The 57,329-nt window shown below is 64.8% G+C and carries 46 protein-coding genes and 1 pseudogene (2 of these 47 running past the window's edge); 27 read left to right on the top strand and 20 right to left on the bottom strand.

What is annotated here, in order from left to right:
- Positions 1-840: the 5' portion of an ergothioneine biosynthesis protein EgtB gene (egtB, locus tag KVO92_RS07445; RefSeq protein ID WP_217474961.1), read on the bottom strand. The gene continues 456 nt to the left of window position 1, outside the view; 840 of the gene's 1,296 nt are visible here — the first part of the coding sequence; the start codon lies at positions 838-840; the stop codon falls past the left edge of the window.
- Between the two features lie 391 nt (positions 841-1,231).
- Positions 1,232-1,543 carry a hypothetical protein gene (locus KVO92_RS07440; RefSeq protein WP_217474960.1) on the bottom strand — a complete coding sequence of 104 codons (312 nt, stop codon included), beginning with the start codon at positions 1,541-1,543 and terminating at the stop codon, positions 1,232-1,234.
- Positions 1,544-1,676: 133 nt separating this feature from the next.
- Here KVO92_RS07440 and KVO92_RS22630 point away from each other — a divergent pair, with 133 nt between their 5' ends.
- Positions 1,677-6,683 carry a DEAD/DEAH box helicase gene (locus tag KVO92_RS22630; RefSeq protein WP_254621307.1) on the top strand — a complete coding sequence of 1,669 codons (5,007 nt, stop codon included), beginning with the start codon at positions 1,677-1,679 and terminating at the stop codon, positions 6,681-6,683.
- 838 nt (positions 6,684-7,521) lie between these two features.
- On the opposite strand, the gene rapA is transcribed toward KVO92_RS22630, so the two are convergent.
- Positions 7,522-10,371 carry an RNA polymerase-associated protein RapA gene (gene rapA / locus KVO92_RS07425; RefSeq protein ID WP_217474959.1) on the bottom strand — a complete coding sequence of 950 codons (2,850 nt, stop codon included), beginning with the start codon at positions 10,369-10,371 and terminating at the stop codon, positions 7,522-7,524.
- A gap of 229 nt (positions 10,372-10,600) precedes the next feature.
- On the opposite strand from rapA, the gene KVO92_RS07420 reads away from it, so the two are divergent.
- The 4 genes from KVO92_RS07420 to ccoM all read left to right on the top strand — a co-directional run bounded on the left by KVO92_RS07420 (position 10,601) and on the right by ccoM (position 11,996).
- Positions 10,601-10,897 carry an aspartate-semialdehyde dehydrogenase gene (locus KVO92_RS07420; protein ID WP_217474958.1) on the top strand — a complete coding sequence of 99 codons (297 nt, stop codon included), beginning with the start codon at positions 10,601-10,603 and terminating at the stop codon, positions 10,895-10,897.
- Positions 10,897-11,508, top strand: a complete 612-nt coding sequence (locus KVO92_RS07415; RefSeq protein WP_217474957.1) for an alpha-ketoglutarate-dependent dioxygenase AlkB family protein — start codon at positions 10,897-10,899, stop codon at positions 11,506-11,508. The genes KVO92_RS07420 and KVO92_RS07415 overlap by 1 nt, the downstream gene beginning before the upstream one ends.
- Positions 11,505-11,666, top strand: a complete 162-nt coding sequence (locus tag KVO92_RS07410; RefSeq protein WP_217474956.1) for a hypothetical protein — start codon at positions 11,505-11,507, stop codon at positions 11,664-11,666. The genes KVO92_RS07415 and KVO92_RS07410 overlap by 4 nt, the downstream gene beginning before the upstream one ends.
- 222 nt (positions 11,667-11,888) lie before the next feature.
- On the top strand, positions 11,889-11,996 hold the full coding sequence (gene ccoM / locus KVO92_RS22830; protein WP_003300927.1) for a cytochrome c oxidase subunit CcoM: 108 nt from the start codon (positions 11,889-11,891) through the stop codon (positions 11,994-11,996).
- A gap of 69 nt (positions 11,997-12,065) precedes the next feature.
- Here the strand turns inward: ccoM and pulA are convergent, their stop codons facing one another.
- Together pulA and KVO92_RS07400 are read right to left on the bottom strand one after the other, a co-directional pair.
- Positions 12,066-15,185 (bottom strand): pullulanase-type alpha-1,6-glucosidase, encoded by a 3,120-nt coding sequence (gene pulA / locus KVO92_RS07405; protein WP_217474955.1) that lies wholly within the window; start codon positions 15,183-15,185, stop codon positions 12,066-12,068.
- 279 nt (positions 15,186-15,464) lie between these two features.
- The gene (locus tag KVO92_RS07400) at positions 15,465-15,935 is read right to left on the bottom strand and encodes a MaoC family dehydratase (RefSeq protein WP_217474954.1); all 471 of its coding nucleotides are present in this window, start codon (positions 15,933-15,935) and stop codon (positions 15,465-15,467) included.
- A gap of 264 nt (positions 15,936-16,199) precedes the next feature.
- Here KVO92_RS07400 and fadD2 point away from each other — a divergent pair, with 264 nt between their 5' ends.
- The 5 genes from fadD2 to hrpA all read left to right on the top strand — a co-directional run bounded on the left by fadD2 (position 16,200) and on the right by hrpA (position 27,702).
- Entirely contained in the window at positions 16,200-17,888 is a 1,689-nt protein-coding gene (fadD2, locus tag KVO92_RS07395) for a long-chain-fatty-acid--CoA ligase FadD2 (RefSeq protein WP_217474953.1), read from the top strand.
- A 219-nt stretch (positions 17,889-18,107) separates the two neighbouring features.
- Positions 18,108-19,796: a long-chain-fatty-acid--CoA ligase FadD1 gene (gene fadD1, locus KVO92_RS07390; protein ID WP_217474952.1), complete on the top strand. Its 1,689-nt coding sequence runs from the start codon at positions 18,108-18,110 to the stop codon at positions 19,794-19,796.
- 171 nt (positions 19,797-19,967) lie between these two features.
- Entirely contained in the window at positions 19,968-21,653 is a 1,686-nt protein-coding gene (locus KVO92_RS07385; protein ID WP_217474951.1) for a methyl-accepting chemotaxis protein, read from the top strand.
- Between the two features lie 227 nt (positions 21,654-21,880).
- The gene (locus KVO92_RS07380; protein WP_217474950.1) at positions 21,881-23,485 is read left to right on the top strand and encodes a M28 family metallopeptidase; all 1,605 of its coding nucleotides are present in this window, start codon (positions 21,881-21,883) and stop codon (positions 23,483-23,485) included.
- Between the two features lie 116 nt (positions 23,486-23,601).
- On the top strand, positions 23,602-27,702 hold the full coding sequence (gene hrpA / locus KVO92_RS07375; RefSeq protein WP_217474949.1) for an ATP-dependent RNA helicase HrpA: 4,101 nt from the start codon (positions 23,602-23,604) through the stop codon (positions 27,700-27,702).
- Positions 27,703-27,827: 125 nt separating this feature from the next.
- Here hrpA and KVO92_RS07370 read toward each other — a convergent pair whose 3' ends face one another.
- Both KVO92_RS07370 and KVO92_RS07365 read right to left on the bottom strand, forming a co-directional pair.
- Complete coding sequence (locus KVO92_RS07370; protein ID WP_217474948.1) at positions 27,828-28,424, bottom strand: 2-hydroxychromene-2-carboxylate isomerase; 597 nt, start codon at positions 28,422-28,424, stop codon at positions 27,828-27,830.
- Between the two features lie 22 nt (positions 28,425-28,446).
- The gene (locus tag KVO92_RS07365; RefSeq protein WP_217474947.1) at positions 28,447-29,178 is read right to left on the bottom strand and encodes an SDR family oxidoreductase; all 732 of its coding nucleotides are present in this window, start codon (positions 29,176-29,178) and stop codon (positions 28,447-28,449) included.
- An 88-nt stretch (positions 29,179-29,266) separates the two neighbouring features.
- On the opposite strand from KVO92_RS07365, the gene KVO92_RS07360 reads away from it, so the two are divergent.
- Positions 29,267-29,821 (top strand): TetR/AcrR family transcriptional regulator, encoded by a 555-nt coding sequence (locus KVO92_RS07360; protein ID WP_217474946.1) that lies wholly within the window; start codon positions 29,267-29,269, stop codon positions 29,819-29,821.
- Positions 29,822-29,926: 105 nt separating this feature from the next.
- Here KVO92_RS07360 and KVO92_RS07355 read toward each other — a convergent pair whose 3' ends face one another.
- Both KVO92_RS07355 and KVO92_RS07350 read right to left on the bottom strand, forming a co-directional pair.
- Positions 29,927-32,044 (bottom strand): TonB-dependent receptor, encoded by a 2,118-nt coding sequence (locus KVO92_RS07355; RefSeq protein WP_217474945.1) that lies wholly within the window; start codon positions 32,042-32,044, stop codon positions 29,927-29,929.
- Positions 32,045-32,134: 90 nt separating this feature from the next.
- Positions 32,135-33,160, bottom strand: a complete 1,026-nt coding sequence (locus tag KVO92_RS07350) for a ribonuclease Z (protein ID WP_217474944.1) — start codon at positions 33,158-33,160, stop codon at positions 32,135-32,137.
- Positions 33,161-33,356: 196 nt separating this feature from the next.
- Here KVO92_RS07350 and KVO92_RS07345 point away from each other — a divergent pair, with 196 nt between their 5' ends.
- Together KVO92_RS07345 and KVO92_RS07340 are read left to right on the top strand one after the other, a co-directional pair.
- On the top strand, positions 33,357-34,139 hold the full coding sequence (locus KVO92_RS07345) for a sulfite exporter TauE/SafE family protein (RefSeq protein ID WP_217474943.1): 783 nt from the start codon (positions 33,357-33,359) through the stop codon (positions 34,137-34,139).
- Positions 34,140-34,214: 75 nt separating this feature from the next.
- Positions 34,215-34,961 (top strand): annotated as a pseudogene (locus tag KVO92_RS07340) (Mut7-C RNAse domain-containing protein).
- Positions 34,962-35,004: 43 nt separating this feature from the next.
- Here KVO92_RS07340 and KVO92_RS07335 read toward each other — a convergent pair.
- Complete coding sequence (locus tag KVO92_RS07335) at positions 35,005-35,625, bottom strand: cysteine hydrolase family protein (RefSeq protein ID WP_217474941.1); 621 nt, start codon at positions 35,623-35,625, stop codon at positions 35,005-35,007.
- Positions 35,626-35,744: 119 nt separating this feature from the next.
- Between KVO92_RS07335 and KVO92_RS07330 the strand changes: the two genes are divergently transcribed.
- Together KVO92_RS07330 and KVO92_RS07325 are read left to right on the top strand one after the other, a co-directional pair.
- A complete protein-coding gene (locus tag KVO92_RS07330; protein ID WP_217474940.1) occupies positions 35,745-36,692 on the top strand; it encodes a helix-turn-helix domain-containing protein in 948 nt (315 codons plus the stop codon).
- A gap of 118 nt (positions 36,693-36,810) precedes the next feature.
- Positions 36,811-38,409, top strand: coding sequence for a putative bifunctional diguanylate cyclase/phosphodiesterase (locus tag KVO92_RS07325; protein ID WP_217474939.1), 1,599 nt, complete (start codon positions 36,811-36,813; stop codon positions 38,407-38,409).
- Positions 38,410-38,448: 39 nt separating this feature from the next.
- On the opposite strand, the gene KVO92_RS07320 is transcribed toward KVO92_RS07325, so the two are convergent.
- The 4 genes from KVO92_RS07320 to KVO92_RS07305 form a co-directional block, all read right to left on the bottom strand.
- A complete protein-coding gene (locus KVO92_RS07320; protein WP_217474938.1) occupies positions 38,449-38,880 on the bottom strand; it encodes a VOC family protein in 432 nt (143 codons plus the stop codon).
- A gap of 19 nt (positions 38,881-38,899) precedes the next feature.
- The gene (locus tag KVO92_RS07315) at positions 38,900-39,319 is read right to left on the bottom strand and encodes a YciI family protein (RefSeq protein ID WP_217474937.1); all 420 of its coding nucleotides are present in this window, start codon (positions 39,317-39,319) and stop codon (positions 38,900-38,902) included.
- Positions 39,320-39,637: 318 nt separating this feature from the next.
- Positions 39,638-40,342: a glutathione S-transferase N-terminal domain-containing protein gene (locus KVO92_RS07310; protein ID WP_217474936.1), complete on the bottom strand. Its 705-nt coding sequence runs from the start codon at positions 40,340-40,342 to the stop codon at positions 39,638-39,640.
- Between the two features lie 115 nt (positions 40,343-40,457).
- Positions 40,458-41,696 carry a M20/M25/M40 family metallo-hydrolase gene (locus tag KVO92_RS07305; protein WP_217474935.1) on the bottom strand — a complete coding sequence of 413 codons (1,239 nt, stop codon included), beginning with the start codon at positions 41,694-41,696 and terminating at the stop codon, positions 40,458-40,460.
- A gap of 163 nt (positions 41,697-41,859) precedes the next feature.
- Here KVO92_RS07305 and KVO92_RS07300 point away from each other — a divergent pair, with 163 nt between their 5' ends.
- The 4 genes from KVO92_RS07300 (at position 41,860) to KVO92_RS07285 (ending at position 44,823) form a co-directional block, all read left to right on the top strand.
- The gene (locus KVO92_RS07300; RefSeq protein ID WP_217474934.1) at positions 41,860-42,306 is read left to right on the top strand and encodes an HIT family protein; all 447 of its coding nucleotides are present in this window, start codon (positions 41,860-41,862) and stop codon (positions 42,304-42,306) included.
- A gap of 96 nt (positions 42,307-42,402) precedes the next feature.
- Complete coding sequence (locus KVO92_RS07295) at positions 42,403-43,413, top strand: ABC transporter substrate-binding protein (protein ID WP_217474933.1); 1,011 nt, start codon at positions 42,403-42,405, stop codon at positions 43,411-43,413.
- Complete coding sequence (locus KVO92_RS07290; RefSeq protein ID WP_217474932.1) at positions 43,410-44,171, top strand: ABC transporter permease; 762 nt, start codon at positions 43,410-43,412, stop codon at positions 44,169-44,171. The genes KVO92_RS07295 and KVO92_RS07290 overlap by 4 nt, the downstream gene beginning before the upstream one ends.
- Entirely contained in the window at positions 44,164-44,823 is a 660-nt protein-coding gene (locus KVO92_RS07285) for an ABC transporter ATP-binding protein (RefSeq protein WP_217474931.1), read from the top strand. The genes KVO92_RS07290 and KVO92_RS07285 overlap by 8 nt, the downstream gene beginning before the upstream one ends.
- Before the next feature lie 223 nt (positions 44,824-45,046).
- Here KVO92_RS07285 and KVO92_RS07280 read toward each other — a convergent pair whose 3' ends face one another.
- Both KVO92_RS07280 and KVO92_RS07275 read right to left on the bottom strand, forming a co-directional pair.
- Positions 45,047-46,312 carry a DUF445 domain-containing protein gene (locus KVO92_RS07280; protein WP_217474930.1) on the bottom strand — a complete coding sequence of 422 codons (1,266 nt, stop codon included), beginning with the start codon at positions 46,310-46,312 and terminating at the stop codon, positions 45,047-45,049.
- Between the two features lie 113 nt (positions 46,313-46,425).
- Positions 46,426-46,821, bottom strand: coding sequence for a hypothetical protein (locus KVO92_RS07275; RefSeq protein ID WP_217474929.1), 396 nt, complete (start codon positions 46,819-46,821; stop codon positions 46,426-46,428).
- Positions 46,822-47,002: 181 nt separating this feature from the next.
- Between KVO92_RS07275 and KVO92_RS07270 the strand changes: the two genes are divergently transcribed.
- The 3 genes from KVO92_RS07270 to KVO92_RS07260 all read left to right on the top strand — a co-directional run bounded on the left by KVO92_RS07270 (position 47,003) and on the right by KVO92_RS07260 (position 47,972).
- Entirely contained in the window at positions 47,003-47,152 is a 150-nt protein-coding gene (locus tag KVO92_RS07270) for a hypothetical protein (protein ID WP_217474928.1), read from the top strand.
- A gap of 93 nt (positions 47,153-47,245) precedes the next feature.
- Positions 47,246-47,467 (top strand): hypothetical protein, encoded by a 222-nt coding sequence (locus KVO92_RS07265; RefSeq protein ID WP_217474927.1) that lies wholly within the window; start codon positions 47,246-47,248, stop codon positions 47,465-47,467.
- A 76-nt stretch (positions 47,468-47,543) separates the two neighbouring features.
- The gene (locus KVO92_RS07260) at positions 47,544-47,972 is read left to right on the top strand and encodes a 3-isopropylmalate dehydratase (protein WP_217474926.1); all 429 of its coding nucleotides are present in this window, start codon (positions 47,544-47,546) and stop codon (positions 47,970-47,972) included.
- Positions 47,973-48,017: 45 nt separating this feature from the next.
- Here KVO92_RS07260 and KVO92_RS07255 read toward each other — a convergent pair whose 3' ends face one another.
- A complete protein-coding gene (locus KVO92_RS07255; protein WP_217474925.1) occupies positions 48,018-49,871 on the bottom strand; it encodes an SLC13 family permease in 1,854 nt (617 codons plus the stop codon).
- Between the two features lie 285 nt (positions 49,872-50,156).
- Here KVO92_RS07255 and KVO92_RS07250 point away from each other — a divergent pair, with 285 nt between their 5' ends.
- Both KVO92_RS07250 and KVO92_RS07245 read left to right on the top strand, forming a co-directional pair.
- Entirely contained in the window at positions 50,157-51,062 is a 906-nt protein-coding gene (locus KVO92_RS07250) for an alpha/beta fold hydrolase (protein WP_217474924.1), read from the top strand.
- Positions 51,063-51,244: 182 nt separating this feature from the next.
- On the top strand, positions 51,245-51,970 hold the full coding sequence (locus KVO92_RS07245; RefSeq protein ID WP_336512610.1) for an SIMPL domain-containing protein: 726 nt from the start codon (positions 51,245-51,247) through the stop codon (positions 51,968-51,970).
- Between the two features lie 24 nt (positions 51,971-51,994).
- Here KVO92_RS07245 and KVO92_RS07240 read toward each other — a convergent pair whose 3' ends face one another.
- Together KVO92_RS07240 and KVO92_RS07235 are read right to left on the bottom strand one after the other, a co-directional pair.
- Positions 51,995-53,212, bottom strand: a complete 1,218-nt coding sequence (locus KVO92_RS07240) for an MFS transporter (RefSeq protein WP_217474923.1) — start codon at positions 53,210-53,212, stop codon at positions 51,995-51,997.
- A gap of 116 nt (positions 53,213-53,328) precedes the next feature.
- Positions 53,329-53,862, bottom strand: coding sequence for an ankyrin repeat domain-containing protein (locus tag KVO92_RS07235; protein ID WP_217474922.1), 534 nt, complete (start codon positions 53,860-53,862; stop codon positions 53,329-53,331).
- A gap of 170 nt (positions 53,863-54,032) precedes the next feature.
- Between KVO92_RS07235 and KVO92_RS07230 the strand changes: the two genes are divergently transcribed.
- Positions 54,033-54,245 (top strand): DUF3820 family protein, encoded by a 213-nt coding sequence (locus KVO92_RS07230; RefSeq protein ID WP_181101775.1) that lies wholly within the window; start codon positions 54,033-54,035, stop codon positions 54,243-54,245.
- A gap of 2 nt (positions 54,246-54,247) precedes the next feature.
- Here KVO92_RS07230 and KVO92_RS07225 read toward each other — a convergent pair whose 3' ends face one another.
- Complete coding sequence (locus KVO92_RS07225) at positions 54,248-54,778, bottom strand: hypothetical protein (RefSeq protein ID WP_217474921.1); 531 nt, start codon at positions 54,776-54,778, stop codon at positions 54,248-54,250.
- Positions 54,779-55,065: 287 nt separating this feature from the next.
- On the opposite strand from KVO92_RS07225, the gene KVO92_RS07220 reads away from it, so the two are divergent.
- On the top strand, positions 55,066-56,187 hold the full coding sequence (locus KVO92_RS07220) for a beta-ketoacyl-ACP synthase III (protein ID WP_217474920.1): 1,122 nt from the start codon (positions 55,066-55,068) through the stop codon (positions 56,185-56,187).
- A gap of 242 nt (positions 56,188-56,429) precedes the next feature.
- Positions 56,430-57,329, top strand: the 5' portion of a protein-coding gene (locus KVO92_RS07215) for an OprO/OprP family phosphate-selective porin (RefSeq protein WP_217474919.1). Its footprint extends 399 nt past the window's final position; only the first 900 of its 1,299 coding nucleotides appear in the window; its start codon is at positions 56,430-56,432; its stop codon lies off the right edge, out of view.

Genomic DNA, 57,329 nt, shown 5'->3' with positions numbered 1-57,329 from the left:
GCACCAGCCACCGTCCTCGCGATGCCAATACAACGGCGCGTTCCAGCCGTGCTGGCGGATATGCGCCAAGCCATCGGACAGCCAGAGCTCGCTGCGCGCGTAGCCACCGTCGGCGATGAAGGAGAGGTACTCGCGATTGCTGACCAAGCGGTCGGCCAGCTGGAAATCCTCGACGAACTGCCGGTGCCGGGGCGTCTCGCAATCAAAGGCGAAGCCACTGCCGGCATGGCCGATATGCCGTACGCCGGCGGCATAGCTGTGCCAGCGGACGCGGTCGTTGTGCAGGCTGGGCGCGGGTTTCAAGTCGCTGCGGTAGATCGGATGGAGCGGGTTCTGCGCCAGGATGTGCTTGATGTCCATCAGCAACAATTCCTGGTGCTGTTGTTCGTGCTGCAGGCCCAGCTCGACCCGACGCATGATCTCGGCCGCATGCTGCTGGGGCGGGCTGACCAGCAACTCGCTCATTGCCCGGTCGACATGCTGACGGAAGCGGTAGACATCCTCCACGCCGGGCCGCGAGATCAGCCCACGCTGGTTGCGCGGAAAGGGCGTGCCGTGGGTCTCGTAGTAAGAGTTGAACAGGTAGTCGTAGGCCGCATCGAGCGGTGCGTAGCCTGGCAGGTACGGTTTGAGCAGGAAGGCCTCGAAGAACCAGCTGACATGCGCAAGATGCCACTTCGGCGGGCTGACGTCGGGCATGCTCTGGATGACGTATTCTTCGGTCTGCAGGGGCGCGCAGATCGCTTCGCTGGTCGCGCGAACTTGCCGGAAGCGCTGCAGCAGGTAGTCCAGTTCAGCCAGGGCCGGCTGTTCCGCCCGCTGTTGTACCAGGTGACCCATGGTGCGTTCCCCCTTGCTCGCCATTCGAAAAGCTCGACTGCGGACGGCCGAACCGCCTCTATAGCGACCCGAAGCGGGGCGTAAAAGTTTCTGTTCCAGTCGGTGGCGCGCCTGTCTGTGGCGTGACGCTGCAGCCAAGGTGAGCCGACTCGCGAGCTACCTGAAGCGGTGCGGTCCGTGCCTTTGCGAACGCCGTCGGTCCAGGAGCGGGCAGTCGGCTAAGGCGATAGCACCGGGCCCTTGCGCAGCGCTCTGGCGCTGCTGTGCGTCGTGGCGAGTCGTCGCGCCATGCACCGCGTTGGCGATGCGGCAATCCGTTCCGGTATTGGGCGCGCGCAAACCGCGGCCCGCGCGGTGGCCGATCCTGATGTTGGGGTGGTCGAGGGAGGGTTCAGTAGTTCGGCGGGGTTTCCGGAATTCCGGTGTCATCCTCCAGCGCGGGCATGGTCCAGGGCTCGAGGCGCTGGTCCTTCTCTTCCACGTCCAGTCTCGCCTGCTCGATGACGCCGCCAAGGCGCTGCGCGCTGGTGTATTCCTCGCGCGACACGCTGGGTACGCGCAATACTTCGGCACCGCTACCTGACATGACCGTGAATCCGAAACTGTCCTCGTCGGGGTTGGCGCTGGTGACGCAGCCGCACGGTAGAAAGGCTTCGGAGACGAGCTGCATCGCTTCGTCCAGGTTCAGGGCTTGGTTGCTCATGGGATTCTCCATCGACGGGCTGTCTCAAGTGGACCGCCAAGCCGCGCCACCGTTTCCTCCCGCCTGGCTGGCAGGCGACGGGCTGTGGCGAGACGGCCTTGTAGATGCGCCGCCGCGGCAGCATATTCAGGTCATGACCGACTCATTCCTTCCCGACGCACTGGCGGCTTTCCATCCAGCGGTGGCCAGCTGGTTCAGCCGCAGCTTCCCTGCACCGACGCCGGCTCAGGCCCGCGCCTGGCCGCTGATCCGTGCCGGCCGGTCGACCCTGGTGGCGGCGCCCACCGGCTCAGGTAAGACGCTGACCGCTTTTCTCGCCGCCATCGATCAGCTGGTGCAGGAAGGCGTCGCCGAAGGTGGCCTACCGGACCAGACCTGGGTGCTCTACGTCTCGCCGCTCAAGGCGCTGTCCAACGACATTCACGTCAATCTGGAGCAGCCGCTGGCGGGCATCTCGGCAGAGCTGCAAGCGCTCGGCCTGCCGCCGCTGGAAATCCGTACCGCGGTGCGCACCGGCGATACGCCACAGGCCGCGCGCGCGGCGATGCGCAAGCGGGTCCCGCATATCCTGGTGACGACGCCGGAATCGCTCTACGTGCTGCTCGGCTCCGAGTCCGGTCGGCAGATGCTGGGCACTGTGCGCAGCGTGATCGTCGACGAGATTCATGCCATCGCGGGCAACAAGCGAGGCAGCCACCTGGCATTGACGCTGGAGCGGCTGGAAGCGTTATGCGGCCATCCGCTGGTGCGGGTCGGGCTGTCGGCGACACAGAAGCCCATCGAGGCGGTGGCCGGTTTTCTGGTCGGCGTGGGTCGGGATTGCGAAATCATCGATGTCGGCCATGGCCGGGCGCGTGACCTGGCGCTGGAGGTGCCGCCGGTCCCGCTGGAAGCGGTGATGAGCAATGCCGTCTGGGAGCTGGTGTACGACCGGTTGGCGGTGCTCGCCGGTGAACACCGAACCACGCTTATCTTCGTCAACACCCGGCGCATGGCCGAACGCGCGGCGCGGCATCTGAGCGAGCGGTTGGGCAACGCGGTGGTCGCGGCTCATCACGGCAGTTTGGCGCGCGAACAGCGGCTGGATGCCGAACAGCGGCTCAAGCGCGGCGAGCTGCGGGTACTGGTGGCGACCGCGTCGCTTGAGCTTGGGATCGATATCGGCGACGTCGAGCTGGTCTGCCAGCTGGGCTCGCCGCGGTCCATTTCCGCCTTCCTGCAGCGCGTCGGCCGCGCCGGTCACCAGGTGGGCGGCGTCTCGAAGGGGCGCCTGTTTCCCAGTTCACGCGACGACCTCATCGAATGCGCCGCCTTGCTCGACGCCGTGCGGCGCGGCGAGCTCGATACCCTGGTGATCCCGAAGGCCCCGCTGGATGTGCTGGCGCAGCAGATCGTCGCCGAGGTGTCGTGCCGCGAGTGGCAGGAGGATGCGTTGCTGGCATTGATCCGCCGCGCCATGCCTTACGCCGGTTTGAGCGAGGCGGATTATCAGGCGCTGCTGGCGATGCTCGCCGAGGGCTACACCACCCGCCACGGTGCACGCGGCGCCTACCTGCACCGCGATCTGGTCAACCGCAGTTTGCGCGGGCGACGCGGCGGCCGTCTGACCGCGCTGACCTCCGGCGGCACCATCGCTGACAACGCTGATTACTCGGTGCTGCTCGAGCCACAGGGCTTCAACATTGGCATGGTCAACGAGGATTTTGCTGTCGAGAGCCTCGCCGGCGATGTGTTCCAGTTGGGCAACACCGCCTACCGCATCATCAAAGTCGAGCCCGGCCGCGTGCGGGTCGAGGATGCGCAGGGTCAACCGCCGAATATCCCGTTCTGGCTGGGCGAGGCGCCGGGGCGCAGCGATGAGCTGTCCGCAGCGGTGGCCAGGTTGCGAGGAGAGATCGATGTCCGCCTGACCACCGCCACCCCTCACCCCAGCCCTCTCCCCGGAGGGGAGAGGGGGCGGTCCGTGGTGGTTGATAGGGGTGTGCTCGGCTCGGGGCTGGAAGGGGATGCGTGCGAGCGTGCCGCAGATGGGGCGTCCTTGTGCGAAGAGCAGAGCGAGATGTCTCCGGACACCGCCACCCCTCACCCCAGCCCTCTCCCCGGAGGGGAGAGGGGGCGGTCCGCGGTGGCTGAAAGGGATGTGCCTGGCTCAGGGCTGGAAGGAGATGCGTGCGAGAGTGCCGCAGATGGGGCGTCCTTGTGCGAAGAGCAGAGCGAGATGTCTCCGGACACCGCCACCCCTCACCCCAGCCCTCTCCCCGGGGGGGAGAGGGGGCGGTCCGAGCGGGTTGAAACGGATGTGTCCGGCTCGGAGTTGGGGCGGGCAACCGATGGGCCGGAGAGCGCTGCTACGCATCCGGTGGTTGCAGACTTGTCTCCCTTACCTGAAGGGGTGATCGAGGCGCATCGTGCCACTGCCACCCCTCACCCCAGCTCTATCCCCGAAGGGGAGAGGGGACAGTCCGAGTGGGTTGGAGGTGATGCGTCCAGCTCCGGCATGGAGGGCGCTGCGGGCGGTCCGGCTGGCGCTACGACGCGTCCGGTGGCCGCAGGCTTGTCTCCCTCGCCCCAAGGGGGAGAGGGCCGGGGTGAGGGGGGAGAGGCACGCACGGTCGATCTGATGCCCGCCATCGACTGGCTCACCGACACGCTCGGCCTGCCAGACGCCGCGGCTCGCCAGATCGTCGAGTACCTCGCTCGTGCCCGCTCGGCGCTGGGCGCGTTGCCGACGCAGCAGCGGCTGATCATGGAGCGCTTCTTCGACGAATCCGGCGGCACCCAGCTGGTCATCCATTCGCCGTTCGGCAGTCGGATCAACCGTGCCTGGGGCTTGGCGCTGCGCAAGCGCTTCTGCCGCACCTTCAACTTCGAGTTGCAGGCTGCGGCGACCGAAGATGCGATCATCTTTTCGTTGTCGACCAGCCATAGCTTCCCGCTCGATGACGTCTGGCGTTACCTGCACCCCAACAGCGCCGAAGCGGTGCTGATCCAGGCGCTGCTTGATGCACCGCTGTTCGGCGTGCGCTGGCGCTGGAACGCGACCACTGCGTTGGCGCTGCCGCGCATGGCCGGAGGCCGCAAAGTCGCGCCGCAGCTACAGCGCATGAAGAGTGAAGACCTGCTCGCGACCGTCTTTCCAGACCAGGTCGCCTGTTTGGAGAACATCGTGGGCGAGCGGGAGGTGCCGGATCATCCCCTGGTCGCCCAGACGCTGAATGACTGCCTGCACGAGGCCATGGACAGCGATGGCTGGTTGGCGCTGCTCCGGCGGATCGAGGCGGGCGATATCGAGCTGCTGGCGCGTGACCTGCCGGCGCCGTCGCCGCTGGCCATGGAAGTGCTGGGCGCGCGGCCTTACGCCTTTCTCGACGATGCGCCGCTGGAAGAGCGTCGGACCCAGGCTGTGCTCAACCGTCGCTGGACCGACCCCGAATCGGCCGACGACCTCGGCGCGCTGGATGCCGCGGCAATCGAGGCGGTGGGTGAGGAAGCCTGGCCCCAGGCGCGCCATCCGGACGATTTACATGAAGCGCTCACAGGCTTGGGCTGCATCGCGGAGGCCGAAGTGCAGGCCGATCCCCAGTGGCCTGCCTGGCTGAACGAACTGGCTCGCGGCGGGCGCGCGACGCGGATGCGGGTCGCGCAGGATCGCGCGCTCTGGGTACCCATCGAGCGCCTTGCTGTGTTGCAGTCGATCTATCCCGAAGCGGGTTGCGAGCCGGTGCTAAAGCCGCTGCCTGGTTTCGATCAGCCGTCGAGTGAAGACGATGCCTTGGTCGAACTGATCCGCGCGCGCCTGACCGGCTTCGGCCCCTTGCCGGTGCCGCTGATTGCCCGGCCGCTGGCCTTGCCGGCGTCGGCGGTCGCGCTGGCGCTCACACGTTTGGAGGCGGAGGGCTATGTGCTGCGCGGCCGCTTCACGCCTGGCGCAACGGATGAGGAGTGGTGCGAGCGGCATCTGCTGGCGCGCATCCACCGTTACACCGTCAAGCGCCTGCGCCGCGAAATCGAACCAGTGGAGCGCGCCGATTTCATGCGTTTTCTGTTCGACTGGCAGCACCTGTCCGAGGCGACGCGGATGCAGGGCCGCGAGGCGCTCGGCACCGTCGTCGAGCAACTGGAAGGCTTCCAGGCCGCGGCAGGTGCCTGGGAGAGCGACTTGCTGCCGGCGCGCTTGAAGGATTACGGCGGCACCTGGCTGGACGAGCTGTGCCGCTCCGGGCGCATCGTCTGGACGCGCCTGGCCGGGCGAATCAAAGCCAGCAGCGGGCCGGTGCGCGGCACGCCTATCGTGCTGCTGCCGCGTCGGCAGTTGGCGGCCTGGTATGCGCTGGCCAGTGATGCGCTACAGCCGGAGCTGTCATCACGCGCGCAGCGGGTGTTGGAGACGTTGCAGGGGCAGGGCGCCTTGTTCTTCGACGAGCTGCAGCAGGATGCCCGCCTGTTACGCAGCGAGCTGGAAGATGCTCTGGGCGAGCTGGTTGCGGTAGGGCTGGTCAATGCCGACAGTTTCGCCGGTCTGCGGGCATTGCTGGCACCTGCGGCGAAGCGTTCACGCAGCACCCGGCAGAGCCGCGGCGGGGCATTCATCGGCGGCATGGCCGACGCGGGTCGCTGGGCGCTGGTGCGCAAAGGCGCGCCGGCGTCGGCCGAAACGCCTGCGCGCCGGCCAGCGCTGGACCCCGAGGCGCTGGAGCACATCGCGATGACCTTGCTGCGTCGCTACGGCGTGGTGTTCTGGCGCCTGCTGGACCGCGAGGCGGATTGGTTGCCGCCCTGGCGTGAATTGCTGCGTGTCTACCACCGGCTCGAGGCGCGGGGCGATATTCGTGGCGGGCGTTTCGTGGCGGGTGTGCCGGGCGAGCAGTTCGCCTTGCCTGAGGCGGTTGGCCTGTTGCGTGAGGTGCGTAAGCGGCCGCTGGCCGGTGAGATGATTGCCGTCTCGGCGGTCGATCCGTTGAATCAGGTCGGCACGCTGCTACCTGGCGATCGCGTCCCCGCCACCGCAGGCAATCGCATCCTTTATCGCGACGGCGTACCGCTGGCGCTGCTGATCGGCGGTAAGCCGGAGCTGCTGGCGGAGCTGGGCGAAGACGACCAGCGCAAGGCCAGGCAACTGCTGGCGGTGGTGAGGCGTTAGGAATTCAAGCGTTGGGCTGGAGGCTGCAAGCTGCAAGCGAAAAGCAGCAGTCCTGCGGTCTGCATTCGTCGCGGGGTCGCGACTCCTACAGAGATTGGCGTGTGCCGAGGCGTTCTGTAGGAGCCCCGACCTCGGGGCGAAGAGGCTATGAGCGCAGCCCTGCGGTCTGCATTCGTCGCGGGGTCGCGACTCCCACAGGGCCTGGCTTGGGGCGAAGGCGTTCTGTAGGAGCCCCGACCTCGGGGCGAAGAGGCTATGAGCGCAGCCCTGCGGGCTGCATTCGTCGCGGGGTCGCGACTCCTACAGAGATTGGCGTGTGCCGAGGCGTTCTGTAGGAGCCCCGACCTCGGGGCGAAGAGGCTATGAGCGCAGCCCTGCGGTCTGCATTCGTCGCGGGGTCGCGACTCCCACAGAGATTGGCGTGTGCCGAGGCGTTCTGTAGGAGCCCCGACCTCGGGGCGAAGAGGCTATGAGCGCAGCCCTGCGGTCTGCATTCGTCGCGGGGTCGCGACTCCCACAGAGATTGCTTGGGGCGAAGGCGCTCTGTAGGAGCCCGACCTCGGGGCGAAGAGGCTATGAGCACTGCCCTGCGGGCTGCATTCGTCGCGGGGTCGCGACTCCCACAGGGCCTGGCTTGGGGCGAAGGCGTTGTACGAGCCCCGACGTCGGGGCGACGGGGCTAGGGGCGCAGTCCTGCGGTTTGCATTCGCCGCGGGGTCGCGACTCCCACAGAGATTGGCGTGTGCCGAGGCGTTCTGTAGGAGCCCCGACCCCGGGGCGAAGGGTGGGAGCGATGCGGAGGGTCGGACTTACGCCGCCTCAAGCCCCCGCCCGGAGATCAGCCCGCCACCAGCACCCGAATCGCTTCCAGCCTCAGCCCGGCCTTCTCCAGCATCGCCAGACCTTCCTCACGCTGCTTGCGCACGGCCTCGATCTCGCTGTCGCGCACGCTCGGGTTGACCGCTTGCAGCGCCGTCAGGCGCGCCAGCTCTTCGTCGAGACTCGCCTTCAGTTTGCGCTGCGCTTCGGCGACGCGCTCGGTGTGGCGAGGGGTGACCTTGGCTTCGGCGTCGGCAATCTGCTTGGCCAGCACGTCGCGCTGAGCCTGAACGAACTTGTTCGCACTGGCGCGCGGGACGCTTTCCAGCTGATCGGTGAGCGTCTCGAACGCCACCTTGGGTGCCAGGTCGTTGCCGTTCGAATCCAGCAGGCAACGCAGCGCCAAGGGCGGCAGGAAGCGGTTGAGCTGCAGGGCACGCGGCGCCACCACCTCGCTGACATAGAGCAATTCAAGCAGGACGGTGCCGGGCTTGAGCGCCTTGTTCTTGATCAGCGCCACCGCGGTGTTGCCCATGGAGCCGGACAGCACCAGGTCCATGCCGCCCTGAACCATGGGGTGTTCCCAGGTGAGGAACTGCATGTCTTCGCGGGCCAGGGCCTGTTCGCGGTCGTAGGTGACCGTCACGGCTTCGTCGTCGCCGAGCGGGAAGCTGGCGTCGAGCATCTTCTCGCTCGGGCGCAGGATCAGGGCGTTTTCGGAATGGTCTTCGCTGTCGATGCCAAAGGCGTCGAACAGCTCTTCCATGTAGATCGGCAGGGCGAACTGGTCGTCCTGCTCTTCGATGGCCTCAACCAGCGCCTTGCCCTGTTCGCCACCGCCGGAATTGAGCTCCAGCAGGCGGTCGCGGCCGGCATGCAGGTCGGCTTCGAGGCGTTCGCGCTCGGCGCGGGCTTCTTCAATAAGCGTCTGGAATGCGTCGTCGTCACCTTCCTCCAGCTGGTTCAGCAGGCGCGGGCCGAACTGATGCTGCAGGGCATTGCCGGTGGGGCAGGTGTTGAGGAAGGCATTCAGCGCCTCGTGGTACCACTTGAACAGGCGTTCCTGTGGGCTGGTTTCCAGGTAGGGCACGTGCAGCTGGATGACGTGGGCTTGACCGATCCGGTCGAGGCGGCCGATACGCTGCTCCAGCAGGTCGGGGTGCGACGGCAGATCGAACAGCACCAGATGATGCGCGAACTGGAAGTTGCGGCCCTCGCTGCCGATTTCCGAACAGATCAGCACCTGCGCGCCGAATTCTTCGTCGGCGAAGTAGGCCGCGGCGCGGTCACGCTCGAGGATGCTCATGCCTTCGTGGAACACCGTGGCCGGAATACCGGAGCGCACGCGCAGGGCGTCTTCCAGGTCCAGCGCGGTCTCGGCGTGGGCGCAGATGACCAGCACCTTGTACTTCTTCAGCATCTTCAGCGTGTCGATCAGCCACTCGACACGCGGATCGAAGGTCCACCAACGGTTTTGTGCGTCCGGCTCTTCCTGCTGGCTCTGGAAGCTGACCTCCGGATACAGCTCGGCATGCTCGCCCAACGGCAGTTCCAGATACTCGGCGGGGCAGGGCAGCGGATACGGATGCAGCTGGCGCTCCGGGAAACCCCGCACGGCGGCGCGAGTGTTGCGGAACAGCAGGCGACCGGTGCCATGACGGTCGAGCAACTCGCGAATCAGGCGGCTGCTGGCTTCGATGTCGCCGTCGGTGGCCGCGGCGAGCAGGGCTTCACCTTCGTCGCCGAGGAAGCCGTGAATCGTCTGGTGTGCTTCCTGGGATAGGCGGCCCTCGTCCAGCAGCTCCTGCACGGCGCGGGCGACGGGCTGGTAGCTGGCGCTCTCGGCGCGGAAGGCTTCGAGGTCATGAAAGCGGTTCGGGTCGAGCAGGCGCAGGCGGGCGAAGTGGCTTTCCTGGCCGAGCTGTTCCGGCGTTGCGGTCAGCAGCAGGACGCCGGGGGTGACTTCGGCCAGTTGCTCGACCAGTTTGTATTCGGCGCTGGCGTTTTCCGGGTGCCAGACCAGGTGATGCGCTTCGTCCACCACCAGCAGATCCCAACCGGCGGCGAAGGCGGCGTCCTGGGCGCGCTCGTCATCCTTCAGCCAGTCCAGCGAAACCAAGGCGAGCTGGGTGTCTTCGAAGGGGTTGGTGGCATCGCTTTCGATGAAGCGCTCATCATCGAACAACGCGACCTGCAGATTGAAGCGACGGCGCATTTCTACCAGCCACTGGTGCTGGAGGTTTTCCGGCACCAGGATCAGCACGCGCTTGGCGCGCCCGGACAGCAGCTGGCGATGAATCACCATGCCGGCTTCGATGGTTTTGCCCAGGCCCACTTCGTCGGCGAGCAAAACACGCGGGGCAATGCGGTCGGCGACCTCACGGGCGATATGCAGCTGGTGCGCGATGGGTTGCGCACGTACGCCGCCCAGCCCCCACAGGGAGGAGGTCAGCTGTTTGCTCTGGTTTTCCAGCGTGTGGTAGCGCAGCTTGAACCAGTTCAGCGGGTCGATCTGGCCAGCGAACAGGCGATCACTGGCGAGGCGGAACTGGATGAAATTCGACAGCTGGGTTTCCGGCAGCGTGCGGGCTTCGCTCTGGGCAGTCAGGCCGTGATAGACCAGCAGGCCGTCGACATCCTCGACTTCGCGCACGGTCATCTTCCAGCCTTCGAAGTGCGTTACCTCGTCACCGGGGACGAAGCGAACACGGGTCAGCGGGGCACTGCGGGTGGCGTATTGGCGGGTTTCGCCGGTCGCGGGGTAGAGCACCGTAAGCATCCGGCCGTCCTGCATGAGGATGGTTCCCAGCCCGAGCTCCGCTTCGCTGTCGCTGATCCAGCGTTGCCCCGGTAGATACTGTTGCGCCATGCCCTGCCTCCCGCTGTAAAAAAGCCCGCTATGTTAACGGAACCCTGTCGATAGAGCGACGATAGATGCGACCGGATTGGCCTGTCGCCGTCTTGTTTGCGCAGCGACAAAACAGGAAGAACTCTGGCAGTGTAGCGTTGCTGTTAAAGTCGTCAGCAGATCGGCCGATCAATTGGTACAGGCCCGCCAGGCGTACGCCCTGTTTTCCGGTCTGTACGGGAGAGCGAAGATGCTGCCAGTCATTCCACCAGGCACCGTCCAGGTCACCGCGCAACAGGACGTGGTCAAGCCACGACCCGATATCGCACCGGTGACGCCGGTACAGCCGAGCGCCAATGAGAGTTCGGTGGGGCTCGATCGCCGCCATCCCCAGGAAGCCGAGCAGATGTTGCGCGACGAACAGCGCCGCCGTCAGCGGCGGGGCTATAGCGCGCAAGAGCTGGCCGAGGGTGAAACCGCCGAAGAGGACCAGGAGGCGCTTGAGGAACTCCCGCGCCAGGGCCTCTGGGTGGACGTCGAGGTCTGATGCCTTCGCTCGACAGCCCCGTCGCCATCGCCTTGCCCCAGGCCGAGCTGACCTACTGGCCGCGATGGGCCGACGCGGCGCTCGCCGAACGCTGGCTATCGACGCTGATCAGCGAGACGCCCTGGACGCAACCACAGATCAGGCTCTACGGGCGCCAGTGCGCCGTGCCGAGGCTGGTCGCCTGGTACGGCGATGCCGAGGCACGCTACCGGTACTCCGGTCTGGTACATGAACCCATACCCTGGACGCCGCTGCTCGGCGAACTCCGCGAGCGAGTCCAGGCCGAAGTCGGAGCGCAGCTGAACGGCGTGCTGCTCAACCTGTACCGCGATGGCCAGGACGCCATGGGGTGGCACAGCGATGACGAGCCCGAGCTGGGCCGGGAGCCATTGGTGGTTTCGCTGAACCTGGGCGCGACACGGCGTTTCGACTTTCGCCGCAAGGGAAGCAGCCGGATCGAGTACTCGCTAGCGCTTGAAAATGGCTCGTTGCTGGTCATGCGTGGCCCGACGCAGCATTATTGGCAGCACCAGATCGCCCGGACGCGCAAGGTAACCGAGCCGCGTCTGAACCTGACCTTTCGCCAACTCTTTCGTGAGCCCGTCCTATGAGCAGTGACGCCAAGCTGATCGATTTCAGCACCGAGCGTGAAAAGCGCATTCATGACATCAAGGAAAAGCGCCTGGCCGAAATGCGCCAGGCGTTCGAGGAAGCATTGCCGCTGTCCCGGCCGAAAAAGAAACCCAAGGCCAAGCCGAAGAAGCGTTGATCCAGCACCTGAGCTAGAACACCTATCCCGCCTTTCGAGCGGCTCGACGAGCCGCTGCCCCCGCGTTACCCGCCACATTCCCCCTGTTTTCTTGACCTGGATCAGCTAACGCGATGCCGGGTTCGCACGGCTTCGCAGCCATTGACATCGATCAATTTTTAAACGGCGCGGCGGGGTAACGTACAGCCATCAGACAGCACAACGGCTTGGAGGCAGGAAATCATGTTCGTCGATAATGTGGTGCTCGCAGGGGTGGTCACGGTCGGCCTGATGGTCGCCTTCCTCGGCGGTTTCGGATATTTCATCTGGCGGGATGCTCACAAGAAGTAGCGGTCCCGCAGATACAGAGCACGCAAGGCATTTGGGCGACTTAGGTCGCCCTTTTTTTTTGCCTGCGATTCAGCGCCGCTGCTGCGGCTGGACGAAGACCGCCGTGGTAAAGGCCGGTACTTCGAACTCGCCTCCGTGCACCGTCGCCTGACGGCTGATCGGGTCGACCGAGTCCCGGAGCACGGGATGCAGCTGATAGCCGTCCGCACCGGGCAGGCGAATCCGTTCGCCGGTGGCGTTGAAGACCACCATCAGCGATTGATAGCGGCGATCGAGGTTCCGACCCGCGCCCGGACCGTCTGCCAGGCTGAAGGCGATCACGCCGGGCTGCTGCTCGGGGCCGGTGTTATGGAACCGCAACCGGCGTTGCACGTCGCGCGCGCTGTCCAGCTGGAACAGTGCGCTGTCGCTGCGGATCTTCAACAGCTCGAGGAAGCGGCGCTTGGCCCTGACGATATCGGTCGTGCCCGGCTTGGCGTGCGGGTCGGCGATCACCTGGCGAATCAGCGGCCAGTTGTCGCCATCCTTGTCCGCGCGAGGCAGGCCTTTGTTCCAGTTGTTGTCCTGGTAGCTGAAATCCACGGCGTTGAACCAGTCGCCGGAGTCGTAGCTGTCACGTTGCATCGACTTGGAGCGCAGGATGTCGGAGCCGAGATGGATAAAGGGGACGCCCTGGCTGAACAGCGGCACGGACAGCGCCACCAGTTGCAGGCGCACGCGGTCGGTAACGGTCAGGGTGGCCGGCAGCTTGTACTGATTGTTGTCCCACAGCGTCTGGTTATCGTGCTTGGACACGTAGTTGATGGTCTCCTGCGGATCGAGCGTGTAGCCGGCCGGTTGCCCGTTGTAGTCGATATCGCCCCCTTTGCGCGTGCTGCCGTCGGCGGTGACGAACTGGAAATCGCGCAGGCCCCCGGCGATCCCGACGCGAATCAGATCGGCGGCGTGCAGGGCCTCGGCTTTTTGCGCGGGCCCGGCGCTGGCCAGCTCGTTCGGCAGGACGTAAAGCCCATTGGCGAAGCCCTGGTTGCGGCGGATGCTCTCGCCCCCGTCGAAGGGGCTGCCGCCGCGAACCGCGTCGCGCTGGCGGTCATTGAAGGTGCCGATGCCGGTGCCAGCCATGTTCAGCTGAGTGGCATTGATGCCACGCGCGTTGCCGGCGACTTCGCCGAACTCCCAGCCCTCGCCATAGAAGTAGGTGTGCCGGTCGATCCGGCGCACCGCCCGATAGGCGTCAACCAGGTTCTGGCGCATGTGGTGGCCCATCAGGTCGAAACGGAAGCCGGCGATCTTGTAGTCGCGCGCCCAGACCTGCAGCGAGTCGATCATCAGCTTGGCCATCATGCGGTGCTCACTGGCCGTGTTCTCGCAGCAGGTCGAGGTCTCCACCGCGCCGGTAGAGGGGTTACGGCGGTGGTAATAGCCGGGCACGATCTTGTCGAGCACCGACTTATCGGCCAGGCCGGATGCGTTGGTGTGGTTGTAGACCACGTCCATCACCGTGGCGAGCCCGTTGCCGGCGAGCGCCTGGACCATCTCGCGGAACTCGATGATGCGCTGCACGCCTTCTGCATCGCTGGCGTAGCTGCCTTCCGGCGCGCTGAAGTGGAAGGGGTCGTAGCCCCAATTGAAGTTGTCCAGGGCCCGCAGGTCGTTGTACAGCGACTGTGCCTGGCCACTGGCCGGGTCGAAGCCCTGCAGCACCTGGCGGACGCTCGCGGCGCCGCAATACGGCGACCAGTGCTCGCGGGCGGTGGGTGACAGCTGGCAGAGCTTGCCGAAGGGGTCGTCGAGGTCGACGCGACGGTCCGGGTCCTCGTCGATGGTGGCGATATCGAACACCGGCAGGAGTTGCACGTGGGTGAGCCCGGCCTTCTGCAGGTCGCGCAAATGCTGCATGCCGTTGCTGTTCGGCCGGGTGAAGGCCGCGTAGGTGCCGCGCAATTCGGCCGGCAGGCTGGTGTCGCTGGCGCTGAAGTCGCGCAGGTGGGTTTCGTAGATCACGCTCGCTTCGGGGCGTTGCGGATGGGGCGGACGCAAGGCATCCCAGCCGCCGGGCTTGAGATCGTCGGCGTCGAGGTCGACGACCTGGGCGTACTGGCTGTTACGCGACAGGCTCAAGGCATAGGGGTCGCTGACCAGCGTCGTCTCGATCTTGCCGGAGCTCGGCCGGTAGGCGGTGACTTCATATTGGTAATACGCCCGGTCGAGCGAGCGCGGTCCGTCGAGGCTCCAGACACCGAGGCGCTCGTGCATCACTTTCGGGTAGCCAGGCAGCAGGCGCTTGTCGGCATCGAACACATGCAGACGCACGCGCTGTGCAGTTGGCGCCCAGAGCTTGAAGGCCACCCCGCGCGGGCCGATCTTCGCTCCCAGCTCGCCCTCGTAGGCGAACAACATGTCGAGGATGCCAGCGGTCTGGACCTGCGTGGCGTCGATCACCTGATCGTCGGCATCGTAGGCGACCACCACCAACTGACCCATGACGGCGCGGCGCAGGTCTCGCGCCCCGGCGACGACATTGAAGGCCGTGGCGTTGGCCAGGTGTGGATGCGAGCGCTTGAGTCCCTCGCGCAGTGACCCGGGTCGCAGCGGCAACGCGGTGCCGCCGGTGACGGTACGCGTCTCGCCATCGATCCGGATGCTGGCGTCGGCGGAATAGCGCAACTCGACCCGGCTGGCGCCGGGCGCGCCATCGACCAATGCGAGCGTGAAGGGATCCAGCCAATGCGCCCGCGCGCCCTTGATCGCCACGGTGGCGCCAGCCAGCGGTGTGCTGGAGAGTTGCGCATCGCCGCTCAGCGAGAAGACCCGGCGGCCCAATTGGTCGAAGCGCCAGGTCAGGTCGCCACCGCCCAGGTCCTTCTCGTCGCCGCGGTGCATGATCAGGTTCAGGCAACTGGCATCGGTGGTCAGCGGGATGCGGTAGAAGGCACCGTAATCCGGATCGGTACCGGCTGCAGGCAGCGGCTGATCCCAGCCGGTTTCGTTCAGGCTGCCGCTACAGGCTGCAGTGTTCCACAAGTGCGGCCCCCAGCCGTCGTAATTGCCGTCGGCGCGCTTGTAGTAGAGCAAAGCCTCGTCGGGCCCCGGATCGAGCGGGGCCGCCGATGCAGTGTGTATAGCCAGCGAAAATCCGCCTAGGACGAGCGCCGCCAGGCGCCAATGAGCGATCGAGCGTATGAGCATGGATGAGGTCCCGGTGTTGTTCTTGTTGTACGGCGAGCTCGATGGTCGGCGCGTGATGGCCGGCGCGCATCCTCCATCGGTGCGGCAGACGGGGCGTAGTCGAGGGCCGTAATAGCCTTGTGCTGGCAAATACCGGGGGTGCGAGGGCGAAGCGAAAAACGAGGTGGGCTTAACGCAGCGCGGCAAGGCGCCAGAAACGGCACCTTGCTGGTGGTCGGGCTAGAGGCGCGGAGGCGTGCCGGGGCAGCGCATCGGAGACGCTGCCGATCCGGCTGCCGCTCAGCCGAAGGTGATGGGCGGCAGGTCTTTCAGCTCGACGGTTTCCTCGCGGCGCGGCGCCAGTACCTCGGCTTCGCCGTCGACCACCTGCTCATCGTTCTGATTGAACACACGGGTGGCGATGCGCACGCGATTCTTCGGCAGCTTCTCGAGGATTTCCAGGCGTACGGTGAGGGTGTCGCCAAGCTTTACCGGACGGGTGAATTTCATCGTCTGGCCGAGGTAGATGGTGCCCGGGCCGGGCAGCGTGCAGGCCACCGCCGCGCTGATCAGGGCGCCGCTGAACATGCCATGGGCGATACGCTCCTTGAACGGGGTGCCGGCCGCGAATTCCGCGTCGAGATGGACCGGGTTGCGGTCGCCCGACATGGCAGCGAAGAGCTGAATGTCGCGCTCCTCGACCTGCTTCTCGAAGCTTGCAGTCTGGCCAACCTCAAGGGCGGAGTAGGGCGTGTTGCTCAGCGTGCTCATGGATAAACCTCTATGCGGGTACGAACGAAGGACCGCTGCGGCGGCGCCCAGCCAGTCATGAATGGCGACCGTTGGGTCGCGACGTGACCGCATTCTAGGGCGCCGCGGGCCGATTGTCCCGGCTGGCTCCGGTTTGCTGCCGTGGGGCGAGATTCACGTCGCTGATTTCGTGACCGAGCTATTGCGTGACAATGCGGAGCTGCTAAGTTCGCCACAGCCCGTCGAGCGCGGGTCAGACACTCTCAGGTAACGAGGCCAATAATAATGCAACCTGACTTCTGGAACGATAAACGTCCCGCTGGTGTGCCCAACGATATCGACATGGGGGGCTTCCGATCGGTCGTGGAAGTATTCGAGCGCTCCTGCAAGAGCCATGCGAATCGCCCGGCCTTCACCAATATGGGCGTGACCCTGACCTACGCCGACCTGGAGCGCTACTCGGCGGCCTTCGCGGCCTGGCTACAGAATCACACCGACCTGCAGCCTGGTGACCGTATCGCCGTGCAAATGCCCAACCTGCTGCAGTACCCGATCGCTGTTTTCGGCGCCTTGCGTGCCGGGCTGATCGTGGTCAATACCAATCCGCTCTACACCGCCCGGGAGATGCGTCACCAGTTCAAGGATTCCGGCGTGCGCGGGCTGGTTTACCTGAATACCTTCGGCAAGCTGGTGCAGGAGGTACTGCCGGACACCCACATCGAGGTGCTGATCGAGGCGCGCATCGGTGACATGCTGCCGTCGCTCAAGGGGCTGTTGGTCAATGCCGCGGTCAAGCACCTGAAAAAGATGGTGCCCGAGTACAACTTGCCGCAAGCGAAATCGTTCAAGCAGGTTCTGCGTGAAGGCGGCCACCTTAGTCTCAAGCCGGTGCCGCTGACCCTGGACGACACTGCCGTGCTGCAATACACCGGCGGAACCACCGGCGTGGCCAAGGGCGCCATGCTCAGTCACGGCAACCTGGTGGCCAATATGCAGCAGGTCCGGGCGACCATGGAGCAACTGGACGATCGGGGCCAAACCATCATCAAGGAAGGGCAGGAGATCATGATCGCGCCCCTTCCGCTGTATCACATCTATGCCTTCACGGTTAACTGCATGTGCATGATGGTGTCCGGCAACCACAACGTGCTGATCACCAATCCGCGCGATATCGATGGCTTCGTCAAGGAACTGCAGAAGTGGCGGTTCACCGCGTTTCTCGGCCTCAACACCTTGTTCGTCGCGCTGATGGCGCATCGGGATTTCAAGAAAATCGACTTCTCTGCGCTCAAAGGCACCAACTCGGGCGGTACGGCTCTGGTCTCCGCGGTAGCCGAACGCTGGAAGAGCATGACCGGTGTCACGGTGACCGAGGGCTACGGGCTGACCGAAACCTCGCCGGTGGTCTGCGCCAATCCCCAGGGTGACAAGTCACGCATGGGTACCGTCGGCCTGCCGGTACCGGGCACGACGCTGAAGGTGATCGACGACGAGGGTAACGAGTTGCCGCTGGGCGAACGGGGTGAGCTGTGCGTCAAGGGCCCGCAGGTCATGAAGGGTTACTGGCATCGTCCCGACGCCACTGCCGAGGTGCTCGACGCCGACGGCTGGCTGAAGACCGGCGACATCGCGGTGATCGATCCGGACGGGTTCGTGCGCATCGTCGACCGCAAGAAAGACATGATCATCGTCTCGGGATTCAACGTTTATCCGAACGAGATCGAAGATGTGGTCATGGCTCACCCGAAGGTGGCCGCATGCGCGGCGGTCGGTGTCCCGGATGAAAAATCGGGCGAAGCGGTGAAATTGGTCGTGGTGCGCAGCGACGCCAGTCTTACCGCCGAGGAACTGCAAGCCTACTGTCGGGAAAACTTCACCGGCTATAAGGTTCCGCGCCACTTCGTGTTCCGCGATTCCCTGCCGATGACGCCGGTGGGCAAGATCCTCCGGCGCGAGCTGCGCGATCAGGCCTGATCGCCGCAGGTTCCGACATTTTTCTGTAAGGCCTGAGTGACCGATAGGTGGTTTGCGGTCACTTTATGGCCGAAGCAGGAGCATGAGGCTCTGTTCGGGCTGCTTCAAAACTGCTAACCTCGGCCCGCCTTTTGACCAGAGTTTCGGTACAAAAGTTAACAAAACACAACAAAACAGCTGCTATATGCAGTAAAGCTGTCGCTTAGGAGTGGGGGTTCAATGACCGATAACTTCTGGAAGGATAAATATCCTGTCGGGGTCGAGAGTGAGATCAATCCCGACGAGTACCGGAACATCCAGGCTGTCCTCAAGACATCCTGCGAGCGCTTCGCGGACAAACCAGCCTTCAGCAACCTCGGTAGAACCCTGACCTACGGAGAGCTCTACACGCTCTCCGGCGAGTTTGCCGCTTATCTCCAGCAGCACACCGACCTGCAGCCAGGCGATCGTATCGCCGTGCAGTTGCCGAACCTGCTGCAATACCCGGTCGTCGTGTTCGGTGCCATGCGCGCCGGCCTCATCGTGGTCAATACCAACCCGCTGTACACCGCGCGGGAGATGGAGCATCAATTCAACGATTCGGGCGCCAAGGCGCTGGTCTGCCTGGCCAACATGGCGCACCTTGCCGAAGAAGTGGTGCCGAAAACCGGCATCCGGCATGTGGTAATCACCGAAGTCGGCGACATGCTACCGACCGTCAAGCGCTTGCTGGTCAACGCGGTGATCAAGCACGTCAAGAAGATGGTGCCCAGCTTCAACCTGCCCAAAGCCGTCAAACTCAACGATGCCTTGGCCCAGGGCCGCAACCAGCGGCCCAACGAGGCCAACCCCGCGGGCGACGATATCGCGGTGCTGCAGTACACCGGCGGCACCACCGGCGTGGCCAAAGGCGCCATGCTGACCCACCGCAACCTCGTCGCCAACATGCTTCAGTGTCGTGGACTGATGGGCACCGAGCTTGGCAGTGGCTGCGAGACCATGGTTGCGCCCCTGCCGCTCTATCACATCTACGCGTTTACCTTTCATTGCATGACGATGATGCTGATCGGTGCGCATAACGTGCTGATCACCAACCCGCGCGACCTGCCGGCCTTCGTCAAGGATCTCGGCAAGTACCGTTTCACCGGTTTCGTCGGGCTCAATACGCTGTTCGTGGCGCTGTGCAACAACGAAGATTTCCGCAAACTGGACTTTTCCGCGCTGAAAGCGACCTTCTCGGGTGGCATGGCGCTGCAGCTGGCCGCGGCAGAGCGCTGGCAGCAGGTCACCGGTTGCTCGATCTGCGAAGGGTTCGGCATGACCGAAACCAGTCCGGTTGTTTCGGTCAATCCCTTCAGCGGCATCCAGATAGGCACCATCGGCATTCCCATGCCGTCGACGCAATGCAGGGTCATCGACGACGAGGGCAACGAGCTGCCGATCGGCGCGACCGGCGAGCTTTGCGTGAAGGGCCCACAGGTGATGAAAGGCTATTGGCAACGCCCGGAAGCCACCGCCGAAGTGCTCGACGAGCAGGGCTGGTTGAAGACCGGTGACATCGGCATCATCCAGGACGACGGCTACATGCGCATCGTCGATCGCAAGAAGGACATGATCCTGGTGTCCGGTTTCAACGTGTATCCCAACGAGTTGGAAGACGTCCTCGCCACGCTGCCGGGTGTACTGCAATGCGCAGCGATCGGCGTTCCGGACGAAAAGTCGGGTGAGGCGATCAAGCTGTTCGTGGTGGTCAAACCGGGCGAAAGCCTGACCAAGGAACAGGTCATGCAGCACATGCACGACAATGTCACCGGCTACAAGCGGCCTAAGACGGTGGAGTTCCGTGACAGTCTGCCGACCACCAATGTCGGCAAGATACTGCGTCGCGAGCTGCGCGATGAAGAGCTGAGAAAGCTAGGCAAGAAGTGACGTTAGCCGCTGTATGAAAGCCCCGCTTCGGCGGGGCTTTTTCGTTGGGCTAGTCACCGGGTCGATACCGTTGGCGTACTGCCCCGCTGCGGCGTTCGAGCCATTCCCGTTCTGCTGGCGAACTGACACAATGCTGGTATTAATCCGCACATTTAATGGGGGTTTGCCGTCATGCTGTCCAAGCTGCGTTTACGAGGGAAGTTGTTGTTACTGGGAGTAGCGCCGACATTGCTCCTCGCCGTCGTGCTAAGCGGCGTTGCCGTTTATGAACTGCGAGACCTGGCGATCCGGCAGGAAGCTCAGACGCGCGAAAGCCTGACCCGCGATCGTCGTGCCGAACTCAAGCACTATGTCGATGTGGCGCGCACCGCGATCGGTCCGCTTTATGACCGCTCCGCCGATGGCGATATGGCCGCGCGCGCTGAAGCGGTGCGGTTGCTCCAGGGGCTTTCATACGGCACCGAAGGCTACTTCTGGGGATACGACGATCAGGCCGTGCGGGTGCTGCAAGGCAACACGCAAGACAAGATCGGCCAGAGCTTCTACAGCTATCAGGATCCCAACGGAGTCTATGCGATTCGTGATCTGGTCAAGGCCGGTCAGAACGGGACGCACTACGTCCAATACAGCTTCGAAATGCCGGGCAGCAAGACGCTCGTGCCGAAGATCGGCTACGCCGAGTACCTGCCGAAATGGAAGCTGGCCTTCGGCACCTCGTTGAACCTCGACGGCGTGGAGCGTGATGTCCAGGCGGCGCGCGACGTGTTCCAGCAGCGCATCGATCGGCTGACCGGCATCATGCTCGGTTCCGCCGCCGCATTGTTGGTCCTGGTTGTCGGCCTGGCGTTGTTCATGAGCAATGCGATTCTACAGCCGTTGCTGCGGGTCAAGCACAACCTCGATGACATGGCGGCAGGTGACGGTGATCTGACCCAGCGACTGGCTGTCAACAGCCGTGACGAGCTGGGAGAACTGGCCGGATCCTTCAACCGCTTCGTCGAGAAGATCCATTCACTGGTACAGCAGGTCGCCGGCACCACCACGCAGCTCACCGGCCTGGTCGGCGCGGTGGCCGGTCAGGCACAGCGCTCCGAGCAGGCGATGGCCGATCAGCGACATGAAACCGATCAGGTCGCCACGGCGATCAACGAGATGTCCGCCGCTGCCCATGAGGTCGCCATGAGCGCCCAACGTGCGGCCGAAGCGGCGCAACAGACCGACCAGCAGGGCTTGGCGGCCAAGCAGGTCGTGGATCGAAGCATCGAACAGATTCATGAGCTGGTTGGTGAGTTGCGTGAAAGCGGGACATCGCTCGCAGGGCTGCAGCAGGATGTGCACGGCATCGTCGGCGTCCTCGATGTGATTCGCGCGATTGCCGAGCAAACCAACCTGCTGGCGCTTAACGCTGCTATCGAAGCGGCGCGTGCCGGCGAGGCGGGCCGGGGGTTCGCCGTGGTCGCCGACGAAGTCCGCGCGCTGGCCAGCCGCACGCAGCAGAGCACCGGTGAGATCCAGAGCATGATCGATCGCCTGCAAACGGCCACCTCACACACCGTGACAACCATGCTGCGCGCTGGGGAGAAAGGCGAAGCGACCCGTCAGCAGGCCAATCAGGCGGGCGAGTCCCTGGACGCCATCGCGGCGTTGATCGGCACGATCAACTCGATGAACGCGCAGATCGCCAGCGCCGCCGAAGAGCAGACCGCCGTGGCCGAGGAGATAAACCGCAGCGTGCACCACATCGCCGATGCGGTAGACGGCGTGGCCAGTGATGCCGCCGAAGGCGCCCAGACCGCGCGCGAACTCAACGGATTAGGTGAGCATCTGCAACGGCTGGTCGGGCAGTTCCGCGTATGAGGGCGCGGTAACGGCCGAGGCGCCCCGCAGCGAGGCGTGGCTGAGGCGTTCGACAGTGCGTGCCAAGCGGAGCGACCAACGGTCGCGCAACCGTCGCCCGCCGGCGAACGCCTGCACAGGCGGAGCGGTCTAGTCCCCTATGGCCGCGTCCACTTTGTGCAGTAGGGGACGATGGCGCATGCCATTTGCGGCCTGCCCATCAATCTCGTTGCAAGGATGAGTTACCCATGCAGAAAAAAAACAATGCACGTCGGGTAGTTGCTTCTTTCGCTTTTCTCGCCTCCACCGCAGCCCTGGCTGCACCTACCGCCGAGCCTGCCGCGTTCAATGAGTACTGGTCGCCTGGCAAGCCCGACGCTCGTATCTGCAAGTCTCCGCTACTGGTCGGCACCCCGTTGGGGCTTCCGCGCTGTATGCAGGCGAGCAACATCATGACGCACCTGCAGAACCTGCAGGACATCGCCTCCCTGAACCAGGGCAATCGCGCGTCCGGTCTGTCGGGTTATCAGGCCTCGGTGGACTACGTGCGTAGCACGCTCGAGCGCGCCGGCTACCGGGTTCGGGTGCAGGCTTTCCCGTTCCTGGCGTTCTATCCCGCAGGGCCGGGCACGCTGGCGGCGGTGACACCGCAGCCGATGCAGTACACCTGGGAAGAGGACTTCACCTACGCCGACCAGACCGATCCGGGCAATGTCACCGCGCCCGTGGTGCCGGTCGACCTGGCGTTGGGATTGGGCAATACCTCGACCAGCGGCTGTGAGGCCTCGGACTTTGCCGGCTTCCCGGCCGGTGCCATTGCCTTGATGCAGCGCGGCTCCTGCCCGTTCGGGGACAAGGCGACCAACGCGGCGGCGGCCGGCGCGGCCGGGGCGATCATCTTCAACCAGGGCGACACCGAGGACCGCAAGGGCCTGCTGGTCGCCACCCTGGGCGAGGATTATCAGGGCGGCATCCCGGTGATGTTCGCGACGTACGATAACGGCGTCGCCTGGTCGCAGACCGATGGGCTGCAGCTGAGCATGAACGTCGACGTGGTCCGCAAGCAGTCGGAAACCTACAACGTGCTGGCCGAGACCCGTCGTGGCAATCCGAACAACGTGGTGATGGTCGGTGCGCACCTGGACTCGGTGTTCGAAGGGCCGGGGATCAACGACAACGGCTCCGGTAGCGCAGCGCTGCTGGAAATGGCCACGCTGATGAGCAAGGCCCACCCGTTGAACAAGGTGCGCTTCGCCTGGTGGGGGGCCGAGGAGTCGGGCCTGGTGGGTTCGACCTACTACGTCAATCAGTTGCCGGAGGAGGAAAAGCAGCAGATCAAGGCGTACCTGAACGTCGACATGATCGGCTCGCCGAACTACGCGAACTTCATCTATGACGGCGACGGCTCCGATTTCGGCCTGCAAGGCCCGCCCGGCTCCGGTGCCATCGAACGTCTGCTGCGAACCTACTTCCAGCTGCGCAACGCGCCGTCCGAGGGTACCGAGATCGACTTCCGCTCCGACTATGCGCAGTTCTTCGACGACGGCATCGCCTTTGGCGGGCTGTTCACCGGCGCCGAGGACATCAAGAGCGTGGAGCAGGCGCAGCGCTACGGCGGTACGGCCGGGGAGGCTTATGACCCGTGCTACCACAGTGCATGCGACAAGCTTGGCAACATCTCCACCGAGGCGTTGGAGCTGCACGGCGATGCCTTGGCCTTCGCCACCAGCTGGCTATCGCTGTCGACCAAGATGATCGACGACGAGAAAGCGGCAGCGGCGAAGCAGAGCATTGGCACACTGCGCATCCAACGGGCACAGGAGAAGTCCCGCTGGGGTCATTGGATCCGTTGATCGCCTGATCACCGCGCCGGTTCGCCGGCGCGGTCCTTCCGCCAATCCCTTTCCTTACGGCCAGCCGGGCAAATCTGCGACAATCGCGCCCTTCACGAAATCGCTTACGGCTGTCCATGACCGACGCAACGCCCGCTTTCGAGCAACTCCTTAAAAATCTCGACCAGGCGATGTACGCCGATCGCCATCGCTTGCGTCGTCAGCTGCACGACCTGCGCAAGAAGGCCGGCGCCGCCCCCATTGATGAAGTACGCCTGGCCCAGTGGCTCGAGCGCTTCCAGGCCTCGGTGGCCAAGGTCGAGGCGCGGCGCCAGAGCGTGCCGGTCATGCGCTACGACGACAGCTTGCCGATCGCCGCCAAGCGCGACGAGATCAAGGCCGCGCTGGAAAAACATCAGGTTCTGGTGATTGCCGGCGAAACGGGCTCGGGCAAGACCACCCAGCTGCCGAAGATTTGCCTGGAGATCGGGCGGGGTGTGCATGGCCTGATCGGCCACACCCAACCCCGCCGGTTGGCTGCGCGCAGCGTCGCCACACGGGTGGCCGAGGAGATCGGTACGCCGCTGGGCGAGCTGGTCGGTTATCAGGTGCGCTTCGAGGACCAGAGCAAGGACAGCTCGCTGATCAAGCTGATGACTGACGGCATCCTCCTGGCCGAAACCCAGCACGATCGCTTCCTCGAACGCTACGACACCATCATCGTCGACGAAGCCCATGAACGCAGCCTCAACATCGATTTTCTGCTCGGCTACCTCAAGACGCTGCTGCCGCGCCGGCCCGACCTGAAAGTCATCATCACCTCGGCGACCATCGACCTGGAGCGCTTCTCCGAGCACTTTGGCGGGGCCGGCCTTCCGGGTGCGCCGATCGTCGAGGTCTCCGGGCGTACCTACCCGGTGGAAACCTGGTATCGGCCACTGGCGGCGGAGACCGACGAGGACGGCAATCGGGTCGAGGATGACCTCACCGTCGACCAAGGCATCCTGGCGGCGCTGGACGAGATCGATGCCCACGAGCGCAGCATCGGCAAGCGCCCCGGCGATGTGCTGGTGTTCCTGCCGGGCGAGCGGGAAATTCGCGACGCCGCCGAGGTGCTGCGCAAGGCCAACCTGAAATTCACCGAGGTGCTGCCGCTGTACGCGAGGCTGACGCCCGCCGAGCAGCAGAAGATCTTCCAGCCGCGACCGGGCCGCAAGATCGTGCTGGCGACCAACGTCGCGGAAACTTCGCTGACCGTACCCGGCATTCGTTATGTGATCGATTCGGGTACCGCACGCATCAGTCGCTACAGCTACCGCGCCAAGGTCCAGCGCTTGCCGATCGAGGCGGTGTCCCAGGCCAGCGCCAACCAGCGCAAGGGGCGCTGCGGGCGGGTCGAGCCGGGGATCTGCATCCGGTTGTACAGCGAGGAGGATTTTCTCAGCCGGCCGGAATTCACCGATCCGGAGATCCTGCGCACCAACCTGGCCGCGGTCATCCTGCAGATGCTGCACCTGCGCCTCGGCCAGATCGAAGATTTTCCCTTCATCGAGCCGCCGGACGGCAAGGCCATCAGTGATGGCTTCAACCTGTTGCAGGAGCTGTCGGCGGTCAGCCGCGAGAACCAGCTGACGCCTTTGGGCCGGCAGCTGGCGCGCCTGCCCATCGACCCGCGGCTCGGGCGCATGCTGCTCGAAGCGGCCACGCTGGGCAGCATGGCCGAGGTGCTGATCGTCGCCAGTGCGCTGTCGGTGCAGGACGTGCGCGAGCGCCCGGCCGATCGTCAGCAGCAGGCCGACCAGGCCCACGCGCAGTGGAAAGATCCGGACTCGGACTTCGCCGCGCTGATCAACCTCTGGCGCGGTTTCGAGGAGCAGCGCCAGGCGCTCGGTTCCAATGCCCTGCGCACCTGGTGCCGGAAGAACTTCCTCAACTACCTGCGCCTTCGCGAATGGCGCGATGCGCATCGCCAGCTGATGTTGATCGTGCGGGAGCTCCAGCTTGGCGCGGGCAGATCGGCCGACGGCTCCGGCCAGCGAACGCACGTCGGCAAGGCAGGTAGGGTGGAAGACGGCGAAGCCTCTTCCACGCGTCCGGCCCCGGCTGCACCGACCACTGACAACAAGGTCAACGCCATCCTGCGCCAGCAGCATGAAGCCAGCGAAGCGGCGCAGAAGGCCAAGGGCTACGCGGCGGTGCACAAGGCCATTCTCGCCGGCCTGCTCAGCCAGATCGGGCACAAGACCGAGGAAGGCGATTTTCTCGGCGCCCGCCAGCGGCGCTTCTGGGTGCATCCTTCCAGCGTAATCGGCCGCAAGAAGCCCAACTGGATCATGGCCGCGGAGCTGGTGGAGACCACCAAGCTGTTCGCACGCATGGTCGCCAAGATCGAGCCGGACTGGATCGAGCCGCTCGCCGGGCATCTGATCAAGAAGAACCACTTCGAGCCGCATTGGGAAAAGAAGCGCGGCCAGGTGGTGGCCTACGAGCAGGTGACGCTCTACGGCATGATCGTCGTTGGCCGCCGGCCGGTGCATTACGGCCCCATCGACCCGCCCGCGGCGCGCGAGCTGTTCATCCGCGAAGGGCTGGTGCGCGGCGAGATGCACAGTCGAGCCAAGGCCCTCACGGCGAATCGCGAGTTGCTGGAACTGTTCGACGAACTGGAAGCCAAGGCCCGTCGCCGCGACATCATTGCTGACGAGGACACCCTGTTCGCCTATTACGACGCGCGGGTGCCGCATGACATCTACCAGACCGCGAGTTTCGAGACCTGGTACAAGCGCGAGAGCCAGAAGAACCCGCAACTCTTGGTCATGCGCGACGAGGATGTCCTGGCGCGTGACGCCAGCGAGGTCACCGCGGCGCAGTACCCGGACCATCTGCGCATTGGCGAACTTCAGCTGCCGCTTGAATACCACTTCGAACCCAACCACCCGCGCGACGGCGTGACGTTGCGGGTGCCCGCGCCGCTGCTGCCGCAGCTGCGGGCCGAACGGCTCGACTGGCTGGTGCCGGGGTTGATCGAGGCGAAGGCGGTGGCGCTGGTGCGCAACCTGCCCAAGGCGATCCGCAAGAACTTCGTCCCGGTGCCGGATTTCGTCAAGGCCGCGCTCTCGAAGATCACCTTCGGCGAAGGCGCGTTGCCCGAAGCGCTGGGCCGCGAGCTGCTGCGCATGACCGGCGCTCGCGTTTCGGACGAGGCCTGGGCGGAAGCGGCCATGGGGCTGGAAAGCCATCTGAAGATGAACATCGAGGTGGTCGACGCCCGGGGGAAATTCCTCGGTGAAGGCCGTGATCTCGCCGAGCTGACGGCACGCTTCAGCGAAGCCAGCCAGGCAGCGTTGGCACCGCCACAGCAGAAGGCCGAACAGAAGCCCGTCGAGGCCAAGGGGTTCGCCCAGGTAGCCGAGAAGGCTCAGGCGAAGATGGCTGGGTTGTCGATGACGGTCTATCCCGCACTGGTCGAGGAGGCCGGGGTGGTCAAGGAGGGCCGTTTCCCGACCCAGGCCGAGGCCGACTACCAGCATCGGCGCGCGCTGCAGCGTCTGTTGCTGCAACAACTGGCCGAGCCAGCGAAATACCTGCGTAACAAGCTACCGGGTCTCACCGAGCTGGCGCTTTTGTATCGCGACATGGGCAAGGTCGATGCGTTGGTCGAGGACATCCTGCTGGCCAGCCTCGACAGCTGCATCCTCGACGGCGAAACCCAGCTGCCCCGCGATGGCGCGGCGCTGGCGTCACTGGCCGAGCGCAAACGCGGCGACTGGGCGGCGCACGCCGAACGGCTGGCGCGCCTGACGCTGGACATCCTCAAGCTCTGGCACGGGCTGCAGAAGCGCTTCAAGGGCAAGATCGACCTGGCTCAGGCGGTGGCGCTGAACGACATCAAGGCGCAGCTGGCCAACCTCGTTTATCCGGGCTTCGTGCGCGAAACGCCGGGCGAGTGGCTGAAGGAATATCCGCGCTATCTCAAGGCCGTCGAGCAACGCTTCGAGAAGATCGGCGCTCAGCTGCAGCGTGACCGCGTGTGGTCCGGCGAATTGGCCGGCTACTGGGAGCAGTACCAGGCGCGGCTGAAAAAGCACCAGCAGGAAGGCAAGCGCGACCCCGAGCTGACGCTGTATCGCTGGATGCTGGAGGAATACCGTGTATCGCTCTGGGCCCAGCAGCTCGGGACAAAGATGGCGGTGTCGGACAAGCGGTTGAACAAGCAGTGGAGTCAGGTGGAGGTTTGACCGCCGCGTGGCGTGGCTGCGGCAATCCGGCCTTTTCGTCCGCTCACGGGTAGGCGCGCTCCTGCGGCATCGGCACTGGCGCGCTTTCGCGTATCACGGATTGCCGCGATCCATCACCTTCGTGCTTATCTGCCCATGAGCGCGTCCGCGACGAATGTCAGGCGATCCTGTCCGAAGAACATCTCGTCACCGACGAAGAAAGTCGGTGCGCCGAAGACGCCGCGCTGCACGGCTTCTTCAGTGTTCGTTTTGAGTGCCGTCTTGACCTGTTCGTCGCCAATCATTGTCTGATACTGCCTGACGTCGAGTCCCGCTGTCTCCAGCGTCGCCGCCAACACTGCCTGGTCGCCAAGGTTGCGCTGATCGACCCAGAGGCTCTGAAAGAGCGCGTCGAGGTAGGCGCTGAATGCATCGGGCTGTCGCAACTGGTAGCCGATGGCGCCGCGCATCAGCGCCAGCGTGTTGATCGGAAAGTGGGGATTGAAGGCGAATGCTACGCCGTAGCGTCGGGCGTGGCGCAGCAGATCGGTGGCCATGTAGCGACCCTTGGCTGGCACGGTTGCTGGCGACGAGTTGCCCGTGGCTTGGAATACGCCACCGAGAAGCATCGGCCGACAGCGTAGTTGCGCGCCGGTGTCTGCGCACAGTGCAGGAAGCTGGCTCCAGGCGAGGTAGCTCGCCGGGCTGCCAAGGTCGAAGAAAAACTCGAGGGTCTTGGTCATCAAAGTCGCTCCGGTTTTGGGTTTACCAGCGCTCGGTCCACGGGCGCAGGTCGAGTTCGAAGGTCCAGGCGTCGCGCGGCTGAGTGTGCAGGTGCCAGTAGTTGTCGGCGATGTGCTCCGGGTTGAGGATGCCGTCTTCATCCTTGAGGGCGTAGCGCTCGGGAAAGCTGTCGCGGATGAATGCCGTGTCGATCGCCCCGTCGACCACGACGTGCGCGACATGAATATTCATCGGCCCCAGTTCGCGCGCCATGCTTTGCGCCAGTGCGCGAATGCCATGCTTGGCCCCGGCGAAGGCGGCGAACCCCGCTGATCCGCGCAGACCTGCCGTGGCGCCGGTAAACAGGATGGTGCCGCGTCCGCGTGCGACCATACGCCTGGCCACTGCCTGGCTGGTCAGGAAGCCCGAAAAGCAGGCCATTTCCCAGATCTTGAAGTATTTGCGTGCCGTCTCCTCGAGGATGCTGCATGGCACGTTTGCGCCGATATTGAAAACCATCACTTCGATCGAGCCGATGTCACGTTCGATGGTTTCGATGAGGTCGGCTACTTCATCTTCCTTACGGGCATCGGAGGCGAAGCCATGGGCGCGACCGCCCTCGGCAACGATGCTGTCGACCAGTGGCTGAAGTTTGCCGGCGCTGCGCCGAGTGACGCAGGCAACATAGCCTTCACGGGCAAACCGCCGCGCAATGGCGCCACCGGTGGAGTCTCCGGCGCCGATTATCAGGGCGACACGATTGTCATTATTCATGGGTTCGCGCTCTTGCTAAACGATCGTTAGGTAAACGAACGTTATGTTAACCTCCGCGCATCGTCAAGGATCACCAGAGGGCGCATGCATGCGTTATTCCTCCAGCCACAAAGAGCAAACCCGTCAGCGCCTGATTGAAAGCAGTGGCGCGATTGCCAAGCGCGGCGGCTTTGCCACTACCGGTGTCGATGGTCTGATGAAAGCCATCGGCCTGACTGGCGGCGCGTTCTACAGTCATTTCCCGTCGAAGGGCGACCTGTTCACCGAGGTAGTTCGACGTGAGTTATCGCAAAGCCCGATCGTTGCTCGAGATGGGGTGTTCGATCGGACCCGCCTCGAACGCTGCCTCGACGCCTACCTGAGCATGGCTCACCTGCACAACCCGGACGCAGGCTGCGCAATCCCGGCGCTAGGTGCCGAAATCGCTCGTGCCGAGACGCCGGTGCGGGAAGAGGCCGAGCATTGGTTGTGCGCCTTGCAACAGGCCTGGGCGCAGACGCTTGAAGATGGTGATCTGGCCTGGGCGTTGATCGCGCAGTGCGTGGGCGCTCTGGTCGTAGCTCGGATGCTGGTCAAGGAAGAGACCCAGCGTGAGGTGCTCGATGCGAGCAGAAACATGCTTCATTCGGCTTTGACGCAATGACGGGCGGGCAGGTCGGGACCGGGGCGATCGCTGAGGAGGGCAGGGCGATAGGCCTGGGTGAGGCGCCCGCGAGCGGGCGCCTCGCTTGTTGCGAGCGATTCGGGATCAGAACCGGTAGTTCGCGCTCAGCTCGAGGGTGCGCGGCGCGCCGGGGGTGATCAGATCGACCGAGCCGTGGGCCGAAGCGTAGTACTCCTTGTCGAAGACGTTGAACAGGCGCAGTGCGGCATCCCACTTCGGCTGCTCGTAGAACAGCGCGGCGTCGACCGTGGTATAGCCAGGCATCTCGGTGTCGTTATCCAGCGCGGTGTATCGGCTGCCCACATAGTTCGCACCCATGCCGACACGCCATTCCGGTGCCAGCGTGCGCACGGCCCAGAGGTTGGCGCTGTGACGCGGGGTAAGGGTCGGCACCTGGCCTTCGTTGTCGACACCGTTGGTCTTGCTGTTCGACTTGGTGATCTCGGCGTCGAGGAAGGCGTAGCCGCCATAGAGCTGCCACTTGTCCGTGACCTGGCCCATGAAGGTGGTTTCGAATCCGTCGGTGCGCTGCTCGCCTGCGAGTACCAGCTTGGCCGGGTTGATCGGGTCGGTGGTCTTGATCTCGGTGCGCTCGAGACGGAAGATCGCGGCGGTCAGCGTGAGGCGATCCTGCAGCAGGTTCCACTTGGCGCCGATCTCGTAGTTCGTGGTTTCCTCCGGCTTCAGTTCGACGTTGGTCGCGCTGACCTGGAACATTTCGCCCGATGGCTGGTAGGAGCGGCTGACCGACAGGTAGTAGGACTGCACGTCATCCGGCTGCCAGACCAGGCCTGCGCGCGGGCTGAGAGTGTAATCAGTACGCTCCAGTTCGGCCTTGCCATTGAGGTCGTCGCGGAAGGACTGGTTGAACTCGTCGTAGCGCACGCCCAGCAGCGCTTTCCAGTGGGGCGACAGTTCGATCAGGTCCTGGATGTAGAGGCCTGTGGTGTCCTGGGTATTGAGGCCATCGCCGGTCTTTCGATTGGCCTGGGACGGCACCGGCAGCAGCGTGTCGCCATACACCGGCACCCGCGCGACATCGTCCTGGTTGTAGAACTGCTGGTCCTTTTCCTGGCGGCCAAACTCGACGCCGTAGAGCAATTGATGGTTCATGCCGGCAACGACCGCGTTCTGCTTGAGCTCGGTCTGGTTGAACCAACCGTCTTCCTTGCGCTGGACGTTGCCGCGCTTGAGCTTGACCAACAGCGTGCCGTCCGGCGCCGTGACGAAGCGGTTGGCATCGGTGTGCGCCAGGGTGTTGTTACGATCCAGATCGTAGTGGTAGTAGCGGCTGGTGTTGCTCAGCGTGAAGGCGTCATTGATCTGGTAGTCGATGCCGGCGGTCAGCGAGAAGACTTCGCTTCGGGTGTAATCCTGACTAGCGTTGGCCGAGCCGAAGCGCTTGTCGCGATCGACATCGACGGGCCGGCCATTGAGTGCCGGAATACCGAAGTCGATCAGACGCTTGTCGTAGAGGTACGACGCGCCGATGTTGACTTCCAGATCGTCGGAAAGGCGGAAGTAGGCGGACGGGGCGAGCGCTTTGCGCTCCAGAAAGCTGTCTTCGCGGAAGGTGTCGCTGTCTTCCAGCGCGCCGGTCACGCGAAACGCCTTGTCCTGGGTTTGCTGGTCGGCCCAGCCGGCATCGAACTGGGTGCGGCGTTTGCCTTCGCTGTCGAAGCTGACGCCGACTTCCTGTTCCGGTGCGAAGGTTGGCTTCTTCGTCACGCTGTTGATCAGCCCGCCCGAGGAACCGCGGCCGTAGAGAACCGCCGCCGGCCCTTTGATCACCTCGACGCGCTCGATGTTCGACAGGTCGCGGAAGTACAGCGCGTCGTCACGAATGCCATCGATGTACTGGTCGCCGATCGCGCTGAAGCCGCGGATGGTGACCTGATCGCGTTGCCCGTCGCCGTTGCTCAGCCCGATGCCCGGAACATTCTTCAGCGCGTCTTCCAGCGAGTCGGCACCCTGGTCTCTGAGCACGCTCTGTGGCACCACGTTGATCGATTGCGGAACATCACGCAGCGGCGCATCGATCTTCAGTGCAGCCTTGCTCTGCTCGGGTTTGTAGCCGGCTTCCTCGCGGGTGCCGGTCACCGACGAGCCTGGGAGCTCGATCGGTGAAGTGGGCTGGGCATAAACGACGGGGGTCGCCAGAGCGGTAAGCAACGGCAATAGGCGGGTTGCGTTTGATGGCACGGTGTCATCCTCCAGGGAAAGGGAGGCGACAATAGCGGTATGTAAATTGAATGTAAATGATACGAGTTATCATTAGCGTTCATTTGTTTGTCATGCCGGTGGCGGCTTGAGCGAAGCCGAGCCCGGAGCCGACGACCGAGCATGGCTGCCGGCGACGCGATCCACTCTCTGCACCTGTCCGGTCTTGTCGAGTCTCAGATGCAGCAGATCCTCGGCCAGTATCAATTGCCCGTCGTAGTGGCGGGTCGCCTCCGTTCGAATGTCCTCGATCGAGTGACCGCGCCCAGGGCTGTTCTGGTAGCGAGCGCTGAAATGCGTCAGCACAAGATTCGGAGCGCCGACGTCGGCGGCGAACGCGGCGACCTGCGCGGCAGTGCTATGGCCGAACTCGGCCTTGCCGGCCTCTGCGATCGTTTGCGTGTAGGTGGCTTCATGAATCAGCAACTGCGCACCCTGGCAAGCGTCGCGCAGCAGTTCCGGGCGGTCGTTGTCGCCGCCGACGACAATGCGCCGTGGCGCGCGAGTCAGCAGTAGATAGTCCTCGCTACGCAGGGTGCGTCCGGCCAGTTCGACATCGTTGCCGTGCATCAGCGCGCCCCAAAGTGGACCGCGCGGGATGCCGTCGCGATCGAGCCGCTCCACGTCCAGGCGTGGGTCCGGGCGGGCTTCGGTGAAGCGGTAGCCCCAGCTCGGCACACGGTGGGAGAGGGCAGTGGCTTCGACCTGCACCTGCGCATTGCGCCAAGCGTGCAGGTTTTCGACGGCGTGGAAATGCAATTCGTAAGGCAGCCCGCTCTGGCTCATTTCAAGCGTGGCGCGTACCCATCCTTCGATCGCAGCGGGCGCAATGATCTCCAGCGGCTGCTCGCGCCGCGCCATACCGGCGCTGGCGAGCAACCCAGGCAGGCCATAGCAGTGATCGCCGTGCACGTGGGTGATGAAGATCGCGCGCAGCCCGTGCAGTGTTAGCGGTGTACGCAACAGCTGATGCTGGGTGCCTTCGCCGCAGTCGACCAGGTACCAGCCCTTGCCGCTGTCTTCGAGCAACCCGAGACCGGAGACGTTGCGGGCCCGGGTCGGGGTGCCGGATGAGGTGCCGAGGAATATCAGGTCCACGCAAGCGCTCCTGGTTTGTCTGGACAGCGAGTCAGAACGTCGCAACTGAAAGCCGTGGATAGCCGATCCGCCGCGGTTCGACTGCTTATTCTTTTAAGCTACTAAGAAAGCACAAACTTATATTAAGAATAGCTAACTCATACCGTTATGCTGGCCGCCTTCGATACGGTCGTTGGCCCTTTATCAGGATCGCATGATGGAGTTTGGTGTTCTTGGCTTTGTAATAGCAGGCCTGGTGGTCGGATTCATCGTCGGCATGACCGGAGTGGGCGGCGGTTCGTTGATGACGCCGATTCTGCTGTGGTTCGGCGTCAATCCCGCTGCCGCCGTCGGCACCGATCTGCTCTATGCGGCCATCACCAAGGCCGGTGGCGTCTGGGTGCACCAGAAGCAACGCAATATCGACTGGCGTATCACCGGCTACCTCGCTGCCGGCAGCTTGCCGGCGGCGGCGTTGATGCTGTGGGTCCTCAAGGGACTGCACGGCGATCAGGAGGCCCTCAACGCGGTCATCAAGCAATCGCTGGGTGTCGTTCTGGTGCTCACCGCGTTGGCGGTCCTGTTCAAGAAGCGCCTGCTGGCGTTCGCCTCGCGCCTGTCCGGGCCCACCCCGCGGCTCTCGCCTCGTGGCCTGGATGCGCTGACCGTGGTGGTCGGGCTGGTGCTCGGGGCGATGGTGACCCTGACCTCCATCGGTGCCGGTGCGCTGGGCACCGTGGCGCTGTTTTTCCTCTACCCGCTGCTTACCACCCGCCGGCTGGTGGGCACCGAAATCGCTCATGCCGTGCCGCTGACGCTGGTCGCCGGCCTCGGTCATGCCGGCATGGGCAACATGGACTGGACCATTCTGGCCTATTTGCTGGTGGGCTCCTTGCCGGGCATCTACCTGGGCAGCAACCTGTCCGGTCGTGTGCCGGATGCGGTACTGCGTCCTTGCATGGCGGTGATGTTGGCGATGATCGGCTATAAGCTGATCTGACCGCAGCCCTTTGGAGGCGCGACGCTGCGCGCGTTCCGTCATGGACTCGTCGCGATCGGCGTTGCCGTATCTGCAATGACGACCGCCACCTTCCGCTTCTACGCCAGGCTCAATCACTTCCTTTCGGTCGAATGCCGCGGGCAATCCTTCGATTGCCGCTGTGCGCGGGCCGCCACTACCAAGCACATGATCGAAGCCCTCGGCGTGCCACATACCGAGGTCGCGCTGGTGCTGGTCAATGGTCAGCCGGCCAGCCTCGAGAGAGCCATCGTCGATGGCGATCGGGTGGCCGTCTATCCCAAGTTCGAACAGCTGGACGTCAGTTCACTGAGCGCCTTGCAGGCGTTGCCGCCCGGCCCGCCGCGCTTCGTCGCCGATGCCCACCTCGGCGGCCTGGCGAGGCTGCTGCGCATGGCCGGTTTCGACACGCTGTACGACAACCACTTCGAAGATGCCGCCATGGCAGAGCTGGCCAACCGTGAACAGCGGGTGCTGCTGACCCGCGACCGCGCCCTGTTGATGCACCGGAGGGTGCTGCACGGCTGCTATGTGCAGGCCGTCAGACCACAGAAGCAGCTACGTGAGCTCTATCACCGCCTCGATCTGGCCGCCCATGCCCGCCCGTTCAGCCTGTGCATGACCTGCAACGCGCCGTTGCAACCGGTCGACAAGGCCACAGTGCTCGACCGCCTGCCACCCAGGGTGCAGGCGCGTCATCAGCGATTCCTCGGGTGCGATTGATGTGGGCGGCTCTTCTGGGAAGGCACACACTGGCAGGACATGCGTGCCTTGCTCGAGTCTCTCGCCCTGGCGGACCGCTGATTGCCGAGCCCGCCGCGACCCGGCGGGCGGGTGGCAACGCGCTTCAGACCTGCAAGGCGCGCTGGTTGGATTGATAGATGTTATCCGGCATCAGGCATTGACCGTCGCGTAGCGCTTCCAGCCAGTGGTCCGTGCTGACCACCGCGGCGAAGCCGGTATTCATCACCACGGTAAAGGCCCGATGGATCTCCTCGGCGCTGGCCCTGCCGGCCGCGTTCTCGTAGGGCAGCGAACCACTGGCGTCGTGCAGCAGTTCGACCCGCCAGCCCTCGTGGTGCGCCTGGAGCACGGTCGACGTGTCGCAGTTGTGCGTCATGTAGCCGACCACCGTCAGGGTGTCGACCTGCCGATCGCGCAACCAGGCAGCGAGGCCGGTATTGGTCAGGGCGCTGGCCAGGGACTTCTGCACCAGGTGATCGAAAGGGCGATGGGCGACTGTCGGGTGCAGGTCGGCCTGCTGGCTGCCACGCGCGAACAGCGGCGAGGTCTCCGCCGCCAGGTGCTGGACTACCACGATCGGAATGCCGGCGGCGTGGGCCGCATCCATGGCGCGGGCGATATTGCCGAGTGACCGCTGCACGTTGGGGTACTCGATGCGCAGGTTGCCGGTGACGTATTCGTTCTGCACGTCGATGACGATCAGGGCGCGTTTGGGTGGGTTCATCAGACTGTCCTCTGCGGGTGGGATGGACATCGATTGTGTCGTGGCCGGCGCGCATCGGTGAGTGGCCCGAATGACATCTTGCGCTAAGATCGGGCCAACTCACCGCGTCTGGAGCCGACATGCAGCCGCATCGCATCGCCGTGGTCGCCTTCGACCAGATCAGCCCGTTCCACCTCTCTGTGCCGTGCCTGGTGTTCGCCGGAGAAGGCTCGCAGGATCTGGGTTACGTCGTCGAGGTATGCGCCGCCGCACCCGGTCCCTTGCGCACCACCGCTGGCTTCGCCCTGCACGTCATGCACGGGCTGGAAGCGCTGGAACAGGCGCAGACGATCATCGTGCCGAGCTGGCGCCACGGCAATGACCCGCCGCCAGCCGTTCTGCTCGATGCACTGGTGGCCGCTCATGCACGCGGGGCGACCCTAGTCGGTCTCTGCCTGGGTGCTTACGTGCTGGCGGCGACCGGCTTGCTCGATGGCCGTCGTGCCACCACGCACTGGGCCTGCGTCGAGCATTTCAGCGCGCACTATCCAGCGGTGCGGGTCGATGCCGACGTGCTCTATCTGGACGATCACAACCTGCTCACCTCGGCAGGCACGGCGGCGGCCCTGGACTGTTGCCTGTATCTGCTGCGCAAGCATTGGGGCGCGGTGGTGGCCAACCGTGTGGCGAGGCGCTTGGTCATGTCGCCGCACCGCCAGGGCGGACAGGCGCAGTTCATCGAGCAACCCCTGCCGGTCCGGCGACGCGATACCCGCCTGGGTGAGCTGCTCGATTGGACGCGAGCCAGCCTGCACCTTCCGCACACGCTGGACAGCCTGGCCGAGCGGGTAGCAATGAGCCGGCGCACCTTTACCCGGCATTTTCGCCAGCACACCGGCACCACCGTTGGCAACTGGCTGCTGGCTGAGCGGCTGGCGCTCAGCCAACGGTTGCTGGAAGGCACCGACCAGCCCGTCGACAGCATCGCCTCGCTGGCCGGATTCGGCTCCACCGCCTCGCTGCGTCAACACTTCAGCAAGGCCTTCGGCGTGTCACCGCGTCACTACCGGCAGGTGTTTCGCGGCTAGAGTGACCGGCGGGTCACCGTTTCGCCTGATGGGCGGTCGTCAAGCTCCCGTCCGGTATGTCGATAGCTAGCGAAATGAATTCGTCAGCCCATTCGGCTGCTTCCAGGTAGTTTGGAACATGCTCGACAATCTCACCTTTCGCCTGTTTCGCCTAAGCCAGGGGACTATCGACCTGCTCGTGATCGCAGCCATCGGCATCGCCGCGCTGGGGCTGTTCATTGAAGTCGAACTCTACGAAATGATCAGCCGCTTCCACGCCGCCCACGAGAGCTGGGAGGCCGATGAGTTCTTCATGGCGTTGCTGGTGATCGGCTGGTGCGGCTTCGCGTTCGGCGCGCGCCGCGTGATCGAGCTGAAGAAGGAAATCCGCAGCCGCAAGCAGGCCGAGCTGGCTGCGCACCTGCTCGCCACCCACGACTCGCTGACGACGCTGCCCAACCGACGCGGCCTGGAGCTGAGTTTCGCGGGCGGCTTGCCACGCCTCGATGAGCCATTCTTCGTCGTCCTGTTCGACCTGGACGGCTTCAAGGCGGTGAACGACGTGCATGGCCACGCGATCGGCGACCAGTTGCTGCAGACCATCGCCCAGCGCCTGCGTATCGCCTTGCCCGAAGGCGATTTCGCCTGCCGGCTGGGCGGCGACGAATTCGCCATGGTGCTGCGTTCGACCAAGACGCCCGCGGCCGCCCTGCAACTGATCGAGCAGCTGGCGAGCATCATTTCCCAGCCGGTCGTTCTCGACTCGGTGCGGCTGGTGGTGCATTCGACCTATGGTGTGGCGCAGTTCCCGCAGGATGGCCAGGCGCTCGATGAGCTGATGCGCCGCGCCGATCTGGCGCTGTACCAGGGAAAGCACGGCGGCAAGAAGGTGATCCGGTTCTTCGACAACACCACCGACCAGCACCTCGAGGAGCAATCGCGCGCCGCCCAGCTGGTGCGCGAGGCGCTCGACAATGGCTACCTGCGCACCGTCTATCAACCCATCGTCAACCTGGCCGATCAGCGGGTGGTGGGCTTCGAGGCGCTGGCACGGTTGCACCATCCGGTGCATGGCGAAATCTCGCCGGTGCAATTCATTCCCGCGGCCGAGCAGAGCGGGCTGATCCGTGAACTGACGTCGACCTTGCTGGAGGTCGCCTGCACCGATGCGCTCGCTTGGCCGGCGCACCTGCAGCTGTCATTCAACCTCAGCGCGCACGACCTGCAGGATATCGATCTCCCGGAGCGGATCATGACCATCCTCGATCGGGTCGGTTTCCCGCCGCAGCGGCTGGAGGTGGAAGTCACCGAGACGGCGATCGTCAAGGACATACCCCTGGCCCGCAAACACCTCGATACCCTGCGGGCACTGGGCATCCTCATCGTCATCGACGACTTCGGAACGGGGTATTCGAGCCTGGCGCAGATCAGTCGCTTCAGCTTCGACAAGCTGAAGATCGATCGCGAGTTCATCAGCGCCATGTGCGACAACGACAAGGACGGCAAGATCGTGCGTTCGATGATCCACCTCAGCGATGGCCTGGCCATGCCGGCCATCGCCGAGGGGATCGAGAACGTCGGTCAGCTGGAGTGGCTCCATCGCGCGGGCTGTCATTTCGGCCAGGGCTACTACTTCAGTCGCGCAGTCGATGCCCAGGCGGTACAGGCGTTGCTGGACGAGGCGGCAGGCGAGCGGCCCGACAGCATCCGTGCGGACCACGACCGCGCCGCTGGCTGAGCGATTCGGCTGCCGCGTCGGCCCGAAGCGGACCGGGTGTCAGGCCGGCGAGTCGTGCTCGCAGTTGATCATCCAGGACACCCCGAAGCGGTCGACGAACATGCCGAAACGTTCGGCCCAGAAGGTCTTGTCCAGCGGCATCACCACCTGTCCGCCCTCGGATAAGCCCGCAAACAGCCGCTCGGACTCGGCGATACTGGCCGGATGCAGCGAGATCGAGCAACCTTTGATGCCCTCGTAGGGGCCGGCGCCGCAGGTGTCGCCAGGCATGGTGTCGGAGGCCATCAGCTGGTAGTCGCCCAGATTCAGGCACACATGCATGATTCGCTCACGGTGCTCGGCGGGAAAGTGCTCCGCTTCAGGCGCCTGGGCGAAGGTCATCATTTCCAGCGTACCGCCCAGCACGTTCTGATAGAGCGTGAAGGCCTCGCGAGCGTGGCCGTCGAACGTCAGGTAGGGGGTTATCTTCATGTCGCGTCTCCTGTTCGGGTTAGTGGGCGAGTCGTTCGCGCAGGCGTTCTTCCTGCTCGCGCAGTTCGGGGGTGAACTCCGCGCCGAAGTCCTCGGCTTCGAAGATCTGGCGGATCTCGATCTCCGAGTCGCCGATAGCCGACGCCGGGCAGCGCTTCACCCAGTCGATGGTCTGCTGCAGCGAGTCGGTCTGGAATATCCAGTAGCCGGCGATCAATTCGCGGGTCTCGGCAAAGGGACCATCGACCACCGATGTCCGCCCTTGGCTGAAGCGCACCCGCGCGCCGCGGCTGCTGGGGTGCAACCCTTCGCCACCGAGCATGACGCCGGCATTCACCAGTTCTTCGTTGTACTGGCCCATGGCCGCGAGCACTTCCTCGCTGGGCATCTCGCCCGCTTCGGTCTGCGCGTTGGCCTTGATCATCACTATGAATCGCATCGTCTGGCTCCTTCATCGAACGGATAACAGCCTAGTCGGGCATGCAGCAGTCCGCTGGCTCTGTTCAATGGTCGATTCGCAGCCGATGCAATCGACAGGCGCTGGAATTTTTTTCTGAGTGCGGCCGTTTTGTACGGAGCCGGCCAGGCTGTTTGCCGGATTTGCTCGGGCAGGTGCCGGCACGGCGTGAATCGCGCTCTGCGCCGGCAGAGCAGGGCAGGGGCGCTGTGCCTGCCCTGCCGTCAGGTTCGATGATTGATCGCGGCCAGGCGACTGCGTTTCGGGCCGACCCCGACCCCGACGAAACCAGACTCGGCATCAACCGCGTGGTGGAATATTCAATCCCTTGGCCACCGCCGGCCGCGCGACGAAGGCGTCGAGTGCCCGCTGCACGTTGACGAAGCGCTCGAACTCCACCAGATCACGTGCCTCGTAGAAGCCCACCAGGTTGCGCACCCACGGGAAGGTGGCGATATCAGCGATGCTGTAGCGCCCGCCCATGATCCATTCGCGGCCTTCCAGACGCTTGTCCAGCACGCCCAGCAGGCGCTGGCTTTCCGCGACGTAACGATCGCGTGGGCGTTTGTCCTCGTAGTCCTTGCCGGCAAACTTATTGAAGAAACCCAGTTGGCCGAACATTGGCCCGATGCCACCCATCTGGAACATCAGCCACTGGATCGTTTCATAGCGCGCCGCAGTGTTCTCGGGCATGAACTGGCCGGTCTTGTCGGCCAGATACAGCAGAATCGCCCCCGACTCGAAGAGCGCCAGCGGCTCGCCGCCCGGGCCGTCGGGGTCGAGAATGGCGGGAATCTTGTTGTTCGGGTTCAGTGAGAGGAATTCTTCGGAGAGCTGGTCATTGCTTTCGAAATTCACCAGATGGGCCTCGTAGGGCAGGCCGGTCTCCTCCAGCATGATCGATACCTTCACCCCGTTGGGGGTGGGCAGCGAATACAGCTGCAGCCGATCCGGGTAGCTGGCTGGCCATTTCTGGGTGATGGGGAACTTGGACAGGTCGTGCATGGGCGTCTCCGCAAGATGAACCAGAGGGTGAGGATAGCGGGTGCGCGGCGCTGTGGTCATCGCTCCGGCGAGGTGCCGTCTCCGTCGCCCCCCGCCGGATGCCTTCGCTGGCGTGCTATTGGGCAGCGGACAGGGCCTTGATCATCGCCACGGTCAGGTACAGGCGCGGCGCGATGCTGTCGAGCTCCAGGTATTCATCGTCCGAATGCAGGCCGGCGCCGACCACGCCCATGGTCTCCAGCACCGCTGGCGTGGCGCTGTCGGGGACGTAGGCGTAACCGGCATCGGTGCCGAAGCGCATGGCGATGGGCTCGATATCCTTGCCGATCTCGCCATAGAGTTTCTGCGCCGTCTCGGCCAAGGCTTCGGAGCCGGGATTCTTCGCCAACGGCGGGCGCCCTTTGTCGATTCGCACCTCCACCGTGGTGTCGTCGACCAGTTGCTTTTGAATGATGCGCTTGGCATCGGCCAGCACCCGGTCGTATTCGCTGAGGTCGGAGTAACGCATGTCCGCCTCCGCCTTGGCGCTGGCAGGAATGATGTTGCGCTTCTCGCCGCCCTCGATCATGGTCCAGTTGACCGTGGTGCCCTTGCTCGGATCACCCAGGTCGCGCAGCTGTACCAGTTGGTGAGCCAGCTCCATGACGGCGTTGCGGCCTTCTTCCGGCGCCGAGCCGGCATGTGAGGACTTGCCCTTCACCTCGAGCATCACCGCGTTGATGCCGTTGGTGGCGGTGGTCACCGCATCCTTGTCTGGCGGCTCGTAGGAGAAGACATAGTCTTGCTTGCGCGCCAGCTCGGCGATGATCTTCTTCGAGCCGGACGAGCCCATTTCCTCGTCCGGGTTGAACAGCACCGTGATGCTGCCGTAGTCGTCGAAGCCCTCGCGCTTGAGCAGCTCCAGCGCGTGCAGAATCATCGCCACGCCGCCCTTTGCGTCGGCAACGCCGGGACCATAGGCGCGCTGCTCGTCCACCCGAAACGGACGCTTCGAGGCGGTGCCTTCGCCGAAGACCGTGTCGTAGTGCACCATCAGCAGGAAGTCCTTGCTCCCCTTGCCCTTGAAGGTGCCGACGATGTTGTCGCCTGCCGATGGCGTCGCGGGGGTGGTGGTAACCTGCGCGCCCAGGGCTTCGAGACGCTTGACCAGCATCTGGCTGACCGACGCCAGACCCTTCTCCAGGCCTGTGCCGGTGTCGACGGACACCAGCGTTTTGACGGTTTCCAGGTAAGGCTTCTGCTCGGCTTCGGCCTGCTTGAGCAATTGGTCAGGCTTGAAATCGGCCGCCTGGCTGCCCAGCGAGAACAAGCACAGGGCGACGGCAGCGGCGAGCGGGGAACGATGGACGCGCATGGAAGCAACCTCGGTTCGTGTGGATGTGAAGTTGAGAGCGCTCGCCGTCCGGCATCGTTCCGGTGCCGCCGCGAATCGGGTCGTTCCGGAGCCGGATAGGTCTGGCCCGGCGCCGCGGCGCCGGCTATGGTTCGTGCTCCCACCCTGCCACGGAGCGCTCCACGTGTCCCTGACCACTGCCTACGATCCGCAAAACATCTTCGCCCAGATCATTCGCGGCGATGCGCCTTGCTACAGGCTCTACGAAGATGACGACGTACTCGCCTTTCTCGACCTGTTCCCGCAGTCGTATGGCCATGCCCTGGTGATTCCGAAGCGCTCTGCCGCCTGCAATCTCCTCGACGTGGATACCGAGGCGTTGTGCAAGGTGATGACGGTGGTGCAGAAGCTCACCCGGGTGATCGCCGACGAGTTGCAACCCGACGGCGTGCAGATCGCCCAGTTCAACGGTGCCCCGGCGGGGCAGACGGTGTTTCACATCCACGTGCACATCGTCCCGCGCTATGCCGGTGAGGGATTGGGTATTCATGCGGCGCACAAGGCCGAGCCGGCCGAACTGGAAAAGCTCCAGGCGCGCCTGGTGGAGGCGATTGCCCGCTTGGGCGTCTAACCGCATCGCGCTTGGCCTCCAGGCGCGACCAACGCAGCAGAGAAGGGGCACCAAAGTACTATTCGTGGGGCGCTGGCCGCTTCGTACCCTGCGGTCATGAAGCCTGCTCTGCTGCATCTCGTCCGCTTGCCTGCCCGTGTGTATCGCACGGTCGTTGGCCTGGTCTGCCTGGCGCTGCTGGGGTTGGTCGCGCTGCCGGCGCTGGCCGAAGACGAGGGCGGTGCGCTGCCGGTGCTGACGCTCAGCGTGTTGCAGTTCGGTACGCCGCACTGGGAGCTGGACCACCTCAAGCGTCACGGGCTGGACAAGGCCAATGGCTTCGACCTCCGGGTGCGCCTGGTGGCCGATCTGCCGGCCTCGCGTCTGGCGCTCAGCAGTGGCAGCGTCGACGGCGCGGTGAGCGATCTGCTCTGGGTGCAGCAGCGCTACGAAGCCGGAACCGCCTACCGCTACCTGCCGTTTTCCTCGCAGATCGGTGAAGTGCTGGTTGGCGCCGACAGCGACATCCGCACCCTGGCGGACCTGCGCGGCAAGCGCATCGGCGTGGCCGGCGGCCCGGATGGGCTCGGCTGGCTGCTGTTGCAGCGGGCCGCCGTGGCGCAGGGAATCGAGCTGGCGCGCGAGGCGTCCGTGCAATACGCCGCGCCACCCTTGCTCGGCCAGGCGCTGCGCCGCGGCCAGCTGGATGCCTTGCTGACGTTCTGGCACTTCTCGGCACGCATGCGTGGTGAAGGCGGGGTGCGCAGCGCGTTTCGCCTGGCCGACCTGGCCCGCTCGCTCGATCTCGACCCCGACCTGCCGATTCTCGGCTACCTGTTCGCCGATGGCTGGGCCCGTGAACATCCGGACCTGCTCCAGGGTTTTGCTCGGGCGCTGCGCCAGAGCAAGCGCCAGCTGGCCGCCGAGCCCGCGCAGTGGCACGCCATCCGACCACTGATGCGCGCGGACAGCGACGCGGTATTCGCCGCGCTGCGCGACAGCTTCATTGAAGGTATTCCCCAGCCACTGGACCAAACCCGCATCGAGGCGCTGCAGCGGCTGCTGGTCCTCAGCGGCGCCGAGCGTGCAGCGGTGATGCCCGCCGCGCTGTTCCAGAGCGAGCCGTGAACAGTTCCCGCTGGGCCTGCTGGTTGGCGCTACCGATACTCGTGGCCATCTGGAGCGTCGCGGCGCTGCTGGTCGACGCGCCGCTGTTGCCAACGCCGGCGGCCGTGTTGCACAGCTTCTGGCTGGCCGTGGAGAGCGGCGAGTTGCCCCATCACCTGCTGGTGACGCTGCGCCGGGTGGTGATCAGCTTCAGCCTGGCCATGGCGCTCGGCACGCTTCTGGGCGTCTGGATGGGCCGTTCGCGGACCGCCAACGCCGTGCTCGATCCGCTGCTGGTGCTGTTTCTCAACCTGCCGGCGCTGGTGACCATCATCCTGCTCTACGTCTGGTTCGGCCTGGTGGAGGCGGCGGCGGTGCTGGCGGTGGTGGTCAACAAGGTACCCAACGTCGCGGTCACGCTGCGCGAAGGCGCGCGCAGCCTGGAGCCCAAGCTCGAACAGATGGCCCTGGTGTATGGCTTCAGCCGCCGACAGCGGGTCGTGGACGTCTGGCTGCCGCAGCTGTTCCCCTATCTGATAGCGGCGACCCGCGGCGGCCTGGCGCTGATCTGGAAGATCGTCCTGGTGGTCGAGTTGCTGGGGCGCTCCGACGGTATCGGATTTCAGCTGCACATGGCGTTTCAGGTGTTCGATGTGGCGAGCATCCTGGCCTACAGCCTGGCGTTCATCGCCGTGGTGCAGTTGATCGAACTGACCGTGCTGCAACCGCTGGAACGGCGCGCCACGGGGTGGCGCAACGTCGGCGTGCGGCATGCTTGAGCTACGCGTCGAGGGTGCCTCTGTGGGGCATCCGGTGCTGGGCACTATCGATGTTCAGGTGCGGGCCGGCGACCGCATCTGCCTGCTGGGCCCCTCGGGTGTCGGCAAGACGACCCTGCTCAATGCCATCGCCGGGCTCGATCCGCGATTGAAGCCACGCGTCGCGGCGGGTTCGCCCCCGCGGGTCGGCTATCTGTTTCAGGAACACCGCCTGTTGCCCTGGCGTACGGTGCGGCAGAACCTGGCCATGGTCGGTGCCGCTGCCGCCGACATCGAGCGACTGTTGAACGAGGTCGGGCTGGGCGACGCCGCGGAGCGCCTGCCCGATCAACTGTCACTGGGCATGGCCCGGCGCGCGGCTCTGGCGCGCAGCCTGGCCATTCGGCCGGATCTGCTGCTACTCGATGAGCCCTTCGCTTCGCTGGATCCCGACCGTGCTGCCGAGCTGCGCGAGTTGATTGTCCGGCTGCTGGATGCACAGCCGTATATGGCGATGATCTGCGTCACCCACGATGCCCGCGACGCCGATCAGTTGGCCAACCGCCTCTGGTACCTCGCCGGCCGGCCGGCAACGCTGCGCTGGGACCGGCCGCTGACCGGCGATGCCAGCGCCAGCCATATCAGCGAAACGCTGCGCTTGCTCGGCGTTTAGCCGGTGATAAGCCACCCTAAAGCGCGAGCCAAGCCCAAGCCTGTGGGAGCGGTCTCGACCGCGATTGGGCGCGGCTCAGCGGCTTGCGCACCGCTGACTAGGCTTCGCCCGCGACACAGACTTATCAGAGAAAAGAGCGGCGATCATCACGGATACTGCACGCCTGAACAGCCTTTTTTCGCGGTCAAGACCGCTCCCACAGGGTCTGGCAAGCTGGCTGCATCTAACCGATGGCCAGCTGCGTCAGCGCGTGGAGCACCAGCCCGACCAGTCCGCCGACCAGCGTGCCGTTGATGCGGATGTATTGCAGGTCCTTGCCCACGCTCTGTTCCATCTGCTCGACCAGCTCGCGGCTCTCCCAGTTCTCTACGCGCTGGGCGATGTATTTGCCGATCTGCCCGCGATAGCGCTCGAGCATGCCGGGCGCCGCGGCAGTCAGCTGTTCGTTGATCCAGGTGCGCATGGAGGTGTCGGCACCGAGGGAGTCGCCGAGCCCCTGGGTCAGTCTCACGATGCGTCTGCCGATGCGTGAGTCGGGGCTGTCCAAGTCGGTCTGAAGCCAGGTGGTCAGTTCCTGCCAGAGGGTTTGCAGGTAGTCGGTGGTGGCCGGGTGTTCGAGCAGCTGGGCGACGATGCGCTCGATTTCCAGCCGATAGGCCGGGTCATGCTTGAGGCGTTCGATGTACTCGGCGACATGCTCATCGAAGCGTTCACGCAGCGGGTGCTCCGGGTCGTTGGCCACCTCGGCGATCACCGCTGAAACGCCGTCGACAAACTTGTTCGCCGACCAGCCGCCGACCGCCTTTCCCAGCCCCAGATAGCGCAGGGTGCGCACCTCGGCGGTGATGGCATCGGCCACCAGCGCGCGGGTGTCGTCGTCCTGCAGCAGCGCATCGAGCTTGATCAGCCCCTCGTCGAGCATCGCCTGGTGCTTGCCCTGGCGGGTGAGCATTTCCAGCACCTGGCCGCAAACCGGCGCAAGGTCGACCTTGCGGGCGCGGTCGAGCAGTTTCGCGCGGACGAAGCCTTGCACCCGCTCGTCGCGCAGCGAATCGACGCCGAAGCGCGCCATGCCGGTGAGCTGGCGGCCGACGGCTTCGGCATTGGCCGGATGCTGCAGCCACTTGGCCAGGCGCCCGCCAATGTCCAGCGCCTCGAGCTTGGCCAGCACCAGCGGCGTGGAGAGGAAATGGGTGGTGATGAATGTCGAGAGGTTGCGCCCGATGCGCGCCTTGCTACGCGGGATGATCGCCGTGTGCGGGATCGGCAGGCCGAGCGGGTGGCGGAACAGTGCGGTAACGGCGAACCAGTCGGCAATCGCGCCAACCATGGCGGCTTCGGCGAAAGAGGCGAGATAACCCCAGGCCGGATGGCGCGGCTCCATCGCGGTGGCGACGATGTAGAGCAGGGCAGCGAGGAGCAGAAGAAGCCCGGCCACCAGCTTCATGCGGGTGACCGGAGATTGCCAGTAGCGTTGCAGAGGGCTCATGCGATTCCTCTTGGCGTGGCGGGTGGAAGCGGCAGCGGTCGTGAGGATAACGGGCCTGCCTGTACAGCAGACCCGTCGCAGGCGGTGCGGGTTCGACCGCGGGTGGTGCAGGCTCAGTCTTCGGCGTCGTCTTCTTCGCGCAACAGCACATAGGTGCCGTCTTCGAGACGCTCGCAGACATAGAACATGGCGATGGTGCCGTCCGGCTCGGTCACCGCGGCGTAGTCGTCCGCCTCGACGGTGAAATAGCCCTTGGAGTCGGCGCCGGCCTCGCTGGCGAACAGCGCGGTGAAGAAGGCGTCTTCCGGCATGCCGTCGAAATAGTCGGCGCGCTCCTTGGCGTTCCATTCCTGCGGCGCTTCGAACGGGCCGGTAATGACGACGCGGGCATCGCCCATGTCGCGCTCCTCGCCGTCCGGATCGGTTTCATGGGCGCGGTAGATGGTGCACTCCAGCGCATCGGGGTGAGCCAGGATCGTCTCGCGCGAAGATTGTTGATTGGCAGGCATTGGGCAGCTCCGGTGCAGGTTGGTTGGGCGGCAGTGTGGTGGAGTCCTGTTGCCGCTGCAATCGCAACGTGCGCGCTTGGCTGTCGCCTGGCCGCGATCGGACCGCCGGCAAGCGAGGCAACGAACGCCGCGGGGCTAGAGCGGTTCCAATTGTCTGACACCCCACAGAAGCGAGCCTGCCATGACCCCGACCCCCGAAGCCCCGCGCGGGCGAGACACGACCGACGACGAACAGCCGGACATCACCATGACCGATGCCGGCGAAAAAGAGCCGGGTGAAGACCCGGACTTCGATGACGCCGAAATCGATGGCGAGGACGACCGCCATTGAGCCAAACGGCGTTGCGCGCCGCTCGATGGCCGTCATGCCAAACAGACCTCAACACGCGAGACGGCGCCAACCGGCCTGATCGCAGGAGCTCGCATGGACAAGTATCACGTCAACCCGACCCCGTCGGGCTGGGAGCTGACCGATCAGCAATCCGGGGAAACGGTGCTGCGTACCCTGACCAAGGACGAGATGTACACGGGCCTTGATCGCTTCATGGCCGGCAAGACCGCCTCGGTGGAGGTCTATGGTCGCCATGGCAATCTCGAAGAGGAACGGCCGTATCCGGGCAGCAGCCATCCGATTTCGACTCGCTAGCGCAGTCATGGGCGGTCGGCACGGCATGCGAACCTGGCCTACCATCACCGTTTCGCTGATCGATCGGAGAATCCGTATGCGCCCCACGTTTGTCCTCGTCACCCTGCTGGCCCTGACCGGTTGCTCGTCCTGGCAGGCCGATCCAGCGGATATCAAGCCGGTGCCCGAGGAACGGTTGCGTGGCTATCAAACGCCCGTGGCCAACGGCGGCGAGTTGGTGGTGACCCGTGACTTCGGGATGCGCGGCGGTGGCTGCTACGTGGCGGTCATGGTTGATCGTCAGCTGGCCGCGCGCATCCATGTCGGCGAGCAGGTGCGCTTGCAGGTGCCAGCCGGGCTGCGCATCGTCAGCATCGAATCCGACCCGGAAGACGACACCCTGTGCGGCAAGGGCAGCCTGCTGCGTGAGCGGGCCGCGCGGGTCGAGCCGGGCGAAACGCTGCAGTTTCGTATCAGCAGCGACAACCGCATCGGCTTCGATATCCAGCAGCTGGATGCCCAATAACGGCGCCGGCCCGTCAGACTGATCCGTGGCGCCTCGGCGCAATCGCTACAGCGGCCAGACCCACAGAATGGCCGGCACGGCCACCAACACCACCAGGATCGAGAGCGGCAGTCCCAGGCGCCAGTAGTCGCCGAAGCGGTAGCCGCCCGGTGCCATCACCAGCGTGTTCGACTGATGGCCGATCGGGGTCAGGAACGCGCAGGACGCGCCGATGGCCACCGCCATCAGCAGCGGATCGGCAGATGCCTCCATACCGCGTGACAGGCTGATGGCCACGGGCGCTGCGAGCACCGCAGCGGCCGCGTTGTTGACCACATTGGACAGCAGCATGACCCCGGCCATGAGTATCGCCACCGTCGCTGCCGGCGGCGCCGCCTGGCCGATATTCAGCAGGGCGTCGGCGATCAGGCGCGAGCCACCGGTGGTTTCCAGCGCTTCGCCGATCGGCAGCATGGCGGCGATCAGGACGATGACCGACATGTCGATGCTCTTGTAGATTTCGCCAGTGGGCACCAGGCCGGCCAGTACCATCGCCAGCGCGGCTCCCACCAGCGCGATCGCCGCCGGAACCACGCCCAGCGCGATGAGCGCCAGCGCGGTGGCGAAGATACCGCTGGCCAGCCATACCTGGCGCGGCGCGGTGATGCGCAGACCGCGCGAGGCCAACGGCAGGCAACCAAGACTGTTCAATCTAGATTGCAGCTGCTCCTCGCGTGCTTGCAGCAGCAGAATGTCGCCTGCGGCGTAGCGGATGTTGCCCAGCCGCTGGCGCAACCGCTGGCCCTGACGGGCCACGGCCAGCACGTTCACACCATGGCGCTCGCGCAGCGCCAGACCGGTCGCGGTGGTGCCCACCAGCGGTGAGCTCGGCGTGACGATGGCCTCGACCAGCGCGCGCTCACCCTGACGGTCGCCGCCGGATTCGCCTGCCGCGTGCTGCTTGTCCGACGTGCCGCGGGTGTCCGCCTGCTTGTCCTGCTCGGCTTTCTCCTGGGCCTTGCGGTCGGCTTCGGGCGCCAGGGTCAGGTGGGTCTTGTCGAGAAAGCGCTTGAGGCTGTCGGAGTCGGCTTCGACCAGCAGCACGTCGTCGCGATGCAGCACTTCATAGGTCGAAGGCATCGGCTGATAGTGACCGCCGCGCACCAGGGCGATGACCACCACTTCCGCGTCGTCGCCGCCGGCGATGATCAGGTCGTGCAGGGTGCGGCCGGCGTACTTGCTGTCGTCCGGTACCTTCAGCTCGGTCAGGTAGGCGCTGATCTCGAACAACTCCTGATCGCCGCCCGGGTTATCCCGGCGTGGTATCAGGCGCCAGAGCAGGACAATCAGCAGCAGGCCGGCGACGGTGATCGCCAGGCCTACCGGTAGGAAATCGAACATGCGAAACGGTGTGTCGCCGAGTTCGCGCCGGTAGCCGGCGATGATGATGTTCGGTGGTGTGCCGATCAGGGTCAGGGTGCCACCGAGCAGCGAGCCGAAGGCCAGCGGCATCAGCAGATACGAAGGCGAACGGCCGCTCTGGCGCGACATCCAGATCGCGACCGGCATGAACAGCGCCAGTGCGCCGACGTTGTTCATGAAGCCCGAACACAACGCGACGATGCCGGAAAGCAGCAGCACCTGGGCCCAGGGGCGGTCGCCCACTTTGGTCAGGTGGCGTGCCAGCGAGTCCACCACGCCGCTGTTGAGCAACCCGCGGCTGACCACCAAAACCGCCGCCACGGTGATCACGGCCGGGTGGCCGAGCCCCATGAAGGCCTTCTCCGGCGGCACGATGCCAACCAGGACGACGACCAGCAGGGCCGCGAGGGCGACGATGTCGTAGCGCCATCGATTCCAGACGAACAAACCCAGCGTCGCGGCCAGCACGGCGAATACGATCAGCTGATCGCTTTGCATGAATCACTCCGAAAGACAGCCGCGCCGCGATCGGCCGGGAAGGCCGGGCGGGGCGGTGGGTGGAAGCAGGGCTTGGGTGGGCAGGGCACCGCCGCGTAGTCACAGTAGCCTGACGATGGACCTTCGGGCCAGCGGCGGGTTCGCTGTTCACGCCTGAGGCCATGACGGCCGTGGAAGCGTTGCACGGTGAATGCGGGCCTTGGCTGATTTCCGCGCGCGTGGCGCTGGCAAAAAACCAGGGCAGCGGGCATGGTGGTGAACGACCCCACGAACCGGCAACCGTCCATGTCCCAGCCTATTGTCCTGCACTGCCGCGATGGCTATCGACTCGAGGCGCAGCTCTGGCTACCCGCCGGCCAGGCGCGCGGCTCGGTGATCGTCAGCAGTGCCACCGGTGTCCTGGCCCGTTATTACGCGCGATACGCCGGCTTTCTGCGCGAGCAGGGGTATGCCGTGCTGACCTACGACTACCGCGGCATCGGCGGGTCGCGGCCAGCCAGCCTGCGCGGCTTTCGCATGCGCTGGTGCGACTGGGGCGACTATGACTTCGATGCCGCCGTGCGCTGGATGCGCGCGCGCGACCCGGACGGCCTGTTGGTGGCGGTCGGGCACAGCATCGGCGGCTTCCTGCCGGGTTTCGCCAGCGCGGCCACCGAGGTCGACCGCTTTCTCAGCGTCGGCGCGCAATACGCCTACTGGCGCGATTACGCGGCCGCGCACCGCTGGCGGATGTTCGTCAAATGGCACCTGTTCATGCCGAGCGTGACGGCGCTGTACGGCTATTTTCCCGGCCGCCGTCTTGGCTGGCTGGAAGACCTGCCAGCCGGCGTCGCGCGGGAGTGGGCGTTTCGCCGCGCGAAGCTGGAACACAGCTACCCCCACCCTGAACGCGAGCGGATCTTACAGCGCTTTGCCGCGGTCCGCGCACCGATCCTGGCGGTGAGCATGACCGATGACGAATACGGCACGCTGCCGGCCATCGAGCGCGGGCTGAGCTATTACCGCAACAGTCGTTGCGAGCATGTGCGGCTGAGCCCCGCCGAGTGGGGGCTGGAGCGTGTCGGGCACTTCGATCTCTTTCACGTGCGCCACCGGCAGGGCTTCTGGCAGGCAACGCTGACGTGGATAGGCGAGGGTCGCAATCCCTGGGCCACCGCAGCCGTCGAGTCGACGGCATGTGTGGTTGGCTGAGCTGCGTTCAGCATTCAGCTGAGTGGTTTTTTCGCTGCCGCGTGACGCAGCGCTTATTGAGGAGGGCACGGTACGCTCGCTCCACGGCTCGATGCGGTGGAGAGCCGGCGCAATGACCAGCTTTGTTAGCGGTCCGGATTGTCGAGTAGCATCGGCCTTTCTTTCTTCCGAGGAGCATCAACGTGACCACAGCGCGCATCGGTTTGTTACCCGCCGTATTGATCGCGGTTTCGGTGGCCTTCGCCGGTTGGTCGGTGGGGCAGGGCGTGGAGCGTTTTCGCATGGCGGATCGCTCGGTAACGGTCAAAGGCCTGGCCGAGCGCGACGTGCAGACTGATTTCGCGGTCTGGACGCTGGGTTTCCGCCGCGCAGGCAATGATTTCGCCAGTGTGCAGCAGCAGCTCTCCAAGGACCGCCGCGACGTCGTGGCATTTCTGCATGGGCAGGGCTTTAGCGATGACGAGATCGAAGTCCGTCCGCTGCAGGTACAGGACCTGCTGGCCAGGGAATGGGCACCGCAGGAAATCGCCCTGCGCTTCAACGGCAGCGGCCAGGTGGTGGTGAAGTCGGCGCGGATCGAGGCGGTCGGCAAAGCGGCCAACGGCGTCGACCCGCTGATCCAGGCCGGCATCCAGCTGGATACCGAACAGAATGGCGTCAGCGGGCCGCGCTATCAGCTGCGCGGCTTCAACGATCTCAAGCCGGCCCTGCTGGAAGACGCCACGCGCAACGCGCGCGAGCAGGCGAGTAAATTCGCCGAGGATGCCGGTGCACGCCTGGGCGAGCTGAAGACCGCCAACCAGGGCGTGATTCGGGTCCTCGACGACGACGGCAGCGACATGGACACCGGCCGTACGCCCGGCAAGCGCCTGCGCGTGGTCAGCACTTTCGAATACGCCCTGGAGTAACGGCAGCTGGCCTGGCGGGTCCGCTCAATCGCAGGCGGTGGCGGCGCCTGTGGTTGCTTCGCGTCCGTCGTGGGACGTCCAGGCCCACCAGAACACCAGCAAGCCGACCGCACCGGTCGCGGCGCCGATATAGCCGGTGGAGGTCCAGCCCAGCCCCGCGCTGATCGCCAGGCCGCCGAGCCAGGGACCGAGCGCGTTGGCGACGTTGAATGCCGAATGGTTGGAGGCGGCCGCCAGGGTCTGCGCGTCGGCGGCGACGTCCATCAGGTGCGTTTGCAGGGCCGGCGACAGCGAAACCATGGTGCCTACCGCGAAGGCCGCCGGGAGGATCGTCCAGAGGGAATGCGCGGCGAACGGGAACACCAGCAGCACGCAGATGCTCCAGAGCAACAGCCAGGCGATGGCCTTGAAGCGCAGCTTGTCGAACAGCCAGCCGCCAAACAGGTTGCCGACGATGCCGCCCAGGCCGAAAGCCGCCAACCCCACCGGTATCCAGCCTTCGCCGACACCGGTGGCCTCCAGCAGCGTCGGCGCCAGGTAGCTGAAAACGCAGAACATGCCGGCAAATCCGATCGAGCTGATGGCCAGCGCCAACCACACCGGTTTGCGGTTGAAGTCGCGCAGCTCGCGCATTGGATTGTTGCGCGGTTCGTTGCGATCGAGCGGCAGGAAGATCGCCACCAGCAATACCGTCAACAACGCAATCAGCCCCACCAGGCCAAAGGCCCAGCGCCAGCTCAGCCACTGTCCCAGCCAGGTCGCGATGGGGTTGCCGATCAGCATGGCGATGGTCAGGCCGGCCAGCACCCGACTGACCGCCTTGGCGCGTTGGTCCGCCGGCACCATCGACGCGGCCACCAGCATGGCGACGCCGAAGTACGCCCCATGGGGCAGGCCGGCGATGAAGCGAAACACCATCAGGGTGTGATAATCCGGCGCCATGGCGCTGGCGAAGTTGCCGAGCGCGAAAAAGCTCATGAGCAACAGCAGCAGGTGGCGGCGAAACAGGCGCGAACCGAGGATCGCCAGCAGCGGGGCGCCGACCACCACGCCCAGGGCGTAGGTGCTGATGACATGGCCGACCTGCGGCTCGCTGATGCCCAGGCCCTGCGCGACGTTGGGCATCAGGCCCATGATGGCGAATTCGCCGGTGCCGATGGCGAAGCCGCCCATGGCCAGTGCCAGTTCGATCAGGAGGATGGCACCGGGCGATAAGGTCGGTTTGCTGCTTGCGTGGGTCATGAAGGTCTCGGAATGGTCTGAAACGACGTGTCGTATTACCGGCGCGGTGTGCCGCGGTGGGTGTTCAGGGTTGGGTACGGATGGGCGACGGCCACCCTGCCTCCTGGCAGTCTCTCTCAGTTGCGCGCAGCCAGGGCATCGGCGATCAATCGTGGCGTGTGCTGAGCGCCCATGGTCTGGGCAGCGCTCAGCGGCGTGGCGCCATGGCTGTCGGCACGGGCAGGGTCGGCGCCGCGCTCGAGTAACAGCTCGACGATGGCGCTACGGTCGAACATGGCCGCCATCATCAGTGCTGTCTTGCCGTCGGGCGAGGCGCTTTCGACGTCGGCGCCGTGATCGAGCAGCAGGCGCGTCATGTCCAGGTCGCCCTTGAACGCTGCACCGGCCAGCGGGCTCTGGCCCTTGTCGTTGTACAGCTGCGGGTCGGCGCCATGTTCCACCAATACCCGCGAGGCTTCGAGGTGGCCGTGATAGCTGGCGAGCATGAGCAGGCTGTCACCGTTGTGGTTGCGAATATTGGCCGGCAGACCGCGTCGGAGCAGATCGGCCAGGCGCGCGGCGTCGCCCTTGCGGGTGCAGTCGAATACCTGCTCGGCGAACGCCAGTGCGGCGTCGTCCAGTGCGGGTTTGGGGCTGGCGGGGTCCGTCATCTCTGATCCTCGGTTTCGGGGTTGGCAGAGCGCCGTCAGCGCGCCCACGCGAGCGCGGCGCTCTGGCTATGACGCATCTATCCGACCGATAGCCAGCGCCAAGGTGCGAAATGGAATGACCCTGCACGCTATGGCAGTATCTGCGCCTCGCCCGCTATCGGTTCGTTGCGATGAAGCCCGAAGACCTCGAACGCCTGGTGACTCAGACGATGCCCTACGGCAAATACAAGGGCCGGTTGATCGCCGATCTGCCCGGCAACTATCTGAACTGGTTCGCCCGGGTCGGGTTCCCGCCCGGCGAGATCGGCCAGTTGCTGGCCCTGATGCAGGAAATCGATCACAACGGCCTGTCGCCACTGCTCGAACCGTTGCGTCGTCGCTGATTTCAGGCCTGGCTTTCGGCCTGTAGCGTCGCCAGCGCCGGAGCGGCATAGATGCCGACCTCCACCGCCAGCGCCATGACCCGCTCGAGGTCGCAGGTATAGACGAGCACGGCCTGCAATTCGTCATCGAGCGGCTCGCTGAAATCCACCAGCACGTAGCCGCCTTTTTCGGGATAGAGGCTGCTGAGTTGGGTCTGGATGCGGTTAAGCGCCTTCAGTGGCTCGGTCTTCGCCAGCTGCTTGGGTTTGAGGACGAAATCCACCTGCGGGCCGAACGAGCCGACGATCTGCTCGAACAGGGTCTGGTAGTCATCAGCCTGGAACAGTACGGTGTCGGGCAGGCTGCCGACGACCATCCATTCGCCCAGCGGGATGGGGAAGTCGTCGTCATAGATGATGTCCGGATTGGCCTGCAGGAAGCCCTGAGGATCGGCGTAGGCCTGGGCCGCTTCGTCTGCCAGACGACTGATTTCGTCGTCGCTCATGCAGCCTGAGCTGATCAGGCGGATCAGTTCGGCGAGTGGGTCTTTCATCGGGCGGTCCTGGCGTGTTGGGCCTGCAAGGATAACCGAAAGCCGCCCGGGGCTGCGGAGCGGGGATGGCACTGTCCGGCATACAACGATTCTGCCGGCTCGCCGCGAAGGCTGCCCGGTGAGCGTTTTGTCCACATTTCAATGCGCAGCTGCGGTTTCTCTCCGGTTTTCGTGCACAATAGCCGCCATATAAAACCAACGCGGCATGAACGAGGGCGAATGGCGTGATCCCGCCTCGCTTTGTTCCGGCGCAGAGAATGATCAGCCAATATTCAAGAGGAACGACCGTGCATAACGTCGTCATCAGCGGTACCGGCCTGTATACACCTGCCAACAGCATTTCCAACGACGAGTTGGTCGAGTCATTCAATACCTATGCCCGTCGTTTCAATGACGAGCATGCCGCGGCGATCGAGGCGGGCGACGTTCAGCCGGTGCCGGAGTCGAGCTCCGCCTTCATCGAGAAGGCGTCGGGTATCAAGAGCCGTTTCGTCACTGACAAAGCCGGCATTCTCGATCCGGATCGCATGGTTCCGCGCATTCCCGAGCGCAGCAATGACGACTGGTCGATCCTCTGCGAAATGTCGGTCAAGGCCGCCGAGCAGGCGCTGGAGCGGGCGGGCAAGACAGCTGCCGATATCGACGGTGTCATCGTCGCCTGTTCCAACCTGCAGCGTGCCTACCCGGCTATCGCTATCGAAGTGCAGGCCGCGCTGGGCATCAAGGGCTTCGGCTTCGACATGAACGTCGCCTGCTCCTCGGCCACCTTCGGCATCCAGAATGCCGCCAACGCGGTGCAACTGGGACAGGCGCGTGCGGTGCTGATGGTCAATCCGGAGATTTGCACCGGCCACATGAACTTCCGCGACCGCGACAGCCATTTCATCTTCGGTGATGCCTGCACCGCGGTGATCGTCGAGCGCGCCGACCTGGCCACCTCGCCGTATCAGTGGGACGTGGTCAGCACCAAGCTGGCAACCGAGTTCTCCAACAACATCCGCAACAATTTCGGATTCCTCAACCGCACCGCAGAGGAATACATGACCAACCCGGACAAGCTGTTCGTCCAGGAAGGGCGCAAGGTGTTTAAAGAAGTCTGCCCGATGGTGGCTGAGCTGATTGGCGAGCACCTGCAGCAAAACGGCATCGAGGTCAGCGCGGTCAAGCGCTTCTGGCTGCACCAGGCCAACCTGAACATGAACCACCTGATCGTGCGCAAGCTGCTGGGCCGCGATGCCAGCCCGGAAGAAGCACCGGTGATTCTCGACACCTACGCCAACACCAGTTCGGCCGGCTCGGTCATCGCCTTCCACAAGCACCAGGACGACCTCCCCGCGGGCAGCCTCGGCGTGCTCAGCTCCTTTGGTGCGGGCTATTCGATCGGTAGTGTCATCCTGCGCAAGCGCTGATACGAGCGCGTGACCAGAAGAGGGTGGGCCGAGGCCCACCTTTTTTTTTGGCCGTCACGCCGCGTCATCCCACTTTTCCAGCTGGGTAAGACGGGCATAAGGCATCTCGTTCTAAGTCCCCCTTGTCATAAAAGCTTTATGGAATAGCCACTTGGCTGACACACGCGCTGGCCAAGATGCCGGCAGCACAAAGAACCACGAGCTGTGTGTTTTCCAACGCTAAACCAAAAGGGGAATTTTCGATGATCCGTAAGCACTTCGCCGGTTTCGCCGCCAGCGCCCTCGCTCTGGCCGTTTCCGCCCAGGCTTTCGCTGGCACCGTCACGACTGACGGCGCTGACATCGTGGTCAAGACCAAAGGTGGCCTGGAAGTCGCCACGACGGACAAGCAGTTCAGCTTCAAGATCGGCGGACGTCTGCAAGCCGACTACAGCACCTTCGACGGCTTCTACACCCAGAACGGCGACAACGCCGACGCCGCCTACTTCCGTCGCGCATTCCTGGAAATCGGCGGCGTAGCCTTCCAGGACTGGAAATACCAGTTCAACTACGACTTCGCCCACAACGCCGGCAGCAGCGAAGACGGCTACTGGGACGAAGCATCCATTCAGTACTCGGGCTTCAACCCGGTGAACATCAAGATGGGTCGTTTCGATCCCGACTTCGGCCTGGAAAAAGCCACCAGCTCCAAGTGGGTGACTGCCCAGGAGCGTAACGCCGCCTACGACCTGGTCGACTGGGCCAACGGCCACCAGAACGGGCTGGGCATCCAGGTCAACAGCACGGCTGGCGACTCCCTGTACGGCTCGCTGGGCCTGCATGCCAAGGATCAGAACGACGTCGACGGCGAAAGCGTCAAGCAGGTCAACGCCCGTGCTGTCTTCGCGCCGATGCACGAGGCCGGCAACGTCCTGCACTTCGGCATCAACTTCGCCCAGCGCAACCTGGACGACACGGCCACCGACGGCCGTATCCGCAGCCGCCTGGGCATGCGCGGCGTGAGCACTGCCGGTGGTAACGATGCCGGCACCAACGGCAACCGCCTGTTGCTCGGTGGCGCGAACAACGCACCGGCGGGTTCTTACGGCGACGACACCGCGTTCGGCCTGGAAGCTGCCTGGGCGATGGGTCCGCTGTCCGTT

Origin of the sequence: Stutzerimonas stutzeri, assembly GCF_019090095.1 — a bacterium.
Lineage (GTDB): Bacteria > Pseudomonadota > Gammaproteobacteria > Pseudomonadales > Pseudomonadaceae > Stutzerimonas > Stutzerimonas stutzeri_AN.
This window is presented reverse-complemented; position numbering and strand designations above follow the sequence as displayed.

Excerpts from the sequence above, each read along its gene's own strand:
- KVO92_RS22630 (WP_254621307.1), top strand. The coding sequence starts at position 1,677 with ATGACCGACTCATTCCTTCCCGACGCACTGGCGGCTTTCCATCCAGCG.
- KVO92_RS07315 (WP_217474937.1), bottom strand. The coding sequence starts at position 39,319 with ATGCGATTCATAGTGATGATCAAGGCCAACGCGCAGACCGAAGCGGGC.
- KVO92_RS07295 (WP_217474933.1), top strand. The coding sequence starts at position 42,403 with ATGAAGCCTGCTCTGCTGCATCTCGTCCGCTTGCCTGCCCGTGTGTAT.
- KVO92_RS07240 (WP_217474923.1), bottom strand. The coding sequence starts at position 53,212 with ATGACCCACGCAAGCAGCAAACCGACCTTATCGCCCGGTGCCATCCTC.
- rapA (WP_217474959.1), bottom strand. The coding sequence starts at position 10,371 with ATGGCGCAACAGTATCTACCGGGGCAACGCTGGATCAGCGACAGCGAA.
- KVO92_RS07310 (WP_217474936.1), bottom strand. The coding sequence starts at position 40,342 with ATGCACGACCTGTCCAAGTTCCCCATCACCCAGAAATGGCCAGCCAGC.
- KVO92_RS07235 (WP_217474922.1), bottom strand. The coding sequence starts at position 53,862 with ATGACGGACCCCGCCAGCCCCAAACCCGCACTGGACGACGCCGCACTG.
- pulA (WP_217474955.1), bottom strand. The coding sequence starts at position 15,185 with ATGCTCATACGCTCGATCGCTCATTGGCGCCTGGCGGCGCTCGTCCTA.
- KVO92_RS07385 (WP_217474951.1), top strand. The coding sequence starts at position 19,968 with ATGCTGTCCAAGCTGCGTTTACGAGGGAAGTTGTTGTTACTGGGAGTA.
- KVO92_RS07380 (WP_217474950.1), top strand. The coding sequence starts at position 21,881 with ATGCAGAAAAAAAACAATGCACGTCGGGTAGTTGCTTCTTTCGCTTTT.
- KVO92_RS07285 (WP_217474931.1), top strand. The coding sequence starts at position 44,164 with ATGCTTGAGCTACGCGTCGAGGGTGCCTCTGTGGGGCATCCGGTGCTG.
- KVO92_RS07260 (WP_217474926.1), top strand. The coding sequence starts at position 47,544 with ATGCGCCCCACGTTTGTCCTCGTCACCCTGCTGGCCCTGACCGGTTGC.
- KVO92_RS07330 (WP_217474940.1), top strand. The coding sequence starts at position 35,745 with ATGCAGCCGCATCGCATCGCCGTGGTCGCCTTCGACCAGATCAGCCCG.
- KVO92_RS07400 (WP_217474954.1), bottom strand. The coding sequence starts at position 15,935 with ATGAGCACGCTGAGCAACACGCCCTACTCCGCCCTTGAGGTTGGCCAG.
- KVO92_RS07250 (WP_217474924.1), top strand. The coding sequence starts at position 50,157 with ATGTCCCAGCCTATTGTCCTGCACTGCCGCGATGGCTATCGACTCGAG.
- KVO92_RS07415 (WP_217474957.1), top strand. The coding sequence starts at position 10,897 with ATGCCTTCGCTCGACAGCCCCGTCGCCATCGCCTTGCCCCAGGCCGAG.
- KVO92_RS07255 (WP_217474925.1), bottom strand. The coding sequence starts at position 49,871 with ATGCAAAGCGATCAGCTGATCGTATTCGCCGTGCTGGCCGCGACGCTG.
- KVO92_RS07370 (WP_217474948.1), bottom strand. The coding sequence starts at position 28,424 with ATGACCAAGACCCTCGAGTTTTTCTTCGACCTTGGCAGCCCGGCGAGC.
- KVO92_RS07280 (WP_217474930.1), bottom strand. The coding sequence starts at position 46,312 with ATGAGCCCTCTGCAACGCTACTGGCAATCTCCGGTCACCCGCATGAAG.
- KVO92_RS07335 (WP_217474941.1), bottom strand. The coding sequence starts at position 35,625 with ATGAACCCACCCAAACGCGCCCTGATCGTCATCGACGTGCAGAACGAA.
- KVO92_RS07275 (WP_217474929.1), bottom strand. The coding sequence starts at position 46,821 with ATGCCTGCCAATCAACAATCTTCGCGCGAGACGATCCTGGCTCACCCC.
- fadD1 (WP_217474952.1), top strand. The coding sequence starts at position 18,108 with ATGACCGATAACTTCTGGAAGGATAAATATCCTGTCGGGGTCGAGAGT.
- KVO92_RS07225 (WP_217474921.1), bottom strand. The coding sequence starts at position 54,778 with ATGAAAGACCCACTCGCCGAACTGATCCGCCTGATCAGCTCAGGCTGC.
- KVO92_RS07230 (WP_181101775.1), top strand. The coding sequence starts at position 54,033 with ATGAAGCCCGAAGACCTCGAACGCCTGGTGACTCAGACGATGCCCTAC.
- KVO92_RS07365 (WP_217474947.1), bottom strand. The coding sequence starts at position 29,178 with ATGAATAATGACAATCGTGTCGCCCTGATAATCGGCGCCGGAGACTCC.
- KVO92_RS07410 (WP_217474956.1), top strand. The coding sequence starts at position 11,505 with ATGAGCAGTGACGCCAAGCTGATCGATTTCAGCACCGAGCGTGAAAAG.
- KVO92_RS07345 (WP_217474943.1), top strand. The coding sequence starts at position 33,357 with ATGGAGTTTGGTGTTCTTGGCTTTGTAATAGCAGGCCTGGTGGTCGGA.
- ccoM (WP_003300927.1), top strand. The coding sequence starts at position 11,889 with ATGTTCGTCGATAATGTGGTGCTCGCAGGGGTGGTCACGGTCGGCCTG.
- KVO92_RS07270 (WP_217474928.1), top strand. The coding sequence starts at position 47,003 with ATGACCCCGACCCCCGAAGCCCCGCGCGGGCGAGACACGACCGACGAC.
- KVO92_RS07305 (WP_217474935.1), bottom strand. The coding sequence starts at position 41,696 with ATGCGCGTCCATCGTTCCCCGCTCGCCGCTGCCGTCGCCCTGTGCTTG.
- fadD2 (WP_217474953.1), top strand. The coding sequence starts at position 16,200 with ATGCAACCTGACTTCTGGAACGATAAACGTCCCGCTGGTGTGCCCAAC.
- KVO92_RS07325 (WP_217474939.1), top strand. The coding sequence starts at position 36,811 with ATGCTCGACAATCTCACCTTTCGCCTGTTTCGCCTAAGCCAGGGGACT.
- KVO92_RS07440 (WP_217474960.1), bottom strand. The coding sequence starts at position 1,543 with ATGAGCAACCAAGCCCTGAACCTGGACGAAGCGATGCAGCTCGTCTCC.
- KVO92_RS07420 (WP_217474958.1), top strand. The coding sequence starts at position 10,601 with ATGCTGCCAGTCATTCCACCAGGCACCGTCCAGGTCACCGCGCAACAG.
- KVO92_RS07265 (WP_217474927.1), top strand. The coding sequence starts at position 47,246 with ATGGACAAGTATCACGTCAACCCGACCCCGTCGGGCTGGGAGCTGACC.
- KVO92_RS07360 (WP_217474946.1), top strand. The coding sequence starts at position 29,267 with ATGCGTTATTCCTCCAGCCACAAAGAGCAAACCCGTCAGCGCCTGATT.
- KVO92_RS07320 (WP_217474938.1), bottom strand. The coding sequence starts at position 38,880 with ATGAAGATAACCCCCTACCTGACGTTCGACGGCCACGCTCGCGAGGCC.
- hrpA (WP_217474949.1), top strand. The coding sequence starts at position 23,602 with ATGACCGACGCAACGCCCGCTTTCGAGCAACTCCTTAAAAATCTCGAC.